A 57671-nucleotide genomic window follows, 5' to 3' on the forward strand; every position below is an offset into this window, starting at 1 on the left:
AGGCAGTAGAATACTCTGAGTCAGCTGTAACAGTATTTAACTTACCCCAAACGGTACCTCCTTCAGCTAAGCTTATATTATTCTCTCCCCAACCTGTACTATTTGTCCCATCTATTTCATTGCCTAATCCCCAAACAGTACCGTTTGAACCCCATGCTTCATTAAATAACCCCCATACTGTTGATAATCCACCATATGCGACATTTTCATAACCCCACACGCTTGATATAGTCCCATATGCAAAATTATTTAATCCCCAGGAGGTTGATTGAGTTCCTATTGCAAAAGTATTTTTTCCAAATGCAGTACTATTACTATCAGATGCTAATGTATTGTCTCCCCATGTCGTCGCATTGATACCGGATGCCTCAGTCTGATACCCCCATGCTGTTCCTCTTTCTCCAGACACTTCATTTACATTGCCCCAAGCAGTACCATATATTCCTTCAATCGTATTATTCTTACCCCAAACAGTTGCATATTCTTCTTCTGCTTTATTTTCTGTTCCCCAAGCAGTAGCATGATTCATTTCTGCAAGATTATTCGTACCCCATGCCGTTGAATAGTCCCCTACAGCAAATGCACCTTCTCCACCCCAGGAGGTAGCATATTCTCCAAAAGCAGATGAGTTTCCCCAGGAAGTAGAAAATAGTCCTGTTGCTGCTGATTCCCCCCAGGCTGTCGAAAAAAGTCCATTTGCTGTAGACTGCCCCCAGGCTGTTGCTCCACCACCATCTACGGAACTACCTAAACCCCAGGCAGTTCCGTGATCGCCAACTACTGAATTATCACTACCCCAGGCAGTTGAATAAATCCCCGTAACAATATTATCTTCACCCCATACTGTACTTGCAAGACCACTATTCAAATTCCCAATACCCCAGCTTGTAGCAAATTCTGCAAATTCATCCGAAACATTATTCTTTCCCCAAACTGTTGAACCTTCTCCTTTTGCTTCATTATTCTGACCCCAACCGGTACTATTCATTCCGTCAATTTCATTGCCTAATCCCCAGGCTGTACTATGTAAACCATATGCCTGATTACCTATACCAAAGACTGTTGAAAGTCCACCAAAGGCTACATTATCATGACCCCATGCCGTTGAAATACCACCAGATGCTATATTCTCCAAACCAAAAGCTGTTGTCATAATATCTGCCGCAATGTTGTCTAACCCCCATGCAAAACTATGATCTCCGATAAAACCGCCATCCCATTGATTACCACTAACTTGACCGACTCTGAAAGCAGCTTTCCCCGGAACCCACATTAACCTTGTTCCGGCTCCATCAACAGGAATATTTCCCATCCCCGTGAAAACCCCCGAAAATAAAACACTACTATCAGCAACATGCAAACGGGCTAATGGAAAGGGAAGCCCAACTCCAAGATTACCTTGTATAATTGCACCATTTACGGGAGATGCATATGTGTCAGCATAGGAGGCTCCTATTGAAAGCCCCCCCTCTACAGATAACTTAGATGCAGGAGTTGAGGTTCCGACACCCACATTTTGAGCCTGTATGCCATCAAAAAAACTGAAAATAAGGAATAAACCAGCTGTTAAAAAAAAGTAGATTTTTTTCATAATTTGATAATTTAGTTTGATCTCAAAAATAAATAATTTTAATCAAATAACTTAAATGTAATATAAACAAACATTAACATCATAATAAATTACTATATCTTATATGCTTTATATCAATTTTTTATATTCTTTTATTACTAACAAAAGATATCTAAATTTACACTTATAGAACATTAATCAATTCATAATTTTAATGATTATAATTCTTTAGCTAACTTTCAATTACAAATTAATAACTATACATGGTTATAATTTATACTTAAAAAATAAAATATGTAGGCAATGTAAGCAAAGTCCTCTAAAAAAGTATTAACTGATGATGTAAAATTTGCTTTGAACCGGAAGTAGTAAAGTGGAATAATAATTAAATGTTAATCATTATTTTCAAATTTTTCAATAAAAAACTAATTGAATTAAATAAACAGAAACTAATTAACCTTGTAATGAATCTCTATAATCAAGAACACTGCTGATAAAAAAAGCATTAATATGACTCTCCCCTTATAGATTTAATGGATTAAAACTATAATCTTGGACTTACTGTTGCAACTGTTTTTTCGGTAATACCGCTTGCAGCATAAAAGAAAAAATCATCACCAATCCACAACCAATCAGGTTGAGCCAGAGATATTCAATATGTAAGATTTCTGCTCTTTGCAGCAGGTAGATGGTTATAACGGCAATTTCAGCAAATATGGCTGCAATAAACACAGCGTGTCCGCGAATTTTTCTCATGAAAAAAGCCACGATAAAAATACCGAGTATTGTTCCATAAAAAAGTGAACCGAGAATATTAACCGCTTGTATCAAGTTTTCAAAAAGGGAGGCCGTCAGGGCAAAACCAATGGCAAGCAAACCAAAAATCAGTGTGAAAATTTTAGAGGCATTCAAAAAATGCTTTTCACTACCTTCCTGTTTGAAATTCCGTTTGTACATATCCACCGTTGTAGTTGATGCCAAAGCATTCAATTCAGCAGATGTCGAGGACATGGCAGCCGAAAAAATTACTGCCAGTAACAAGCCCACAAGACCAATTGGCAAATAATTCATGATGTAAGTGATGAAAATATAATCATGATCTCGTGTTTCCAAACTCGGGTTTGTTTCAGCAATAACTTCCGTTGCACGGTTTTTTAATTCACTTCTTTTTTCAAGACTTTGCAAAAGTAATTCCTGTTGTTGGTTAATTGCTGCTTCATCACCTGAAGAAAGTAATTGTAACATAGTCTGTGATTGGGATTTCTTTTCTTCCCACATCATTTGATATTCACCCTGCAAAGCCTGCCACTCCTCTTTAGAAGCAGATTGCTCCATATAAGTAGATGCGACATTATTGAAATGCAAAGGTTCTTTTTCAAATTGAAACAAAACAAAAACCAACACGCCGGTAATCAATATAAAAAACTGCATGGGAATTTTCATCAATCCGTTAAACATCAAACCCATGCGGCTTTGCTTTACAGAACTTCCCGACAAATACCGTTGCACTTGAGATTGATCTGTTCCAAAGTAAGCAAGCTGTAAAAAAAGGCCTCCAATTAAGCCGGACCAAATGTTGTAACGATTGCTCAAATCAAATTCCAGGTCAATGATGTTCATGCGGCCCATTTTACCGGCAAGTTGCAGAGATTCTCCAAATGAGGCATACTCAGACAAATGCCAGATTAAAACGCCAAAAGCGATAAACATGCCAGTAAAAATCACAGCCATTTGCTGTTTATGGGTTTGAGTAACCGCCTTAGTTCCTCCTGTAACAGTATATAAAATCACTAAAACACCTATAAAAATAACAGTAAAAGAAAGACTCCAGCCTATAATTTGCGAAAGTATAATGGCAGGTGCGTAAATGGTGATCCCTGCTGCCAGTCCGCGTTGCAAAAGAAAAAGCATGGCAGTAAACACCCGTGTTTTCCGGTCAAAACGCCTTTCCAAAAACTCATAAGCCGTATATACTTTGAGGCGGTAATATAGTGGGATAAAAACCACTGCAATAATGATCATCGCTAAAGGCAAGCCAAAATAAAACTGCAAAAAGCGCATTCCGTCTTCATAGCCTTGCCCGGGAGTTGAAAGAAAAGTAATCGCACTCGCCTGTGTAGCCATCACCGAAAGGCCGATTACCCACCATCTGTCCTGATTATCCCCTTTTAAAAAACCACCTATATTTTTTTGACCACGGGTTTTCCAAATGCCGTATCCGACAATGAAAAAGAGCGTCCCCAACATGATGATCCAGTCAACCTGCGTCATGAGAGCATTCTTGTGATGATATAATACAATACAATCTGAAATACCAAAAAGCCAATCAGTACGTAATACCAGCCTTTCCAGCGTCCGAATAGCGGAGCATCATTTTCCGGCGGAGTTTTGTCATCCATGAAATCATCTTCCATAATCTATCATATTACTGAGTAAACGAAAAATTCCCGGCACTCCGGCCGGCATTACCCTGAAAAAAGAAATGCCGGTGTACATAAAATGACCTTCGCCGTAAGGAGCGATAATGAGACTGCCCTGATGCGGTTCTTCACCGGGGTCGTTCATTTCAAAAACAGTGTAGTAACGATCATCCCAGTTTTCAGCAAAATACAAACCCCGCTCCTGCACCCAGCCTTCAAAATCAGCTTCTGTGAGATTGTTAGGTTTAGAAGTAAGGTTTTTCCCGGTTTCCAAAATGTTCATTTTTGCCTGATGGTCTGTCACCCGTCCATGGTCTATTTCAAAAGGATAAGGACCGATTTTATCCGTCAGCAATCCTCTGGTTGTCTGATATTGCACAATCAGGTTGCCTCCTTTTCTGATGTAATCCATCAGTTCCTCATATTTCTGTACAAGCCACTCCTCGGTATTGTAAGCCCGGATACCAACCAAAATAGCAGGAAACTGAGACAAATCAGTAGCATCAAAATTATTTTCATCCAGCATTACAACTTCATATCCGGCCTCTTCCAGATTTCTGTTTACCAAGTCCCCTGCTCCCATGATATAGCCGACTCTTTTTGTCTGATGGGCACTTTCAAGCCGGAGCAATCTGCCCTCCGCTTCAGCAAACATGCTTTGATAAGGAATATGGTCGTAACGGATATCCTCAAAACTCATACTCCATTGAGTTCCTCCGGAAACAAACAAAGGCCTCAATTTTCCGATTTCTCCTTCTGACGGAGGCCTGACATTGAAATTAAAATTTCGCTCTCTGCCGGCTTCTTGTATATCCACTTGAATAGATTCCGGCTCTGAAGTCCAGCCTTGAGGTAAATCTAATTTGAGTGTGCCTTTCAGATTTTCTTTCCAGGTTCTGAGCTGAATATTTACTCTTCTTGCATCTATAGTTGGGAAAATATAAACATCATTAGCCAGATTCATGCTGACATCGGGTGCTATGAAAAACGGACGATACAACTCCCCTTTCACACGATCAGTCCATTTGTATTCCAAAGGAATTGTATAATTAATTAAAGCTCCTTCTATATTTAGCGTAACGGTAGCTGTAACAGCCGGGTCATTTTCTGCTTTAGCTGTGTACTCCATGTCAGGATGTTTAAACATCCCAATATCATCCTGCTGCTCGCGTAACCAATATGCTTGATTCACAAGTGCATCAGATGCTATTTCCAGCTCTGTTTTGACGGTTTCGAGTTGATTATTTTTGAGTAAATCCGGTTTTTCAAACGAACTGTTTTTGGCACTAAATTGAATTTCTGCTACCCGTACATCGGCATCGCTTCGATTCAACAGATGCAGATCAACATTGATTTTTCCTCCGCGAACACTATAGAAATTTTCGGCCACAACTTCCAGATGTAAACCCGCAACTGCATATATGACTTCCTCTAATTCCGTTAATTTAATATCCGCATAAAAATTTCCCTTGTGCTTTTGTAATTCTTTATGAGCGTTAACTAATAATGGTAAAATCGCCTCCGGATTTTGCGGGTCAAAACTGTTACTTGCTTCATGCAAAAGTTCACCAACTCTTTCTGCACCGGGCACTCTTCCCCAGGTCAAATCTATGCCTTCAAACAATTCATTATACGCAGAGTCACCCATGACAAACTCTAAATATTCAGGTTGCATGCCCCTGCTTTGGGCTGTACCAAAACCCTGACTTCTATGCTGACTTCTGCTTACTGCTGCTATTTCCGAACAGGAATACCCCAGTTCCGGCAGGTAAGCCCCAAAATCAACAATCAGCTTTCCGGTAGTGTCGAGCCGCTGTCCTGTCCTGCGATAAAACCAGTGTGATGTGTTCCAGTACAATCTCTTGGGCGACCATAGTTCCAGTGATTCCAGTTGTTCCGGAAAGGCTTCGGAGTCTCCTGCCATTTCAAAAGCTTGTTCGGCAAGAACAGATGAAGCAGTGTGGTGGCCGTGAGTAGGGAATTCATATTTTTTTGGAGGAAAGCGTGTTATCAATACATCCGGTCGAAATTTTCGGATGATATAAACCATGTCTTCCAGCACTTTATCTTCGTCCCAAAATTGCATAGTTTCTTCATGTGTTTTGGAATATCCGAAATCTACAGCACGGGTAAAAAACTGATGTCCACCGTCAATTTCTCTGGCAACAATCAACTCCTGTGTGCGGATAATGCCGAGGTTGGTGCCAATTTCCGTGCCTATCATATTTTGCCCGCCATCACCGCGTGTAATGGAAAGATAGCCGGTGCGGATATTGCGTTTTTTAGATAGCCATGTAATCAGGCGGGTGTTTTCATCATCGGGATGAGCAGCGATATGGAGTGCACTGCCAAGGTTGTTAAGGTTTTTCAACATAAGTTGAATTTCCCCTGCATTTTTGTTTTGAGGCTGTTGAGCAGCCATATTATATCCGTAAACTACCAAAAACAAAACAAAGCAAACAATTCTCAGCATAAATCAGTTATTTAAGTTTGCTAAGATAAAAAAAATCAGACAGTAGAGCGTTTCATGGATATGCAGTAAAGTTGATTCAAAATAACTGCAATTGAACAAGAATGAGGAGGGAAGGTTGGGAGGGATAAGTTTTTTAGCTCTTTGAGATTTTTGATTTGTTTATTCCTAAACCCATCTGATGAAGGTTGAGAACCGTTCCGACGAGAGGTTTACCGGCATAAACCCGAAGGGCTAACATGACTATAGCAATAAATCTAATTTTTAACAAGACCCGGAAAGGGTGAAATTAAATTCCTTTTCCTTAATCTACACTGCGAAATCCTTCATCATCCTCTATCATAAAAAAAGCATCTTCTATATGATAAATTTTTCGTTGGGTATTTGTGATTATTATGGATATTACATCAAAACGCACCTCAACTTCAAATGCATAATCCTCCAAAAAATTATTAGCCCCCCTTTGCAACATCTTCTTTTTTTGCTTTCCAATACTTTCCTCCGGATGTCCAAAATAATCCGTTGACCTTGTTTTTACTTCAGCAAAAACTAATGTATTTTCAATTTTAGCTATAATATCAATTTCCGACCTTCCACTCCGCCAGTTTTCAGCTATAATTGAATAGCCCTTGTTTAAAAGATATTCTTTGGCCAATTTTTCGCCTTTTTTTCCTTTTTCTAAATTCTCCATACTCATTTATTTGCAATGCCGGTTAGCTCCTGAAGTGGCTGCCCAGGAGTAAGGTTTACCGGCAGCTATAAAGCCCAGAGAATTTATCAATCCAATACTGGCATCATACAGCCTGTTTGAATTATATCTCGGGTCTGCATTAATATCTATGTGTACATTTATGGGTTTAATCTCCCTTAGGATTTCAGCTACTTCAATAGCTTTTGAAACTTCTGTCCACAATCGGGTATACAAGTCAGGCGGTCGCTTCATAATTTCTGTTTTGAAAATTTCATGCACTCCCCGTCCAACATCCCATAGACATATTACCGTAGCATACACAACTATGTCACCGCGCACTTTAGAATCAGTACCCACATAAATCTGCCCTTCCGGATGAATAGATATCCAGGAAACTACAAATTCCTGAACATTTATAATTCGTTCTCCGTAGTGATTCTTAAAAAAATGATGCGGCTTATTCATTTCTAACTTTTCATTAATAATTAATGGTTTAATTAAAATTTTGTTTGAAATAACCTTTAAAACTAAAGCTCGTTAAATGTAATTGACATGTGAAGTTAATAAAATTTAAAATCTTAGGCATTTTGCTTAATATTGCATTTGATATAAATACCACAATGAATTTCAATAAGATAATTTAGAAAAGTATAAAAAGGCTTTTATCTGTATAAAAAAATCGATGTTCACACTTATTCGTTAAATGAAAAAAATATTGTAAACTGAGATGTTTAATTTACCGGACATGCTAAAGAAATTTTAGATTTAAAATTCGCAAAAACAAATCAGAAAATAAACCCTTATGGAAAATGCAGGCTTTTGGATAATTGTTTTTGTCGTCAGCTTGGCTGCATTGCTAAAATCCTCAGATTTATTTGTAAAAGCTTCTGAAAAAATAGGCGTATCTTTTGGTCTGTCACCTTTTGTAGTAGGGGCATTGATTTTAGCTTTGGGAACATCCTTGCCGGAATTAGTCAGCGGTGTTATTGCTGTGTTCAATGACGTTCCGGAAGTTTTAATCGGTAATGTTATCGGCTCAAATATCACAAATATTTTTTTCGTCCTGGGCTTTGTAGCGCTGGTTTCTAAAAAAATTCAACTGAATTACGATATCATTAAAATAGATTTACCATTAATGGTTGGGTCTGCTGTTTTATTGGCCTTTGCTTTTCACGATGGAGTTTTTCAATTATATGAGTCTATATTTTTTATCATTGCCTTGGGAGTTTACCTGCATTATGTGATTACGCAAAGAAATGTGGCAGAAGTACTTGAGTTAAGTGCTGAGGAAAGAAAAAAAATTGCCAGCAGAAAATCCTTTTCCAACAACTGGAAACAATATGCACTCCTAATAATAAGCGGAGTTGGTATCTATTTTAGTGCCGATTTCAATATCCAATCAATTATAAAGCTCTCTGAAATTTATAATATTGGTGGTGAGTTTATTGCACTTACTTTTGTAGCTTTAGGAACTTCGCTACCCGAGTTAATCGTATGCATGGTGGCAATTTTTAGAGGAAATCCTGAAATGGCCATTGGGAATATTGTAGGCTCAAACATTTTCAATACCTTCGCTGTAATGGGTATTCCGGGATTGTTTGGAGCCATTATTATCCCTGAGACTATTTTGACTTTCAGTTTACCGCTTATGATAGCGGCAACCCTTCTTTTCTTTTTTATGATACAGGATAAACTGATAAGTCGCTGGGAAGGTGCTCTGCTGTTAATTCTATATATTTTCTATATTGTTCAACTATTTTTAATGTTATAATCTCAGAATTATACTGAAGGGCTTCCGGTTATTTTACTTATCGGGTTTCCTGCATTCAGATAGCTCTGCAAATATTTTGCAAATCCTTCCACCCAAAAATCTTCATCATTTAAACTATGAACCAGTTCAAGTTTTTCACCACCTTTTTCGACAAACTCTTCATTATATTCCTCGCCGATTTCAATAGTTGTTTCTAAGCAATCTGTAACAAATGCCGGACAAAAGACCAAAACTCTTTTCACTCCCTTTTCAGCTAATTCCTCTATCACATCTGAAGTGTAAGGCTGTGTCCAGGGGTCTTTTCCCAATCGAGACTGAAAACAAATAGAATATTTTTCCTTTGGAATGCTCAATTCTTCGGTTAACAATCGGGTCGTTTCATAACATTGTGCACTATAACAAAAGTGATTATCATCACAGATGCTCCCACAGCAGTTTTCCTTTTTCAGGCAATGATTTCCCGGATCGGATTTTACCAAATGCCTTTGAGGCAGACCGTGATAACTAAATAAAATATGTTCGTAATTTTCCGGATTATACTTTCGGCCAATATTCACAAAACTGTTTATAAAAGAAGGCTCACTGTAAAAATTATTTATAAAATTAACTTCCGGAATAGTCTCCCAGGTACTCACTACTTCCATGACTTTATCGTGTATAGATCCGGTTGTTGCGGAGGCATATTGCGGAAACATAGGCACTACAAGTATTCTGTCAGCTTTCATTTCCCTTATTTTCAATAGTTTCTTTGTTAGTGAAGGGTTCTTATAACGCATAGCTAACTCAACATGGATTTCTTCACCTAATTCCTTTTTCAATTTAGATGTAAAGCTTTCACTATACAATAATAAAGGGGAACCCTCATCTGTCCATACCTCCTTATATACTTTGGAAGACTCCTTGGAACGAAAGGGAGCGATAACACCATTTACCAGTAAAAACCTCAATATCGGATTAACATCTATAACCCTGGGGTCAGATAAAAATTCTCTAAGGTAAGTATAAACATCCCAACGAGAAGGGGAATCCGGTGTACCAAGATTTACTATTAAAACGACTGTTTTTTCTTTTCTCATTTTTACTTTTTATGAGGATTTTCAAATTTGTACCCTATTCCTCTTATTGAATGGAAGTAACGTGGATTTTTAGGGTCTTGTTCAAAATATTTTCGAAAAGCCAAGACAAAATTATCTATAGTGCGGGTTGAAGGGTAGATGTCATATCCCCAAACACTTTGCAGAATCTGCTGTCTGGATACCACAGATCCTTCCTTTTCTATTAATAATTTAAGTAGTTTTGCTTCTTTATTTGTCAGTTGTATTTCACCTTGTCTGCTAGTTGCCAAATAGGTTTGAAAATCTATTTTATTAGAACCAAAAGTGTAAACATTAAGCACTTTTTCTTCTTCCGTCCCTTTCAGGCTGTGTTTTACCAATACTTTTACCCGAAGTAAAAACTCTTCTAAATTAAAGGGCTTAGTGAGATAATCATCGGCTCCGGCTTTGAGGCCTTCTATTTTATCCTGCCCGGTATCTTTTGCTGTTAAAAACAAAACCGGTACTTCCGAGCGTTCCAGTCTTATCTGTTCACACAATTGAATACCATCCATATCCGGTAACATTATATCAAGTATTATCAGGTTAAAATGCTGGTTTTTAATTATAGAAAGCCCCTTAGCACCATTAGTTGCCGTAATCACTTCATAACCTTCCATTTCCAGATTTATACGCAGTGCTTCTAAAATACTTTCTTCATCCTCTACTATTAGAATTCTGGGCTTCATAGTCTAACTGTTTATTTTTTAACTCTTCTTTATTAGAATCTGCTATATTAGCAAATTTCCCCGGTATAACCACTTTAAAAGTTGTACCTCCCTCAGAATTATCTTCCACTTTTATTTGTCCGTTTAAAAGTTTCAGCATTTCCTTTACGAGGAATAAGCCTAATCCTGTACCTTTCGCCTTTCGCGTATTTTCATTTCCAACTCTGTAAAACTTTTCGAAAATCTTTTTCTTTTCTACATCAGGAATCCCCTGTCCCCTGTCACTAATTTCAATATGAAGTGCCTCGTTTTTTTGAAAAACTTTTAGCAAAATCTCCGAACCTTTATCTGCATATTTATGGGCATTTTCCAAAATATTCGTTACTACAGATATCAAAATTTGCTTATCTGTATAAAAAACCAAAACGGAATCGGCACTCAGCTCAACATCATGACTGTAACGGTACTGTTCACTTAAATTAGTAACTATCTGCTTAAACAAACTGTTAATTTCCACCTTTTCAATTTCAGGGTTGAAAGCTTTATTATCTAATCTGGCCGTTAATAATATATTGTCTATCAAGGAAGCTAAACGATCCGATTCTTTTAAATTTGATTGGATTAGCTTTTGTTCTTTTTCTTCTCCTTTTATTAGTCTTGAAAGGGTCTCCAAACCTAACTTAATAGAAGCAAGGGGAGACTTTAGCTCATGGGTTACAGACATCAAAAAATTCTTTTGCCTTCGAGCCATCTCTACCTCTCTGAATAAAGTTGTTTTCAATCTCCAAATACCGAGTATAAGTAACACAAACAAAACAATTCCCTCTCCGGCAATCATTAATCGCTGACGTTTATGGCGGGAACTTAACTGACTATATTGCTCACTTTCATAAAAGATGTCTGTATTGGTCTCTCCACTCAATAAATATTCTAATCTCGCATTTTCTACAGCCAGATGGTATGCTTCATCGTTTTTATCCCAGATGAGATATCCCCACCAAACGAATGCAAGTATTGTATATACAACAAGCGTGTAAAACAACCATTTTAAATTCTTTCCCGGCAAAACAAATAGTTTAAATAAAAAATAGGAAACACTCTTTCAACAAAAATACAATCGTAAAGATGACAAAGAGCAATGAAAATAAAAACTTTCTAACAATCAGATTAAAAAGTAAAAATGGGAAATAATAGTTCATTATAATACTTAACTTTGCAATAATTTCAAGAATAAACTTTAATTTTTTTATTTGAAAAGATACTCAAAAAAAAAATGAATTAAGGGAAACTTTTTCTAAAAAATCATGTTTTAAGGTTAACTAATTAGAAACAATCTAAATAAAATTTATGTCAAAAAAAGATCAAGATCAAATAATTGAAGAATTTACGAGTGGTGAATACAAATACGGATTTGTCTCAGATATAGATTCTGACGACGCTCCAATTGGATTAAACGAGGATACTGTTCGTTTAATTTCAATGAAAAAAAACGAACCGGAATGGTTGCTAAACTGGCGTTTGAAAGCCTACAGAAATTGGCAAAAAATGACAGAGCCAAAGTGGCCTAAAGTGAGCTACCCTGACATTGACTTTCAAAATATGATTTATTACTCAGCACCTAAGCCTAAGAAAAAATTGGAAAGCTTAGATGAGGTAGATCCTGAATTACTAAAAACTTTCGAAAAATTAGGGATTAGTCTGCAAGAGCAAAAAAGATTAACAGGTGTAGCTGTTGATGCCGTTGTTGACAGTGTTTCAGTCGCGACTACATTTAAAGATAAATTGGCAGAGCTGGGAATTATCTTCTGTAGCTTCAGCGAAGCTGTTAAAGAGCACCCTGATTTAATTAAAAAATATTTAGGCAGCGTTGTCCCTCCAACAGACAATTTCTATGCAGCTCTAAATTCAGCTGTTTTCAGTGATGGTTCTTTTTGCTATATCCCCAAAGGAGTAAGATGCCCGATGGAACTGTCTACATATTTCAGAATAAACGCCGCTAATACAGGGCAGTTTGAAAGAACGCTGATAGTTGCTGAAGAAGGCAGCTATGTCAGTTATTTGGAAGGTTGTACAGCTCCCATGAGAGATGAAAATCAATTACATGCTGCTGTTGTAGAGATTATTGCTGAAAAAGACGCTGAAGTTAAATATTCAACTGTTCAAAACTGGTATCCCGGTGATAAAAACGGAAAAGGCGGAATTTACAATTTTGTTACTAAAAGAGGTATCTGCAAGGGCGACAATAGTAAAATAAGCTGGACTCAGGTAGAGACCGGGTCTTCCATAACCTGGAAATACCCAAGTGTAATCCTTAAAGGTGATAATTCAATTGGTGAATTTTATTCAGTTGCTGTTACTAATAACTATCAGCAAGCTGATACCGGTACTAAAATGTTACACTTAGGTAAAAACACCAAAAGCCGTATCGTTTCAAAAGGTATATCAGCAGGAAAAAGCAACAATAGTTACAGAGGTTTGGTGCGTTTTTCAAAAAATGCTGCTAAAGCCTATAATTTCTCTCAATGTGATTCACTACTAATAGGTGATAAATGTGGAGCTCATACTTTCCCATACATTGAGTCTTCAAATGCATCTTCATCTGTAGAGCATGAAGCAACTACCTCCAAAATTGGAGAGGACATTCTATTTTATTGCAACCAAAGAGGACTTAGCGAAGAAGATGCTGTGAACTTAATCATAAACGGATACTGTAAGGAAGTATTCAACAAACTACCGATGGAATTTGCCGTTGAGGCACAAAAACTGCTTTCTGTAAGTCTGGAAGGCTCTGTCGGATAATTTTAAACTAAATAAAAACAAATAAAAAATGCTTGAAATAAAAGACCTAAAGGCTTCTATTAATGGAAAAGACATACTAAAAGGCCTTAATTTAAATGTAAAGAAAGGAGAGATTCATGCTATAATGGGTCCTAATGGCTCCGGAAAGAGTACGCTTGCATCTGTATTAGCAGGAAAAGAAGAATTTGAAGTAGAAGGTGGTACCATTCAATTTAATGGTAAAGACTTATTTGAACTGGAACCGGAAGAAAGAGCCAGAGAAGGCGTTTTTCTTGCCTTCCAGTATCCTGTTGAAATACCGGGAGTAAGTATTGCAAACTTTATGAAAGCTTCTGTAAATGAAATAAGAAAGTACAGAGGTCAGGATGAACTGAATGCAATGCAGTTTTTGAAATACATGAAAGAAAAGATGAAGTCTGTTGATTTTGACCAAAAGTTTATGTCAAGGTCATTAAATGAAGGTTTCTCCGGCGGAGAAAAAAAGAAAAATGAAATCTTTCAGATGGCCATGCTTGAACCGACTTTAGCTGTATTAGATGAAACAGACAGCGGTTTAGATATTGATGCTTTAAAAACTGTGGCAAACGGAGTAAATAAACTTCGCACTAAAGACAATGCATTTGTGGTTATTACTCACTACCAAAGACTACTTGACTTTATTGTTCCTGATTTTGTACATGTTCTTTTTGACGGAAGAATTGTTAAAAGTGGAGACAAAAGTCTGGCTTTAGAACTTGAAGAAAAAGGTTATGACTGGATTAAGAAAGAAGTAGTTCCATCTATATAAAAAATAAAATATGAAAAACACAGATAACTTTTTGAAAGAAATAGATTTACATATTTCTCAAACAAAAGATGCGTCTGAAGAAATAGATTCGATTAGAAATAATGGTTTAAATTTATTTAAAGAAAAAGGATTGCCTACTTTAAAAAATGAAGAGTGGAAATATACAGATGTTCGAAAATTTCTGGATCACTCTTTCAAATTTAAAAAAGAAGCTGTCAGTCAGGAGCAATTAAGCGATATAATTCCTGAATACCTAAAGTCTCTTGAGGCTTATTATATCGTACTTGTAAATGGAAAACCTGACTTTGAAATTTCCAATCTTCCGGATGTAAAAGGAATACATATACTTTCATTAAAAAAGGCACTGGCTGATAAAAACCCTGTTTTAAAAGAGAGATTTAATACGCTTAGTGATGAGAAAGAAGAAAGCTTTTCTGCATTAAACAGTGCTTTTCTCGAAGATGGCCTTTTTGTACATATTGAAAAAAATGTAAGACTGGAGAAACCTCTTTTTGTAGTAGAGTACGGAAAAAGCAAAGAATCCAATAGCTTTTTTACTTCCAGAAACTTTATCTATGCCGAGGAAAGCGCAGAAGCATCTCTTATTTGGCTGTATAAAGCTTCTGAGGAAGGTAAAGAAATCTTTTGCAATGAGTTGAATGAAGTCTTTATATCTGATAATGCGGACATAAAAATTGACCGTTTACAAGTGAATCAGGATAAGTTTCGACTGGTAAGTTCCAACTTTTTTGCTTTGGGACGCGACAGCCGTATGCATACTTTCAGTTATAACCTTGGGGGTACATTCAGCAGAAACAACTTTGATGTAAAGCTAAATGGCGAAAACGGATATGCTGCATTGAGTGGTGTTTTTCTAAGTGATAATAACGCTCTGATCGATAATCATATCCTCATTTCACATATGGTTCCAAATTGTATTAGTGACCAATTGTTTAAAGGTATTTTGAAAGATAAAGCGCAGGGTGTTTTCAATGGAAAAATCTATGTTGAAAGAGATGCTCAGAAAACTGCAGCTTATCAAAATAATAAAAATTTACTTTTATCTGAAGGTGCCGGAATTTACACGAAACCTCAGTTAGAAATTTATGCTGATGATGTGAAGTGCAGCCATGGTGCCACAACCGGTCAAATAGATGAAAATGCTTTATTTTACTTGCGTACAAGGGGTATGAATAAAAATGAAGCTCGTACGATACTAACTTTAGCCTTTGCAAAAGAAGCTATTGAAAAGGTAAATAACCAGGCTTTAGTAGAAGTTCTCGGAGAATTAGCAGAGAAAAAACTCAACAATTAAATTTGAGCTTCTCAGCCAATCTAAATGAACCAAAATGAGTAAAATAGAACAAATGACTTCCTTAAATCGCTTGAGTGAAATACGTAAGGACTTTCCTATTTTATCCAGGTTAGTTAACGGATTACCCTTAGTATATCTTGATAATGCTGCGACTTCTCAGAAGCCGATAAAAGTTATAAATGCTTTAAAAACGTATTACTCAGAAACAAATAGTAATATTCACCGGGGAGTACATCATTTAAGTCAGGTTGCTACAAATCAGTATGAAGCGAGCAGGTTAAGTATTCAAAAATTTATCAATGCTGCTGAAAGTGAAGAGATTAATTTCACTAAAGGAACAACTGAAGCTATAAACCTGGTTGCATATTCTTACGGCAGAAAATTTGTAAAGCAAGGTGATGAAATAGTAATAAGTGCTCTTGAGCACCACTCAAATATTGTTCCCTGGCAAATTTTGTGTGAAGAGAAAGGTGCCGTACTCAAAATAATACCGATAGATGATGAAGGGGTTTTAGATTTAAAGGCTGCGGAGTCAATAATCACAGATAAGACGAAAATCATTTCTTTAGTTTATGTTTCCAATGCTTTAGGCTTAAAAAACCCGGTAGAAGAAATTATTTCTTTAGCCAGAAAACAAAAAAATGCAGTTGTATTTTTAGATGCTGCTCAGGCAGTAACTCACTTTCCCGTTGATGTTCAAAAACTGGATTGTGACTTTTTAGCTTTTTCAGGACATAAATTACTGGGACCAACCGGCATAGGTGTGCTATACGGTAAAAGGAAGCATTTAGAAGCCATGTTGCCTTATCAATCCGGTGGAGAAATGATAAAAACCGTAAGTTTTGAAAAAACTACTTATAATGAACTTCCCTTTAAGTTTGAAGCAGGAACCCCAAATATAGCAGGTGGAATTGCCTTTAAAAGTGCCCTGGAGTATATAGAACAGATTGGTTGGGATTTTATCTCTGAGCAGGAGACGAACTTAGTAGAATATGCTGATAATGGGTTAAAGAAAATTGATGGTTTGCATATCTACGGAGGTACCCAAAAAAGATACGGAGTCATAGCCTTTAATGTAAGCGGAATACATCATTATGATATTGGGGTATTGCTCGATAATCTGGGCATTGCTATTCGTACCGGACATCATTGTTGCCAACCATTAATGCAAAGATTTGAAATTGAGGGAACTTGCAGGGCTTCTTTTTCTTTTTATAATTCAGAAGAAGATGCAGATCGTTTTGTAAAAGGTGTTGAAAAAGCCGTTAAAATGTTACGATAATGGAGCAAGAAACTATAGATATAGAAAAAGTACAGGATGAAATCATTGAAGAGTTCTCGATGTTTGATAACCCAATGGACAAATATGAGTATATCATTGATTTAGGTAAAGCCTTACCCCCATTAGATGAACATCTGAAAACGGAAGAAAACATTGTTAAGGGTTGTCAGTCAAAAGTTTGGCTGTGGGCCGGCACTGAAAATAGCACCATACATTATAAAGCTGATAGCGACACGGTTATAACAAAAGGAATAATTGCATTACTAATAAGAGTTCTATCCGGAAGAAAAGCCGATGAAATTCTGAATACCGATTTGCGTTTTATTGATGAAATAGATTTAAGAGCTCACTTGAGTTCTCAGCGCTCAAATGGATTAAATGCAATGATTAAGCAAATAAAATTTTATGCAATAGCACTAAATAACAAAAAATAAAGATCATGGAAAAAGAAAATATGCCCGACAGATCATTTGCAGAAATTAAAAATGATATAATTGAAATTATCAAAACCATCTACGACCCTGAAATACCGGTAAATATATACGACCTGGGTTTGATTTATGAAGTAAATGTAGATCCGGCGAATAATGTTCACCTTGTGATGACATTAACGTCACCTAACTGCCCGGTAGCAGAATCACTGCCACAGGAAGTTAAAGATAAAATTAAAACTGTTCCCGGTGTTAACTCTGTTGATCTTGAATTAACATTTGACCCAACCTGGGATCAGGATATGATGACTGAAGCAGCCAAATTAGAACTTGGCTTTTTATAAATTACACTTTCACAATTTTTAACTTTAAAATAAAATAATATGTACCCGGATTACTTAGTTGCCCCAATGAAAGAAGACCTCACCATAGCAGGTTTTCAAGAGCTCACCAATGCTGAAGAAGTAGAAGCTCTTTTAAATAAAAAAGAAGGAACCGTTTTTGTCGTAGTAAATTCTGTATGTGGTTGCGCTGCAGCTAATGCAAGACCTGCAGCAAAGATTGCTGTAAACAACTCTAAAAAACCTGATAATACAGTCACTGTTTTTGCAGGAGTTGATAAGGAAGCAGTTGCTAAAGTAAGAGAATTTACCGCCCCTTATCCACCTTCTTCGCCTTCTATGGCATTGTTCAAGGACGGAAAACTCGTGCATTTCATTGAAAGATTGCAAATTGAGGGAAAACCGGCTGAAATGATTGCCGAAAATTTAAAAGCAGCTTTCGATACGTATTGCTAAGCTGTAAAGTTTAATTCCCGTTTTAAAAAACAAAAAAAGGCTGTGCTCATTATTGAGTACAGCCTTTTTTTGTAGTAAAAATCAAACCTAATAGCATTCATGTTAAGAATGCCGGCTTCATATTTCCAAAATTTAATCTTTACAGATTTGCTACACTCATCACTAAACAGAAAGAAAGCATACTTTGATTGGCATTTTCGAAGATTTTAGTATATTTACTTTAATCAAAAACACTTAGTTAGCATTATCAATGAGAAAATTCATTCTTTACTGTCTCTTTTTTATGCTTTCCGCTTCTCTGTTTTTACCTGCTAAAGCATGTGAAAGCTATCGCTATATTGAAGAGACTTTTGATAATGTCACAGTTCAGCAAAATGTTGTATACGGACAAGCGGTAAATTACCTTGGAATTAACCAGAACTTAAGAATGGACATTTTTTCTCCGGCAGGAGATACCCTTGCATACAGGCCATTGGTGTTATTCTTCTTTGGAGGAGCATTTGTGATTGGAGATAAAAGCCATGCTGATATGCAAACCTGGTGTGATAGCTTATCACGTCTGGGTTATGTATGCGCTGCTGTAAACTACAGAATAGGTTTAAATGTAAGTAGTGCTACAAGTGCAGAAAGAGCTGTTTACAGAGCAGTACAAGATGCAAGAGCTGCTGTGCGATATTTTAAGGAATACGCTGATATATACAATATCGATACTACACGTATATTTTTAGGCGGTAACTCTGCCGGAGCAATCACATCTTTGCATACTGCTTTTTTAGATAAAGAGTGGAAAAGGCCGCCATCCACTTACGCTAATACATTATTACTGAGGCCTGACCTGGGTTGTCTAGACTGTTCCGGTAATTCCTATCAGCATGATGTCTTTATAAAAGGTGTTATAAATCTTTGGGGGGCCATTGGTGACACCAGCTGGATGGAGTATGGGCAACAAACTGCTTTACTTACAATTCATGGCACTGATGACCCGATTGTGCCTTTTGATCAGGGAGTCCCATTTACCGTTGGGTATAATTTCCCCTATTTATACGGAGCCTTGCCGATAAATGATCGTGCCGATAAAATCAATATTTACCATGAGTTCTATCCTTATGTTGGGGCTGACCATACTTTTTACGGTTTACCGGATGGGATTGTAACATTTCCTAATCAATATTGGGAGCCGGTGTTTAATCAGGGTAAAAACTTTCTATATCAATTACTGAAATTTGAAAGCGGACATATTATCGGAGATACTTTAGTTTGTGAAAGCGATACCGTTACATATATTGTCGCTCAGGGAAATCCTGACTGGAAATATTGCTGGGATATTCAGGGTGGAATCATAACATCAAACCCCGATAGTAATATAGTTAAAGTTTTGTGGACACAGCCAGGAAACGGCTCCTTAAAAGTAAAAGCAAAAAATGAAATAGATGTTACCGGCAATCCTTCACCTGCTTTTGATGTACAAATAAATCCGCTTCCTGTTTCAGGTATTGAAATTATTGAGGAATACGAGATAGTATATGTAATATCACAATCAAACTATACTATACATGAGTATCTGTATTTTGAACATTTAGATACTTTTCTGTACTTTATTAATGACACTGCCAAATTTATACTCAATGAATCCGGACTTTTTTCGATTAAACATTTTACTGAAAATGCTTGCGGCTACGATACCTTAGAAAAGTATTGGGTGAATTTTAATCATCAAATACCGGAAGATACAACAACCGTATCCACCGGTACAGAGTTGCAAACTCTAATATTTCAGGTATATCCAAACCCTTTAAGTCAAAACACTTTTTACTTAGTAAAACCGCAGAAGTTTAAAAATCAAAATCTAATTTTCCGGCTATATTCCACCCGCGGGAGTTTGATTTTTGAAAAATATACCTATCAGCATCAATCAAAGATTGTTTTAGAAAAAATTCCACCTACGGGGATATATGTTTGGGTGATTACATCTACCGAGAATAAGCAAAAAGCTTATGGAAAGTTAAATATAGCTAACTAGAGCTAAGGTTTCATGAGTAACTAAGGCCTGCCAAATATTGAAAAGCGAACATATCGCTGTGGATTATCTTTCAAATCTTTAATCAATAAATCCAGATTTTCGGAAGCGTTATTTAAGTTTTCATAAAGTTCCGGATCATTCAATAACATGGCAATTGAACCATCTCCTTCGTTCATCTTAACAAGTGTTCTGTTTATTTCTTCAAAGGTAGCTTCTGCATTAGCTATCAACTGTTTAAGATTTGAAGTTGAAAGACTGTCACTTATATCAGCCATATTTTGAATGAATCTCGCTAATTCGTGATTTTGCTGCTCAAGGTTTGTACTTATACTTTTGATATTATCTAAGATTATAGCTATATTATTACTTTCATCTTCAACCAAAGTATCAATTCTGCCGGCAGTTTTTGCCAAATTGCCGATAGCATTTTCAAACTGCTGCAAAGCTCCCACTATCTGACCATCGTCTAAGATAGATTTTGCAGTAATAAATAAAGAATCTATAGAACCTAATAATTCCTCAGCCCTGTTTTTTACCGGTAATATTTCTCTTCTAACTTCATCTGCTAAATCACCTTGAATATCAGCAATTAAAGTATCTCCGGGAGTATAGAAATTGGGAGAATCAGAAAATTCAAGTGTAATAGATTTGGTACCCAATAAGTCAGTACTGGTAATTTTTGCAACAGTTCTTCTGGGGATCTGAAGATTTGGTCTGACTAAAAATGAAACTAAAATTCTGGATGATCCGTCACCCATTAAATCAATATTTTCAACACGACCAATTCGGAATCCGTTTAAAACAATAATGTCCGATGTTTTTAAACCATCAATTTTTTCATAAACGGCGAAATATCTATCTTCTTTTACAAACAGATTTTTACCTTTTAAGAAATTGAATCCAATTATTAGGACTACTAAGCTGAATATGAGTAAAAGACCGACTTTTATTTCTTTAGAAAACTTCAATGTTATATTTTTTTACAAAGATAAAAAATAATGGTGTTATGATTCTAAAACTTTTTTAAAATGCTTAACTTGCTTATTCGTATTTTGCTGCTTCCTGCCAGCTAATACGTTCTCCATTATAATACGGGACTAGAAAGGCGTCTCCGAACCCATTATTTATCAGCTCCTTATGATGAGTAGAAGCCTCTTCTCTCTGATTAAAAGGGCCTACGACAAAGCGGTAAAAATCACCGGCTCTTTCAACATGAAATTTTTGAAGATTCTGAAATTTAGCATTATCCTTGTCTGACATGTTTTGAGTAGCATAAATTTGAACCTTAAAAGCTAATGCTGAACTTGGATTATCTTCCTGAGTAACTTCATTTTGAATAATATCTTCCGGAATCGGTACAGAACGATCTGCCAAATAACGATGACTTCCTCTGGCTTCAATTTCCTCCTTATATTCCCGAAAAGCTCTGAAAAGAGCAGAGGCTAAAAAACTTTGGCCTTCTTCGGAACCTAAATATCTGGCTTCAGCAGGATTTGTTAAAAAACCTAACTCCACCAACACACTAGGCATAGTTGTCTGATAAAGTACTAAAAATCCGGCTTGTTTAACGCCTCTCGACCTTCTGAGTGCTCTGTTTTCAAACTGATCCTCAACTTTGGAAGCAAAATGAATACTTTGCTCTAAATAGGCATCCTGAAATAATGAAAAAATAATATGGCCCTCCGGAGAAGTGGGGTCAAATCCATCGTAACGCTCCACATAATTATCTTCCAATAAAATTACACTGTTCTCTCTTTTGGCAACTTCTAAGTTCTGTGCTGACCTGTGTAAACCCAAAACAAAAGTTTCAGTTCCATTGGCTGACCTGCTGTTCGTAGCATTTGCATGAATGGAAATAAATAAATCAGCATTTGCTTTGTTTGCTATATTCGCCCTTTCGTGTAAAGCAACAAATTTATCAGTTTCCCTGGTATATAAAACTTTTACATCCGGTAAATATTGGTTTATATAACTGCCTAATTTCAAAGCTACAGCCAATGCTACGTCTTTTTCTTTTATGCCGCCAACACCGATTGCACCCGGATCACGACCACCATGACCGGGATCTATCACAACAGTTCTCAGTTTATAGCCGTTTTGATGTTCTGCTTTTGTACTTTTGCTGGGAAAAGACAATAAAATAGCAGAAATAACTATTAAAAAAAATAGCTTTTTCACAATTTTGAGCTTGATAATAAAGTATTTTGAGTCAAAAAAATTACCCATTTTTACATTTCAAAGTTAAAGATTTTATTTCATTTAAATATAGTCTTACCCTTTGCGTGCTACTAATATCATGCCTAAATACTGCTTTTGCACTCGGCAGTGTACAAGATGATATACAGTTTGCTATGCAAACAGGTATTGATACTGTTGATAACCCTAACAACTTAAGGCCGGGAGCTTCTGAAGGATTTATACCGGTTGAAATAATTACAGATAGAAACGATACAATTCCTGAAAATGATACTACAGCTGTAGTTGAGGAACAATCATTTTTACCTCTTTCGCCCGATGCACCTGAGGCTCCCATTATATACTCTGCTGAAGATTCCATCATTTATGATATTCTAAATAATAAAATATACTTATTTGGTAACGCTAAAATGGAGCATAAGAATATAAGTTTGGAAGCTGATTTTATAATTTATGATTGGTCAATCAATGAATTAACAGCAGAAGCTAAAAAAGATAGTCTCGATAACTACATTGATTTTGCTAAATTTTCAGAAGCCGGAAACGAATACCAGGCTCGCAAAATCAGATATAATTTCACTTCTACAAGAGGCAAAGTATACGAAGCCAGAACACAGGAAGGAGAAGGATTTATACATGGCAGAGAGGTTAAAAAAACGACTGAAGATGTATGGTATGGAGCAGATGCCAAATATACGACCTGTAATTTGGATGAACCGCATTTTCACATAGCTGTTAACCGCTACAAACTAATTCCTGAAAAAGTGATGGTTTCCGGGCCGGCAAATCTTGTGATAGCAGATATTCCCACTCCACTTTACATTCCCTTTGGAATTTTTCCGGTGCAGGATGGCAGAACATCGGGAATTATCTTGCCTGAATATGGTGAAACGGCCAGTCAGGGTTTTTTCCTGAGAAACGGAGGCTATTATTTTGCCTTAAGTGATTATTTCGATTTAGCTTTGCGGGGAGATATTTACAGCCGGGGAAGCTGGGGACTGAGAGCCACCAGCAATTATCGTTTACGTTATAAATTCTCGGGTACTTTTAATACTCAGTTTGCACGTACCAGACTTGGAGACCCAATTTTACCGGAATCTCAGGTATTAAATGATTTCAAAGTAAACTGGACACATCAACAAGATCAAAAAGCAAGACCAAACAGCAACTTTTCAGCAAATGTAAATTTTGGTACAGCTACTTATGATCAGAATTATTCTGTGGCTCCGCAACAAGTACTAAACAATTCATTTCAGTCAAATATATCCTTCCGTCAAAGCTTTCCCGGAAGGCCTTTTTCTTTTAATGCAAATATCAGACATGATCAGTCTTTAACGACAAATCGGGTAAACCTTGAGTTGCCTACATTATCTTTTAATGTAAACAGAATAAATCCCTTCCAGCGTGAAGGATCGGGTGCAGACAGAAGCTGGTACGAAAATATTGGATTTAGCGTAAACTCTGATTTTAAAAATGTGATTTCCGGTATTGATTCTACTTTTTTTACCCAGGAAACTTTTGATAATGCTCAGTTTGGAGCTAGATTTGGTGTGCCGATTTCTACTTCTTTTAATCTTTTTAACTATCTGAATATTGAGCCCTCCATTCAATACAATCAAAGAATGTATTTTGAAACAATTGAAAAAACCTGGGATCCTACAATGGTGATTATAGGTGAGGAAGCACCCTTAGACACATTAGACGGACGTGTAATTACAGATACTATTCCGGGTATCAGGGCTCCGGCAGATTTTTCATTCTCCCTCTCTGCAAATACCCGACTTTACGGTATGTTTAATTTTGGAGATGGAAATATCAAAGCTATAAGACATATTTTTAGCCCTACTTTATCATTTGAATACCGGCCGGATTTTGCAGATCCTTTTTGGGGCTATTACAGGGAAGTCCAAAAAAATCAGGAAGGCGATACAGAGCTTTATTCTGTTTTTCAAAGTTCATCCAACCTCTATGGACTACCACAACAAGGTGAAGTAGCCGGACTGAGACTAAATTTGAATAATAATATCGAAATGAAAGTGGCTGCTCCAAGAGATACCACCAGGTCTGACAGAAACATAAAAATTTTAGAACGATTTAATATTTCTACTTTTTACAATTTTGCCCGCGATTCCGTTCACCTCTCCCCCATCAATATGTCTGCTTACACCACCTTATTTGAAAGAATAAACTTAAATGCCTCAGCAAATTTTGACCCCTATATTGCTGATCCTGAAAACATTAATAACCGCTTAGACCGTTTTGAATGGGAAGAAAATAAAAGACTTGCCCGCTTAACCAATGCCAATATTGGTATCAGTTCCAATTTTTCAGCGGATCGTATGGGCTCCCGGCAAACCGATGCCGGTACTGAAGAAGAGCGACAAATGGTTTACCGAAACCCGGAGCTATATGCCGATTATAACATTCCCTGGAGTTTTGGATTTGGCTATAACCTGAATTTGACAAAAGGTACGACTGCCAATCCGGACAGCTTACTGCTTACTCAATCACTTACATTTAATATGGATATTAACGTTACCCCAAACTGGAAACTTATGGTTAATTCCGGTTATGATTTCGTAAACAATGAACTAACTTATACAACGATTAATATTACAAGAGATTTACATTGCTGGGAAATGCGTATTACCTGGGTCCCTTACCCGGCTGAAAGACAACTTTACAGTATTGACATAAATGTAAAATCTGCCGTGTTACAGGATTTGAAATTATCCCGAAGAAGAGATCGTTTTGATGCTGTATTTTAATCTCTAATTCTATAAACTCTAATCCCATGAAGCTCTTTTTATTTCCTTTTTTCTTACTCACGGTTTGCATTTTTACAGACAAATCTTTTGCTGAAAACACTACAAATGCTGTAGCAGATTCAACTGAAGTAAGTGAACCCTACAGGATTTTATCCTGGAATATATACATGCTTCCCAGAGTTTTATTACCGGTAAGAGTTGGCCCCATTCGTAGAGCAAGAGTTATGGCTCAAATTTTAAAAGAAGAAGCCTATGACGTTTTAGTGTTGCAGGAAGCCTTTGACAGAAGAACCCGAAGGATTTTAAGGCGACAACTCAAAGAAATATATCCCTATGAATACGGACCGGCCAATGAACGCAAAATTTCATTCAAAACCAATAGCGGTATTTGGATTTTAAGCCGTTATCCAATGAAACACATTGCTGAAATACAATACGATGAAGCAGTAGGACCGGATGCCTGGGCCAGAAAAGGAGCCCTGATGGTAGAAGTTGATTTTGACGGACAGCCGGTGCATATAATCGGAACCCATTTGCAGGCAGGAGCCGGCAGAAGCGGGGATACTATACGCTTTAACCAAAACAAACAAATCAGAGAAGAACTTTTAGACAAATACAGCAAAGAAAATATTCCCGTATTGCTCTGCGGAGATTTTAATGTCCGTCATAATAATGAAATCTGGTATAACAAAATGCTGGAAGTTTTAGGTGCAGAGGATGGTTCTTTTCTGAGTGACTTTCAATATACCGTTCATGGAGAAAAAAATGACCTCACCGGTGGAGGAGCAAATAATGTAAAAGTTCTCGACTATATTTTTACCATTGACAAAAAAGATAAATTGAAGCGAATTGAACGCTATGTAAAAATTTATCAAAAAAGATGGAGCAAAGATCATAAAGACATATCCGACCATTTTGCAGTAAAAGCCCTGATTTGGTTAAGCAAAAACTGATGAAATAAAAAAAGCTTTTGTATAATAAAAACCAATTATACTTAAACTAAATATATGCATTTTGTTTGGGAAATTGTTACATAAGTTATTATATTTGAGAGAGAAACACAAATATTTATATTTATGCAAAAGCTCGTCTGTTCTCTTTCTGTTTTCTTTCTGTTTTTTCTCAGCTCTTTTTTTAATCCACTCAAAGCAGATAAAATCTATTTTGAAGACCAATTGATTATTCAGTTATATCACAACGAAGACGCTGAACAGTTTGTGGAAATGTTGAATAACAGTCAAAATCCGGCTGAATGGTATTTAAAAAGAAACTTAGTCCCTTCTTCAAATATTTGGCTTTTAGCTTTTAATCCAAACTTGAAAAGTGTTGAAAATGCACTTGATTTCATCTCCCGCCAACAAGAAATACAAATAGCCCAATTTAATCATACAAATTTAGTACAAAGAGCCATCCCAAATGATGCCAGTTATGGAAACCAGTGGAGCATGCCCATGATTTCCGCACCTGATGCATGGGATATAACCACCGGAGGAACTACTTCTACAGGTGACAGAATTGTAGTAGCTGTAATAGATGACGGCTTTCGCTTATCGCATAATGATTTAAACTTTTTTGAAAACATACACGAAACTAATAACGGGCAAGATACTGACGGAAACGGCTATGTAGATGATGTGAACGGCTGGAATGCCTATCAAAATTCCGGTAATGTAACTTCCTCTTTTCACGGAACGCATGTATCCGGTATAGTAGGAGCCATTGGGGATAATAACATAGGCGTTGCCGGTGTTAACTGGGATGTAGATGTAATGGCTATACAGGGTTCTTCCGGCAATGAAGCTACTGTGGTCGCAGCTTATGGCTATGCATTAACCATGCGCCAGGTTTATGACCAGACAAATGGCCAGCAGGGAGCCTTTGTGGTTTCTACCAATGCCTCTTTCGGAGTAGATTACGGGAACCCGTCCAATTATCCCATTTGGTGTTCGTTTTATGACACTTTAGGACGATACGGAATACTTTCAGCCGGAGCAACAGCAAACATCAATCTGAATGTGGATGTGCAGGGAGATGTCCCCACCGCTTGTCCCAGCCCGTATATGATAGCTGTCACAAACACCAACTCAAGTGATAATAAAAATAACTCGGCAGCTTACGGAGCCAATACTATTCATTTAGGTGCTCCCGGAACCAATATCTACAGCACAGGCTCAAGCAATGATAATGATTACCGAAATGCCACCGGAACTTCAATGGCAACTCCCCACGTTGCCGGAGCTATTGCACTTATGTATGCCGCTGCCTGCCCCGGATTAATTGAAGATTACAAAATGTATCCGGATAGTTTTGCGCTGATTTTTAAAAATCTTCTTTTAGATAATGTAGACCCAAACAGCTCCCTAAGCGGAATAACCATTACCGGCGGGAGACTCAACCTCCATCAGGCGGTACAGGCTGTCGTTGATTACTATTCCGCACAGGAATGTTCGCTTGACAGGCCTCCTTCCAGTGATTTTTCGGCTGTGCCGCTTACGATTTGCAATCCGCAGGAAATAGAATTTACCGATAAATCAAACTTTGACCCTCAAAGCTGGTTCTGGGATTTTGGAGACGGAAATACCTCTACTGACCAAAACCCTACGCACACTTATATGCAAAACGGAGTGTATAATATTACCCTGATTACAACAAATACTTTCGGGAGTGATACCACTATCAAACAAGCTTATTTAGAAATTAATACACTTTCAGTTCCTGATTTTGTAAGCAGCAACAATATATGCTCAAATACAGATGAAGACCTGCAGGCTTCTCCGGTTTCCGGTGGAAATATCTTTTGGTTTGATGACCCCGAAACGCCTAATTCATTACACAAAGGAAACACTTTTACGGTTAATGTATCAAACGGACAGCACGAATATTACATACAGGAAATTGAAGATACCGTCATACAAAATGTAGGTGAAACAGACAACAATCATAACGGAAACTTTTTCACTTCAAACACCGACAGATTTATGTATTTTGACGCATTTGAAGATTTAGTGATAGAAAGTGTTAAAGTTTATGCCAACAATGCGGGAAACCGAACGATTGAGCTAAGGGGCAGTAATGGCAATGTAATAGAATCCTTAACTGTAAATATTCCCGGTGGTGAAAGCCGGGTCACTTTAGACTTTATGGTTCCTCAGGGGAATAACTATCAATTAGGCTTGGGGGGTAATAACAACGGGCTTTTCAGAAGTGACGATCAGTCCGCTATAAACTATCCTTACACAGTTTCCGGATTGATTTCAATTACCGAATCAGATGCAGGCGCTGACCTTGGATTTCCTAACAGATATTATTACTACTTTTTTGATTGGGAAGTGTATAAAACTACATGTTCCAGTCCCCGAAAGCTGATTACGGTAAATGCCGGTCCGTGCTCTTCAGCGCCGGTACCCAATTTTTCTGCTTCAACCACACAAATCTGTGAAGGCGAAACCATTAACTTTACGGATCAGTCATTGGGAAATACCACTGCCTGGAACTGGCAATTTACAGGAGGCAGTCCTTCTGTTTCAACCGACCAAAACCCTTCCATCACCTATAATACGCCCGGCGACTATGCAGTAAGCTTACAAGTTACAGGACCGGATGGTGACAGCAGTGTGACTTTCACGGGTTATATCAATGTATTACCGGAACCGGATTTACAATTTGATGCAACCAACTACCATATTTGTGAAGGAGAAAGCATAGAAATAAATGTTAGTGGTGCAGCATTCTTTAACTGGAACCCATCAAGTGGTTTAAATCAATCTTCGGGCAGCAGCGTAATAGCTTCTCCACAGCAAACCACCACATATACTGTTGAGGGCCAAAGCGGGAGTTGCAGCACTACCGAAACAATCACGGTAGAAGTCAGTCCGCAGCTATCTGTTCCCCCGCTCATTGTCTCCAATAATCAACTATCGGTAACCGTTCCCGGGCCGGGCTATCAGGTACAGTGGTTTAAAAACAACCAGGAAATCAATGATGCCAACAATTTAGTATTTAAAGCTCAAAAAAGCGGCGAATACTTTGCGGTAATTACACCTCCCGGTGGCTGTCCTGTGCAGACCGAATCTGTAGAGATTACTGTTGTCGGCTTTGACAATCTTGATTTACAAGAAATGCAATTTACGGTTTACCCAAATCCGGGCAATGGCTTATTTAATGTGCATTTTGAAAATTTACCTTCAGAAACATTGCACGTAATAGTTTACAACAACATAGGTGCAGAAGTACTGTTAAAAGAAATTCGTCATGAACATATTTACCGGGAATTTCATTTTGAGATAGACCTGCGTGACAAATCCAGTGGTATCTATTTCTTAGAAGTACAAAGCAGTGAATACATCTATCCGTTACAAAAGCTGATTATCTACTAATAGACAAAAGGCATTTCATAAAAAATTAAAAGTGAGAAGCATATTTTGGGCGTGCCCCCTCGAGTCGGACTATTCGCTCCAGAAGCACTTGCTGCATAGATTTTTAAAAGAAAAAACAGATGCATCCAGATTTTTCATTTGTATGATTTTTAACCACAATAGCTTTGTGAACAACACAAAATTCTGTAGTTCATAAAATTAGAAAAATCTTTAAAAATGTATATAAAAATCCTGAAAAGTATATTAACTTCAGAGTTCGTATCATTACTTGATTAACAATTTATATATGATTAAGTTTTCTCCATCTAACAAGTTTTAATAGGAAAAGACTATTCACGCAACACCACTTTCTCTGTAAATCGCTTACTTTCACTTTCTATAACTATCATATAAATCCCTGATGCAGCAGTTTGCATATTAATTCTTGTTTGGTATGGCAGATTTCCAATTTGCTCGATGCGCTTAAATTCCCTGCCTGTAGCATCATAGATAGTTATACTTTTTGGTAAATCAGTCATTTCAGTTATGTTTAGCTCTATCTGTTTACCAATAGTATAAATTTTAATCTGCTCTTTGTTTTCCAAGGTCTCTGTGGAAGAAATTACTTCACTGACTTTTAACTGCTGATAGCTTTCTGATACACAATCTGCATTCTTTGCAATTAAGCTGATTTCATAATAGCCGGGTGCGGCATACCCATAAGTGAAATCATTTTCCTCAAACAACTGATTACCGTCTCCCATATCCCAGATATATTGATTAGCTCCCGTACTTGCATTATTAAAGTAAACCTCCTCTCCGGTATATATTTCATCGCTACTAAGTGTAAATACTGAATGGACTTGAGCTTTTTCGCCTATTACAATAGTTTCTGATGTCGTATAACCACTTTCATGGATAAATTCTATGACATAATTACCCGAAGCTATAGCCTTTGAAACCAAACCATCTATATCTCCTGAAGCTATTGGATTGGCGTCTTCATCTTTTAGGCTAAACTCCCAATTTCCGCTAAGATCTGTCAGTATTATTCGTCCATTTTCTCCTGCACAGCCTGCTTTTTCTGTTTCTAATGAAATAGGTTTGCTAATGTGCAAAAAGAATCTATGATCGTATTTGCCTTCTGAAAGATTTACCTCATATATATCTGTCTGACGTAAATCAGTAATTATGTTTGTTTCAGTATCTTCCAGATAAATCATGGCTGTTGACGGAAAGTCCTCTAAATCTGACAAACCAAGAGTATAGTCTCCGCTTTCTCTAATAAAAACACCTAGTGGAATCGTGTATGCTTCTTCAAAGGCCGGCATAGACTTAATGCTGTAAGTATGTTCATCATCAATTGTATAAATACTTGGAACCCCAGTGCCGTTCAGCATTTTAACAGCATCATAACGTTCATCAAATTCAACTGTCTTTCCGGCTTCAAAATACAATACCATATCATCTCTGAAATTCACATTTTCAGCATACAGCCTGATTAGAGAGCGTTCCGGTTTTGTTACTTTGTAAAAGCTGGTATTTGTTGCTACTCTGTGTGCATTGTTAAATTCTAATTGTGCACCCGGAGCTAATGATGAAGTTGTTTTTACTACAAAGCCCTGACCGGGAGCTATGACACCATTAAATCCATTAGGAGTGGATGCAACACCATTGATATAACTACGGTAAATTCCTCTGTAGGTATTTGTGGATAATGAATTGTCAAAAACATAGGCTGCATTGACCATACCCGAAGGCAAATCAATTGCTACGGTATCCCACTCAATAGAAGAAGGGTAAGGATTACCCACATAATTCCAACCGTCGTGAGCGGCATCATTTACAATATTTGAATATGATAAATCTACGTTTACTTCCCCATTATGTACTGAAGAGCCGCTGAAAGTAAGTGTTTTATCACCCGAAGTATACACAAAATAACTACTTCCGGCATTCATAGTTCCATTTATATAAGCCTGCCAATAGCGGTAGTCTGTGCCTCCGATATTCTCCGAAGCAGATTCATCCCATATAAAAGCATTGGCTAATAGTGAATTCCAATTGTTAAAGCTTACATTCACATCAGCATCTATATAATCAGCAATGTAAAATTGGACTGTTGGATCTCCACTTGCTGAGAAGTTGTTAATATCTGAAATATCTAAGTTTAGAATCGGTGAGGCTATCAACCTGTAACCACTCAAATTACCCGGCAGAAAACGTTCTACATGAAATGTACCTGTTCCGTAAAGGGCACTGCCCGGAGTTTGAACTAAATTCCCACCACTTTCAATTGTAATACTTCCGTTATTTTGCAATTCTCCGTTAATAGTAATAGACTGATTGTTTGATATGGTTATAGTAACTCCGTTTTCTATTGTTAAGCCACCTATTTCGGGTACTCCATCAAAGACGGGATAATTACTGAGCCCAGAGGGAATAACTATATCACTTCCGGCTTCCGGCACTATTCCATTATCCCAATTATCAGGATTATTCCAATCTGTATCAGCTGCACCGGTCCAAACAAATTCTTGTATATCATACATAACAGCAAAACCACTTCGAGTCATTCCGGCAATGGAGTTAAAACTCCCACCTATATAGACAGTATTGCCTTCTACAGCTAAAGCATTTATAAAATTGTTTGCATTAGGGTTCCAGGCAGTAGCATTAGCAGTAATAGCATCCAATGCAGCTATGTTATTTCGCGCCTCACCACCTATAAAGCTAAATTCTCCACCCACATATACCGTATTCCCCTCTACGGCCAAAGCGAAAACCTGATCATTAGCGTCTGGATCCCATAATGTAGCCTCTCCAAAAAATGACTCATCAAGTTCGAGTGCTGCAATATTGCTCCTCATTGTTGCACCAATGAAAGAAAAACTACCTCCGGCATAGACTGTAGTGTCTTCTATGGCTAATACACGGACAGAACTAACACCAACACCTCCGGCATTAGGATTCCAAAAAGTAGGAGTACCGGTAGTTGCGTCCAAAGCGGCTATATAAGTTCGTGCATCCCCTCCAATCGAAGTGAACAGCCCTCCTGCATAAATAATGTTATCATCTATAGCCAGGGCACGCACGGTATTATTGGCTCCGGGATTCCAGGCAGTAGCATTGCCTGTATTTATATCAAGTGCTGCTATATTGCTTCGCGCTGCTCCACCAATGTTACCAAATGAACCACCTGCATAAACTGTACTACCGTCTGTAGCTAAGGCATAAATTAAACCGGTAACATTTGGATCCCAAGCGGTAGCTAAGCCGGTATTTACATCCAGAGCAGCTATTCGATTTCTTGATTCTCCACCAATAGATGCGAAAGCACCTCCTGCATAAACAGTGCTACCGCTTACTGCAATTGTCCAGACAGTACTGCCGGCATTTGGATTCCAGTTGGTGGGGGCGCCGGTGGTCGCATCTAAGGCTGCTATATTATTGCGAGTCTGCTCGCCTATATTTGTGAATTCACCACCTGCATAGACCATGCTACCCGTTACTGTAAGTGTCCAGACATTATCATTAGCATTTGGATTCCAGGCGGTGGCATTGCCGGTGATCGCATCTAAGGCTGCTATACGATTTCTTGATTCTCCACCAATACTTGTGAACTGTCCTCCTACATAGACTATATTGCCACTAACTGCAATGTCTCTGACAATATTATTAGCATTCGGGTTCCAGATAGTTGCATTGCCGGTAGTGGTATCCAGTGCGGCTATGCGATTGCGTGACTCTCCACCTATACCTGTAAAATCACCACCCGCATAGACCGTACTTCCACTCACCGCTAAAGCACGAACAGGTTGACTGGCATCCGGATCCCAAGCGGTGGCATTGCCAGCGGCAACATCTATGGCTGCTATACGATTGCGTGACGCACCACCTATGTTCGTAAAATCACCCCCTACATAGATGATGCTACCGTTCAACGCTAAAGCGCGTACAGTGTTATTGGCATTGGGGTTCCAAGGATGCAAACTGCCATCAGCATTGATTCGTGCTATTCTGTTACGAGGCTGATCCCCAACTTCGGTAAACTCGCCCCCAATATACCACCCCCACTGCCATCAGGTATAGATGTATGCACCTCAGCGTTTGGGTTTAAGAAAGTGATGTCAGGAATGCCGGAAGATGCGCTGATACTAGCACCATATGGCTCAGAAGATGGGGCTATCGAACTAAAAATTCCGCCTAAGTACACCGTATTACCATCCCTTACCACTGCGTTTACAGTGCCGTCTGGCTGCCACCAATGCTCCTGAAGATAAGCCGTATTTTGAGCAACAATATCAACTGTTATTGTTAACATAATAAAGTAAAAAATAAAAAATACTTTAAGTGAAAGTTTGAAAAAATAAGTTTTCATAATCAAGAGGTTTAATTAATGAAAAATCACATCATTTATATGGAGTATTAAATATCTTCTTGCTAATAGCTTTTATATAAATTCGGACATAAGATGAGCTAATCATAACTGTAAATAACTCTTCAGTAACACACTACATAATAATACAATTATAAATAAAAAATACTGTTTATCCAATATCTAATTCAAATTTTCATACCACACTTATACAATTTGTCAATGTTTAAAATATTTTCAAGAGATAAAAAATTCAGGAAAATTTTAGTAGATACGGATTTAGATCGCAATCAAAAAGTTTTTTTTACTGGTCGTTTTAGATATTTTTAATTTTTTAGACACTATCCCTAAATGTGCATTACATTCTAAGCAAAAAATTCTCATTAATTTTAAGTTAGATTGATAAGGAGCAATTTCTTTAAGTCAACAATAATTACCTTTCATGATTTGCATATTTTCTCACATAAAAAAGCGGAACATCCAATAAAGGACATCCCGCTTTTTATTTTTATTTTTTAACTTAATACAAGTAGAAAAGAATCAATTTGATTAAAATTTAACCCTAACCGGTAATTTTTTTCTTAAACTCATCGATTAAATATGTCAACTGAACAGAAACCTCATCTACTCTTTTCTCAGCGTTTTCTAAATTTTGCTCATTCTTAAAATCAATCTCCATGTTTAAGATTAAATCGGTTGTTGGTTCAGCACCAATGGTAACTATAGAACCTTTGAGCTTGTGTGCCCTTGCACCGGCAGTTGACCATTCTTTTTTAGTTACAGCCTCTTTTAACTCTTTAAAGGTCTGTGGCACAGTCTCTATAAAAAGCCCCAGAATCTGATTCATCATTTCCGAATCACCACCGGTAATTTCGCTTATATTTTCTAAATTGTAGTTTACCATACTTTTTTGATTAAGAGACTTATCATCTTTAACTTTTCTTTTCGTTTGATAGTCTTTCATAAGACTTTCTTCTTTAGATACTTTCTTTGATTTTTTACGAGATGCCGGTGTCAAAGTTTCAGAAATTAATTTAATGAGATCCTTTTCTTTGAAGGGTTTAGACAAATAATTATTCATGCCTGCACTTAGACAACTGTATTTCTGACCTTCAAAAGCATTAGCAGTAAGAGCAATAGCCGGCACTAACGCTTTCTTTTTATCAGACATCTTTCGTATTTTTTTAATGAGCTGCAAACCTGTCAATCCCGGCATTTCAATATCTAAAAGTAACAAATCAAACTTTTTCTCATTATACATTTCCCATGCCATGAGACCATTATCTGCCAATTCATAATCTATATTCCAACTTTCTAAAATAGAGCGAATTAAATACTGATTTACAGTATTGTCTTCAGCTACCAAAACTTTTGCATTTTTAATTATATGAGAATAATCTATTTCCTCAATTTTAATGGCATTACTTTTTACTAAATTATCTTTTACCAAAGAAAATGGTATTTGAAAAGTAAATGTACTTCCTTCATTTAGTTTACTTTCAGCCTTTATACTTCCATTTTGCAATTCCAAAAGCTTTTTACATATCGACAGACCTAAGCCCGTTCCTGTAAATCCGTGATTTTTCACCTGATTGAAGCTTTCAAAAATTGATTTCAATTTCGTTTTTGGTATTCCAATTCCGGTATCTTTTACAGTAAATTCCAAATTTATTTTCCCTGCACTTGTTTTTAATGGTTTACAGACTAATTCAATTGAACCTTTGTTAGTAAACTTAATAGCATTATTAATCAAGTTTATAATTACCTGCCCTAACCTATGCGGATCTCCTTTCAAACATAATGCCTCATCACAAAAATTCGTAAGTTTTAATTCAATTCCTTTAGCTGATGCTTTGTAATAAAAAGGCTTTAAATTTTTCTGAATAGTTTGAGCTAAATTAAAAGGAATCTCTTCCAAATTAAATTTACCGGATTCAATTTTTGCCAAATCCAGAATGTCATTGATGATTACCAAAAGGTTATCTCCTGAGTTTTGGATTACTTCCAGATATTCTCTTTGCTGCTTATCAAGATTTGTTTTTTCTAAAAGTGAGGATAAACCTAATATCCCATTTAATGGTGTTCTGATTTCATGGCTCATATTAGCCAAAAACAACTCTTTGGCTTTAGCCGTATCCTCAGCCTTTTGCTTTGCTGTTTTAAGATGTTTTTCTATTAAAATTTGCTCTGTAAAATCAATAGCAACGGTATTATATACCGGATTTTCATCACTACCCCTTACTTTAAAAACATGATATCTCAAATAAATTGGGGTACCATTTCTATGTAAAACTTTAAAGATACCTATAAGGCTTTTTTTCTTTTTTAAATTCTTTAAATAATTTTTAAAATCGCTTTTATGATAGTCAGGCAAGAAATATGAAATTTTCTTACCAATAACTTCTTCCTGATTATAACCGATTTTTTTCTCAAAATAAGGATTCACACTTATGAAACGTCCTTCTGAATCATGAGTAGCTATTATAGCCTGGCTGTAATTAATGAGATCTTTATATTGCTGGTCAGATTTTAATAAAGCAATTTCTGATAGTTTTTGCTGAGTGATATCCCTTGTGGAGCTTTGTAATTTCAATATCCTTCCGAAATTATCTTTTATAGCTTTTGTATAAGTTTCTACCCAAATATATGCCCCGTCTTTTTTTCTTAGCCTGTATTGAAATGTATTTTCAAAAATACCCTTTCTTTTATTTTTTCTGGCCTCGTTTTTTACCTTTTCAACGTCCTCGGGATGAACCATCTCATAAGGTGATGTATTTTCTAATTCACTGGATTTAAACCCCAGCATATCTTCACATGCCTTGGATAAATAAATATAATCTCCATTGGACTCATGTAAACAAATTAAATCACGACTGTATTGAGATAGCAATTTATACAGCTCTTTTTGTTTATTTAACTCATTTAAATTGTTTTTAATCTCTGTTACTTCCCGACAACTAATAACAATTCCGTTTATCAAAGGGTCTGCAGTTCTATCTTCAATTTTTAACTCTACATAAAAGTTTTTTTCGGAGGTGTCCGGACATATCCTAAACAAGTTACATTCTGGTTGAACATCCGGATTTGCAAATATTTGAAGAAATCGAACCTTATCATTTTCGTGTATTATGTCAACAAAAGGTTTCGCAATCAGTTCCTCTTCATTCAATCTCATTAATTCATTAACTCCGGAGCTTAGAAATAAAATCTTCCCTTCTTTATCAACTATAGTAAGAAAATCTTTAAAATTTGAAAGTAAGTACTTTAGTTTAGCGTCTTGCTCTTTGACTATATAACTTTTTGTAACTTTTTTAGTCAGATTATTGATGTTAGTAATGATGAAATTAGTGTTCTGTATTGAAACAGATTTATAGTTCAATTCAAAATTGACTTTACCTCCTTCAAATTCAAGCTCATGAATAACTTTAACTGCTTCGCCTTGCTTAATATTTTCAACTATTTTATCCCAATCAGCTCGTTTATACAGATTATTCGTCATCTGCGTTTCATCTACTTGCGGAAAAACTTCTGAAACTATGTTAAAAGCAGCCGGATTAAAATATAATACTTCATTTTTAGAATTAACTACCTGTATACCTTCTCCCAGGAAACCATATATTTCATTAAAATATTCCTCAAGCTTAGGTGCCAATACATTATCTAAATATTGATTACATGATATAACTATATAATCGTCTCCGGTATGTAACTTTTTTACATTTACTTTATGAAAGTATCCGTCAAATGAATTTAAAAGATAAGTCTCCCCATCTTTCCATTCAAAAGCTGAGGACTCGCTTTCAGATATTTTCGGGAATACATCCGATAAATAAATTTCATGTTGTGAATGTGCTAGTGCTCCCCATTTTTCTTCGGCTTTTTCATTACAATAAAGCAGTAAACGACTTTTTTTATCAAAAATTAATATTGGATTTTCAAAAGGCTGATATTGCTTCAGCAGCTCATCAAATACTTTATCGGCATTAGCTTGTACTGTGATATCTATAGATATAAAAACATTCCTTTTAAAATCCATGTCATCTTCTACAAAAAAGCAGTATGTTTTAATTATTCTTTCCTGTGCATTTAAATTTTCAACTGATGACTCCTGTATTGCAACCTGAAAAGGGGTTTTATGTAATTTATTAAATACTTTTTCATCAATTTTAAAAATTTCTTTAAAAGAGAATGGGGTCGCATTAGCAAATATATCATTTTCATCCAGCCCTAAAAAGTCTGTTAATTTTTTATTTGAGTATTTGCAAACTCCATTTTCATCGGTAATACAAATCATCAAATTGTCTTCCACTAACCATTTGAAATCAACCTCATTTTTGATTAAGCATTCAATCACACGGCGTAATTCTTCATTTGGAACGACTTTCCACATATCTCTTTTACGCAGTTTTCGTTTGAGAGCTTTACTCTTCATTTGCTTTGATTTAGCATCATGGTTAATTAATTTATCAGTTAAATGTCTTTCATGTACATTACACTGATTCAATAAATTCGGATTTTGATTTTTTTCAGATAAAAAAATGTCCCAAAAATTCTTAAAAACAAGTGATAATAACATTGTAGTTTTGTTGATAGCGTTTTATACGTGAAATAGACTGAGTAGTTAGAGAAATCTCGTCTTTTTATTAATTTTTTTTTATCTTAACAGACAAATTCAAGCATGAAAAGCAATATTAAAAAAAATTATGTTTTAGGAAGGGTTGATAAAATTGACTTACCGGATTTAGAACTTTTTGATTTAGATGCAAAAATTGATACCGGAGCTTACAGTTCTTCCATTCATTGTCATAATATTGAAATTGAAAAAGTTAATGGAAAAGAAATCTTAAAATGTAACTTATTGGATCCCAAACATCCTGTTTATAATGAAAAAGTTTTTCGTTTTGATGATTTTACCAGAACCAGGGTTAAAAGTTCAAATGGTCAGGTTCAAAAAAGGTTTTTAATCAGAACAGACATTTTACTGTTTGGCAACCGATTTTCCACCGATTTTACATTAAATGATCGTCAGGAAATGAAATACCCTATTTTACTTGGCAGAAAATTACTTAGACAAGGGTTTGTTGTTGACGTTAAACAATTCAACCGAAGTTTCAGAAGGAAAAGTAAATTAGAGGCTGACAATAAATAGTTTTCTACCCGAGATATTGCCTCAAGGCTTTACTCTTTGTAGCCTTTTTAAGTCTTCTGATAGCTTTTTCTTTAATTTGCCGAACTCTTTCTCTAGTGAGGCCATATATTTTACCAATTTCCTCAAGTGTATGTCCGGGTCCTCCATCTAATCCATAATAGATACAAACTATCTGAGCGTCACGCTCAGACAAGATACTCATGGCTGATTTTATTTCATTTTTTAATGAATCGCGAGACATATTCTGTTCAGTTTCTGAAATGTCATTGCAGGGAACTCTGTCTTTCAAACTGCCTGAATCTTCATCATTTTCAAAAGCAGGCGCATCAAAAGATACATGTTTTCCTACTGAAGCCATTAAATCATGGATTTCAGATTTAGTAATTTGCAGTATTTCCTCTAATTCTTCATCGGTGGGTTCTCTTTGAAATTCCTGCTCAAAATCATTCATAACATTTTTGATTTTGTTAACAGACACCATTTTATTTACCGGCAACCGAATGATTCTGGCCTGCTCTACCAATGATTGCAAAATAGATTGACGAATCCACCAAACAGCATAAGAAATAAATTTAAAGCCTTTACTTTCATCAAACTTTTGCGCAGCTTTAATTAATCCCAGGTTGCCCTCATTAATCAAATCACTTAGGGGAAGTCCCTGATTTTGATATTGTTTTGCAACAGATACGACAAAACGCAAGTTTGCCTTCGTTAGCATTTCAAGTGCTGCAGCATCACCCTTCTTTATTCGTTTTGCTAAAGCAACCTCTTCTTCTGATGTTAAAAGTTCTGTTTTGGCTATTTCCTGAAAATATTTCTCTAATAAAGGGCTATCCCTGTTAGTTATCTGTGTTGTAAGTCTTAATTGTTTCATCCTTCGTTGTTAATGGATTTTTCATTACTAAATCAAGCATTTTTAAAGTGCCTGATTTTACGAAGGATTCAGTCAAAAGTTACATTTTGTAATTAGTTCAGATTTTTTATAATGGTGGCGTAGAGAGATATAGAGATTACATTTGATTCTTTTCCCACTCGTTTGTTTTTTGTGCCAGCTTTTCACAAAATTCTTTCATATCTGCCATTACATAAGGATTTCCGGTGGCTTTATGAAAACTTTCAGCTGATGTGACTAAAGTCTGCAAAAAATGGGTCCGCATCTCGTCAACACGCATTTCTTTTGTCCATAAGTCTAAACGCAGGGTGTTATTTTCTTTTGCGTCCCAAATAGAAAGCATAACCGATTTGGTGTCTTTAAATTCGTTTTGTTCATCAGGAAAAGTATTCCAACTTATTTTTTCCGGTATATTTTTATCATCTAATTCAACTTTAAAGATGATTTCAGATTTTTTGTCTTTTTGCATAAGAGGTTTTTGTTTTTATGAGCGCTTCCACCAAATTTTTGCGTTTTGAATTAATTCTTGTTGAGTTGTTTCTCCTTTATCTTGTTTGTAGGCTGCTTCCATTTCTTCAATAAATTCATCTAATTCCTTATCAGGATTTGCCTTATATTCCAAAGCACGCTCTTGAATATGAGCCGGTCGCGGCCCCCAGGTTCCCAGAACCTTAAAGTCAGATTTACGAAGGCATACAAGTTTAGGAATTGATCTGGATTTATCCGTCAGAAAATTATCAAACAAAACCGGATATTCTTCCCTGAATAAAATTTTCAGGTCAATTTTATCAGAATAATCAGCTACTTTCTTTATAGCCGGCAAAATGTGTGATGAATCGTCAGACCATGCCTCAGAAAAAACTATCCAAATCCACTCAACATTTAAATCATCTAAAAACTCTTCAGCGGAAGAAATTAATTCTATATTTTCTTCTCCCCATTTCATACGGTCTATATTCTTTAGTGTGTTCTTTACTAAAGCTCCCGACTGATTGGGGCCTGAAGTCCTGTTTTTACTGACTAATTCTATAACTCTGTTTTTATAATCAGCATAAGTCAATCCCTGATCTATATGTCTTTGCTTAAATACACTCATTATTCAATGTTTTTTTGCAAAGTTAATGACTTATGACAAATTTTTTGAGGCAGAGGCTATAAATAGTTTCACTTTATAAAAATCGAGCTGAATTGTAAAAAGCTTTGGAAAAAGTAAAGAAATTAATCTGTTAAATCATCCCACACAAAGCCCGGATCCTGAAAGGGGTTTTTAAAGTCCGGATTGTTCAAAAATTCATGATCGGTTAATGTGAGCAAAAAGGCATGTAAATCATTTTTTTCATTCTGTGTAAGCTGAACGCCTCCCTGAAAGAAAAACTCCATTAAGGGATCTACATTAGGCGAGTTTTTTAATCCACTACTGTAAAATTCTATAACTTCCATTAATGTGGCAAATTCACCATTATGCATAAAAGGTCCGCTGACTTCTGTATTTCTCAATGTAGGTGTTTTAAACTTTCCGTTATCCAGCGGATTTCCTGTTACAGCTCCCCTGCCTAAATCATTAAAGTCATTTAAAGAAGAAGCTTCCTGCAAAGCATTATTATGAAATAAGTTATCTGTGAATAAAATATTCCCATGACAATGAAAACAATCCGCATCTTCACTGAAAAACATGTCGAAACCGTTCAACTCTGCATTTGTAAAAAAGGCTTCATTACGCTGAACTTTATCAAATTTGGAATTGCCTGAAATAAACGTTCTCAAAAACTGTGCGATTGCTTTGGCTGTAAGTTCCGGAGTTATTTCAGTTTCATCAAAGGCTTCCCTGAAAAGCTGAGGGTAATAATTATGATTCATCAGGCGGTCAACTGCATCAGTCCAGGATAAATTCATTTCAATCGGATCGGGAACAGGTTTTAAAATCTGATCTTCCAGTGTTGGTGACCGGCCATCCCAGAAAAAGTGCGTGTTAAAACCGATATTAGCTAAAGACATAGATGTGCGTGTACCTTCTATTCCCTGCACACCTGTACTGAATTTATTTCCGCTGTCTGTAAAATTAAAACTTTGATTGTGACAACCGGCACAGGAAAGAGTAGAATCTAAAGAAAGTATCGGATCATAAAAAAGCAATCTCCCTAATAAAATTCCTTCTTCAGTAAGTTGGTTATCCTGAGGTATCACCATTTCCGGGAAATTAGACGGCATATCAAGTGTAACCGGGGTGGGGTTATATACAAATGAATCCTTGGGGTCATCTTTAGGCGGTTCCGGCGGATCTTTTTTACACGCTTTAAAAGCAAAAATTAATGCGAAAAAAAAAGTAATAACAGCGAGCTTTTTCATAATCTATCAAACATTTTGTTAATGAAAAAAGTTTCTTTCAATTAGACCCCGTCATCTAAAACTAATAAAAATTTTACCAAAGCACTTTTATCTTCCTCAGATAAATTCAAAGGTCTGATTCGGCTATCCTGATTCACATGTCCGGAACCTCCTGAGTTATAATGATTAACAACCTCTTCAAGCGTAGCTAAACTACCATCATGCATATATGGGGCTGTTAGGGATACATTTCTTAAAGATGGGGTTACAAATCGCCCCTCATCATCCGGATTTAATGTAATGCGCATTCTGCCATTATCTGCATATACATCATATAAGCCATTATTATGAAACTTTTGATCGGTAAGCAAAAAACCTGTATGGCAGGACCCACAATTTGCTTCTCCGAAAAAAATTAGCATTCCCTTCTTTTCCATTTTACTTAAAATCTGTTCATCACCGCTTTGCAGGTATTGATCATAACGACTGTTTCCCCCTATTAAAGTTCTCTGAAAAGCAGCTAATGAACGGGTTAGAACGAAAGGGTCCGGTTCACGACCAAAAGCTTTTTTACTGAGCGTTACATATTTTTCAATTTTTTTTAGTCTTTCAATAACTTCCGGAACACTAAAATCCATTTCAGCTGAGTCGCTAATTGGTGCTAAAGCCTGAAGTTCTAATGTCGGAACTCCTCCATCTTTAAAAAAAGACGTTCTGTATGCTGTATTTATCAAAGTTGGCGAATTACGCATGGAAAGTCTGCCATGAATCCCTATACTTTTTGGCAAGGCGTCTGTAAATTTTTTTTCCGGCAAGTGACAAGATGCACACGAAACAGTTGAATCTCTTGACAAAATAGGATCAAAAAAAAGCATCTCCCCCAGTTTTACACGGTCTTTTGTAAGGGGGTTATCTTCCGGAATTATAGGTTGCGGAAAACCCCAGGGCAAATCAAGCTTATACATTTCCGGAAATTCTTTTATTTCTTCCTTTCCGCAAGAAACCAAAAGCAACAGAACTGATAAAAAAAAGTAAACTACATTGCGATACATACTTATATGATGACTATTCCACAGAGATAGAAGAAACCAAATTATTAACAACTCTCTCCGCTAACTCAAAGTTATTTAACGTATGTGTTGAGTTTTCTGTTGCAAAATCTAACATATCATCAGGGTTTTCAAGTATTTTGTCCATGTCAAACTCTAAACGAATTTTATTATCTGCATCAGCTGTGAAATCTTTTAACACTGGAAAAGTTAATACCACTTCCCTGTATAAATCCTCCAGACCTGTATGATATAATAAAGCCCGGTTATAACTAGAACTTTGCCCGGGGTCAGTATTTACTCTACCCTCTATTTTGGTAAAAATATAACCGGTATTCCAGTCCCAATGTGTGCCATGATAAATGCTTAACGGATGTTCCTGCGGATATTGAGCCGGATCGGAGAAATTTTTATCCTCACCTACTCCTATTCCAAACGATATGCTGTTGTATGCTCCTTTGGGAACCTCAAAGTTAAATTTTACACCGGAATTATCATCTGACATATGTGCATCATTGAACTTAACGAGCATAACATCACTTAAAAGAACCTTATTTTCATCTATATCTATCAAATAAATATCGTGAAAATAACTCATAAACATCTCTAACTGATAGGGATATCCGAGTGGGTGCATATATTGATTAAAAAGGATTAAGTTTTCTTCTCCCTTTACAGCTTTAAATTCAATAGTTATATTTGCTTTTAGCTCTTTATAGGGGTCTTCCGACTTGTCTTTTTTACATGAGTTAAAAGATATAACGAAAAAGGATCCGAAAAATAATAAGGTTATAAATTGTTTAAATAAATTTTTCATTCGATTATTTTATGTTTAAAAAGAAGATGCTAAATTATCTGTAAAGAGATAATGCATACTAACCTTTAAACATATTCTGTGCATATAAAATTCAAAATGAGTTACTTTTTTGCTTTTAAATAAAAAGCTTTATTGAAGTTATCACTAAAAAGAATAGCATTTTGAATAGCAATTTCTCCTGAAATAGCCATTACTATTGGGTTATTTGCAACCTGAATGCCATCGAAAAGTTTATTAATATCTAATTTAATATTTATATTAGCATTCTGTTCGGCATAAAGATTTGAATTCAGCAAAACAGATACTTGCTCATACAGCATATCGGTTCCAATATGATATGCTAAATCCTGATTAAGTTCAGCATTCGGGGGAATAGTATTATCAATCCTCCCTTCCAGTTTAAAAAATATATATCCCGGATTAATCTCCCAGTGCATACTTGGAGACTGATATCCTAAAGGATGTCCATGTGAGTATTCAGCCGGATTTATATGATTTAAGTGCTCCGGAACTCCCACATTAAATAGAATCTCATTATATGAAGCTATCGGCAATTCAAATGAGCCGGCAATATTGTCATTAGGGTCAATTAAAAATACCTTATCTGAAAAATGAATGGTATCATTATTAGAAGACACAAACTTAAAATCAGATAAATAATACCGAAGAAAGGTAAACTTTACAAAACGTGCATCGAGCATATAATATTCACGACCGTACTCAAATTTGTCATTATTAACAAAGTGGTGGAATTTAAGCTGTAGATTTATTAGGTTTTTATTCTCATCGTATATACAACAATCATCACAGGCACTACCTCCGGCAGGGTGAAAATTTTCAGCATCCGGGTCGTGGCAACTTTCTTTATTGCAAGCAGAAAGCAATACGAGTAAGATTAAAAAAAGGAATGGACACTTATGCATAATAGCTTTATAAACTTTTGTAAAGTTAAGCATTATTCGTTTTCTGTAACATAAAGTTACAACATCATTTGCTTTTTACTTATTTGTAGCGCTGAGAGTTTCGCAAGACGCAAGAAAGAAAAATGGAAAAATTATGATGGAAAATATGCTTCGCAAGACCCAAGAGCCCAAATTCCAAGAATACCAAGACCCAAGGGAGAAAGTAGGCAGCGGTAGTAGGCACTATGAAAGACCCAAGCCCAAAGTAGACCAAGACCCAAATTCCAAGAACTCAAAAATTTAAGGAGGGTAATTTTTTTGCGCACTCATAAAAGGGAAAACCTAAAAAATCCGTCATTATGAAATAATCCTTGAATAACCCGCAAGGTTTTTGTTTTTTCAATTGCATCTGAATTCACTAACAATAAAATTCATTATGAAAGTAAACCTTGCGGGTTTATCCCGGAACCAAGACCCAAGAGAGAGAAATGGAAAAATTATGATGGAAAATGCGCTTCGCAAGTCCCAAGAACCGAAATTCCAAGAAGACCAAGACCCAAATTACAAATTTCTAGAAAATCCAGTTTTATAGGGTGAAAATGGAAAATTGATGATGGAAAATGGAAAATGTGGGGGGAGCTCCCTGAAATCAGTTGTCACTCTTAGTGGCAGCGAAGAGTCTCTGTATTAATCTGGAGACCGCATTCGCTCCGCGTCTCGCGAGCGTAAGTATTGAACAGCCTCCGGCTGGCATTCATTGTTCCATGGCTATTTCTTAAGTTAGATTTTTCATAATTTCAAGTCCGCTGACTTCGGCTCCGCTCAGCCACCTGTCTACCCATTAATTAACAGGTTCAATGGAAATACGGAAATGCTCCCTAACGTCAGCATGACAGAAAGAAGAATGGCTTTTCTTTTTTATTAAAAACCTTAAACTAAAAGTTTTTCCCCAATCAATAGACAAAGGATTCTCAAGGAAGTTAGTTGATTCATGTATATTGTCTAACTTTGGCTTTCAAAAAAGAGATTTCCGGACTCAGATATACTACAACCAAATCTAAAAATGAAAAACAAAAAAATACTTGAGAATTTTAAAAAGACCATTTTAACCTATGAACAAAAGTTAAACAGTCTTTCTGAGGAAGAGCTCCGCATTAAACCAAATGAAAATGAGTGGTCGGCAGGACAGGTATATTCACACGTGATTATGGCTCATAATTTTTTGTTTATTAACAGCTTAAAAAAATGCCTGAGCGAAAAAGCAGAGGCTACTAAATTAGGGAAAAATACAAGCGGTAAACTTGTTTACTTTTTAGGCGGATTACCTCCGGGCAAATATAAAATGCCTAAATCAGTAGGGATGGAACCCCCTCAGCCCGAAAGTAAAGAACATATTTTCATGATGCTGAAAAAAATGCAAGAATCCATGGAAGAACTGCTCCCGGATGTAGACACATCTGAAAAAGATAAGAAAGCAAAACACCCTGCCTTTGGAATGTTAAATGCAAAAGAATGGTATCACGCAGCAGAAATGCATGCAAAACACCACCTTAAGCAAATTAAACGTATAGAAAAAGCAATTTCAAAAAAAGTTTAGCTAATCCCTATTCTATCTACTAAGGAATCCATTTAATATTTGAAAAGTCCGGTTTACGCTTTTCTAAAAATGCATTTCTGCCTTCTTTAGCTTCATCCGTCATATAAGCAAGTCGGGTAGCTTCTCCGGCAAAAACCTGCTGACCGACCATGCCGTCATCCGTTGCATTAAAAGCAAATTTTAACATCTTAATTGATGTAGGCGATTTTTGAAGAATCTCTCTGCCCCACTGATAAGCAGTGTCTTCTAATTCACTGTGAGGAATCACTGCATTCACCATGCCCATTTCAAAAGCTTCACGGGCAGAATAATTTCTACCTAAAAAGAAAATCTCCCGGGCTCTTTTCTGGCCAACCATTTTTGCTAAATAAGCAGAACCATAACCCCCGTCAAAGCTGGTAACATCCGCATCTGTCTGCTTAAAAATAGCATGCTCTTCACTGGCCAGAGTAAGGTCACAAACCACATGAAGACTATGTCCTCCACCTACTGCCCAGCCGGGCACTACAGCTATTACAACTTTTGGCATAAACCGAATCAATCGCTGAACTTCTAAAATATTTAAGCGAGGCATGCCATCTTCACCTACATATCCCTGATGACCTCTTACACTTTGATCCCCTCCACTGCAAAATGCATATTTTCCGTCTTTTTTTGAAGGTCCTTCTCCGCTAAATAACACCACCCCAATAGAAGTATCTTCCCTTGCATCTAAAAAAGCCTCAAACAATTCAGATACTGTCTTTGGCCTGAATGCATTTCTCAAATCCGGCCGGTTAAAGGCTATGCGGGCTACTCCATTACACTTTTTATAGGTAATGTCTTCGTAGTCTTTTACTTTTATCCAATCTGGTTTTTCCATTTTTTTTGCCGTGAAATTACAACTTTCAATGCATGCTTACCAAAAATTATTATAAAAATCAGACTTTAACAAGACTTCCAAATTCGAATTTTTAAATAGAAGTGATTTAAAAGATTGCAAAAAACTGTCTGCATTTATCTCAAAGCTTACTTAATTTGCATTTATTAATTGGTTTTAATTCAAATGATTGATAATTTAGAGCTTGTTTATTCATACTTAAATACATTTTATATGTTTTTGACACTACTATCTAATTTAATCTTAACTATTGATATACTTTTTGCTCAAAGACCGGAAGGGATTCCTTATGATACCGGTCCCGTTGAGTTTTTAAGCTCTCCTTTTAATATAATTGTGTTTATTGTACTGCCCATTTTGCTAATCCTCTTTTATATATGGTGGATAAGAAAGAAAAAACAAGAGGCAAAAGAAGAGGAAGAAGAAAGAAAGAAAAATGAATAATTTTTAACTAAAAAAAGATTTAAAACTCCCCGCTGAAATCAAATGCTTATGAAGCAAATACTGACTTTTCTTTTCCTGACAAATGCATTTTTTGTACTTTCAAATAATCCCGTTAACCTTTATGAACATGAGCCTTCAGAGTCATTTGACAACATTTACTCAAAAATGTTGTTTGGAGACAATGAATTGGTTAATAGTTTTATAATTTACATAAATGAAAGCGTTCCGGAACATTTTCATCAATTTCACAGCGAACATGTGTTAATTATAGAAGGGAGTGGTATTTTTAAGATTGATAATGAATTATTCCATGCAAAAGCAGGAGATTTGTTTTTTTTACCTAAAAAAGTATCGCACGGATTTACGGTAACAGAAGGACCAGTGAAAGCACTTTCAATACAAGCGCCTTATTTTGACGGGACTGACAGAATTTTAACAGAATAAAAAATATTTTAACTATGAATTACAATAGATTAGGCAATAGCGGATTATTAGTCAGTGAGTTATCCCTGGGTTCCTGGGTAACTTTTGGAAGTCAGGTCGATGATAAATTGGCCGATGAAATGATGTCATATGCCTACGATAATGGGATTAACTTTTTTGATAATGCGGAAGTATATGCTCAGGGACAGTCAGAAATAGTGATGGGCAAAGTCTTAAAGAAAAAAAAGTGGGACAGAAGTACTTATCTTGTTTCTAGTAAAGTTTTTTGGGGAGGTGACAAACCCAATCAAAAAGGTTTGAGCAGAAAGCACGTTACCGAAGGCTGTAATGCAGCTTTAAAAAGACTACAGGTCGATTATTTGGATTTATTTTATTGCCATCGTCCGGACAGGAATACTCCCATAGAAGAAACTGTATGGACCATGCATAATCTAATTTGCAGCGGTAAAATTCTTTACTGGGGCACCTCAGAGTGGTCTGCTCAGGAAATTACGGCTGCCCATGCTTTTGCCATGCGTAATAATTTGATTGGTCCTGTTATGGAGCAACCTCAGTACAATATGTTTCACCGCGATAGAGTAGAGCTGGAATATAAAAGAGTTTATAAGGATTTTGGTTTGGGAACAACTATCTGGAGTCCTTTAGCCTCAGGACTTTTAACCGGAAAATACAATAAAAAAAGCGATGCAAAAAGTGGACGTTTAAATATGAAAGGTTACGAGTGGTTAAAAGAAAAAACACTAAATGAAGAAAAGCTTCAAAAAGTTGAAAAACTTCAAAAGTTGGCCAAAAAGCTAAATATCAGCCTTACACATCTGGCGCTTATCTGGTGTTTAAAAAATGAAAATGTAAGTACGGTAATTTTGGGGGCTTCAAAAATTGAACAACTCAAAGAAAATATGAATTGTCTGCAACATAAAGAAAAACTTACCGACAAAGTATTATTTTCAATAGAGGAAATACTGCAAAACAAACCTGAACAAGATTGGTTTTAATGCCTTTTAATCTAAGTCTGTGTGAATGTATTTGCTCAAAAGTTTAAGCCATGAATGTCGAAACGTGGTTTAAATCAAAGAGGTGGACTCCCCTGCCCTTTCAAGAAAATTGCTGGGACTCCTATGATAAATTTGATAATTGCTTACTAAACGCACCTACCGGCAGCGGAAAAACATATGCTGTATTTTGGGCGTGGTTAAGCAGCCATTTATCTAATCAAAATAAAATCAGTAATGATAAGGGATTCAGGTTAATTTGGATAAGTCCTTTAAGAGCTCTATCACATGAAATAGAATTATCAATTCAGCAAGTGTTAACGGATTTGGAATTGCCCTATAAGGTAATGTGCAGAACCGGTGACAGTAGTTCTGCCGAAAGACGTAAAATTCTAACTGACAGCCCTCAAATTTTAGTTACTACTCCTGAAAGCCTGCATTTAATGCTTTCTAACAAAAACAGCCGTAGCTTATTCAACAAGCTGGAATGTATAGTTGCAGATGAGTGGCACGAACTTATGGGGAGCAAAAGAGGCACTATGACAGAGCTTGCTTTTGCAAAATTAAAGGACATTCGTCCGAATATTAAGTGTTGGGGAATTTCTGCTACCATCGGCAATTTAGGAGAAGCTTTAGAAGTCTTAGCAGGAAACAATAAAGCAAAGAAAAATATAATCATACAGTCGGATATTAAGCGGGAAACGGAAATTATCTCTGTCTATCCTGACGAAGCGGAAGCATATCCATCAGCCGGGCATTCAGGAATTAAACTGAGTCAAAAAGTCATTGATCTAATCCATCAGCATAAAACAACTCTTATCTTCACAAATACCCGTGCTCAGGCTGAAATTTGGTATCAGGAGCTTTTAAACAGGGATAAAAAGTTGATTGGCTTGATTGCTCTTCATCATGGAAGTTTGAGCCGCGAAGAAAGAAACTGGGTTGAAGAAGCTCTTCATAATGAGAAACTAAAAGCAGTAGTATGTACATCCAGTCTGGACTTGGGAGTAGATTTCAGACCGGTAGATAATGTGATTCAAACCGGCGGGCCTAAAGGGATTGCGCGTTTTCTTCAGCGGGCAGGCAGGAGTCGCCATCAACCATACCAAAAAGGAAAAATCTATTTTGTGCCTTCCAATAGTCTTGAGCTGATAGAAGCAGCAGCTCTCAGGTCTGCAATTAGTGAAATGAAAATAGAAAATAGAAATGTAGTTATTGAGCCCTATGATGTGTTGATGCAATTTTTAGTTACTCTCGGACTCAGCGAAGCTTTCAAAGCTGAAGAAGTTTATAAAATTGTTACCTCTGCTTATGCCTTTAAAAATCTTGATTTTGAAACGTTTAGGGAGATTATCTTTTATCTTGAAAAAGGCGGTAAAGTTTTAAATGAATATGATGAATACAAAAAACTGGAAAGAACTGCTGAAAATACTTATGCTATAAAAGACAAAAGAGTAGCTATGAGACATCGCATGCAAATAGGTGTCATTACCGAAAACTCACATATAAAGATACGATTTTTAAAAGGCGGATATCTCGGAAGTGTAGAAGAAAACTTTATCAGCCAGCTGAAAGCGGGAGATATTTTCAGGTTTTCCGGCAGAAGCCTTGAATTTGTAAAAATCAAAAACATGGAAGCCTTTGTAAGAAATGCCGGAAATAAAAAAGGAGTAGTTCCCAGATGGGCCGGAGGCAGGATGCCTTTAAGCTCTCAATTAGCAGATTTTATCAGTTTTAAACTTGAAAATTATAATAAGGGTGAAATAACAGACCCCGAAATAACCTTTTTAAAGCCTATATTGGAAAGACAAAAAAAGATTTCAGCCATTCCGTGCAAAAGTAGCTTTCTTATGGAATACTGCAAAACCAGAGAAGGTTTTCACCTTTTTGCCTATCCTTTTGAAGGTCGGATGGTACATGAGTCCATAGCTTTGTTGTTAGCCTGGAGAATCAGTCTGAAAAAAGCTATCAGCTTTTCGGTAGCCGTTAACGATTACGGATTGGAAATTTTATCTGATTTAGATTTTTATGAAATATTAGAAAGCAGTACCGATTTATTTTCAAGCTCTGACCTGACAGAAAACATGCAAAAAAGCATCAATGCTGCTGAAATTGCAAGAAGAAAATTTCGGTCTGTAGCTACTATTTGCGGCTGGCTTTTTAAAGGATACCCCGGAAAATCTAAAGCTACGAAACACCTTCAATCTTCCGCCTCTTTACTTTTTAATGTGTTTCATGATTATGACCCGGAAAATTTGATGCTAAAACAGGCTTATCGGGAAGCTTTTGATATACAAATTGAAGAAGATAGATTAAGGCAGGCTTTATTTCGAATTGAAAATATTCCTAATAAAATTGTGAAAATTAAAAAACCGGGTCCCTTTGCTTTTCCAATAATGGTTGACAGACTTAGAGAAAGTCTGAGCTCTGAAAAGCTGGAAGACCGTATAGAAAAAATGAGAGTTAGTTTTGAAAAAAATTAGCTGTTAAGTTGAGATATAACTGTTTTTTCAAATCAACTTATGGAGCATCCCGGCAAAAGTCAGTATATCCGGCATAGTAAAAATCAACGGACTCTTTCTGTTTTCCAGGTTGAGTTGTATTGTATTATCTTCCAGGGAAATAGTAATGTCTAAAAGTCTGTTCAAAGAATAACTGCGACTGCCGTCTGATAAAATAAATATTCTCTGATTGGTCAAAAAGATTTTTCCTTCCATATCAATGTCATACCCGATTTCTCTATAAATCACTCTGTCTTTTTGGTACTGCCTCAGTCTTTTTTCCTTGAGTAAACGCCCCTCTGATTCGTAATAGCATTCCTCCCCTTTTTTCAATTTCAATTCAGTTTGAATGACTTGCAGTTCGGAGTCAATAGTATCCCGTAATTTTATCATTGCCCGTATCATTTTCTTTTCTACAGCAATATCCTCATCCTTTAGATTCAGCGATTGCTGTAGTTTAACAAGATGTTGCTCCTCTTCTTCAGATATCATGTGGTCTTGTATCACTTCATTCAGAAAAATTGAAAAAACAAATACTTTTATATCTTTTTTATCCTTTGATGGCAAAGAAAGTTTCTTTTCTGTTAGTTGTAAATCTTCAGCAGAAATAAAATCCGGATCTTCATAGTATATCAGATTAATTGTCTTGTAAACATTGAAATGCAGCCAGTACTTTGCATGAAAATAAATCTTTTTAGCACTTACTTCATCCAATACTTTTGAAATATCATCTCTGTTTTCAAGTTTTTCAACTATTGCTTTAAATGTTTTATTTGCATTCTCGGCATTTACATATAAAAAAATATATGCTCCCATGAAACCAATGGAAAGAAATAAAGTCACAATTCCAAAGCCGGTTAAAAAAATCAACAAAAAAACAAGTGATAAGGCTAAAAGTGAAAATGATGCTCTTGGGATGGATGGTTCGGTCAGGACTTTCTGCTTTGATAAATCTAAAGAGACGTCATAAGTCAATCCGGTATCCACAAAAGTATTTACCTCTTGCCTTCCGTTTACTGTGCCCTCCTTACCGGACAAAAACTTTCCGCCTTTCACATATTCCCGATAGTACATCCCATGTCTTCCGCCGGCTACATAGGCTCCTTTAGGTCCAAGTCCAACCCTTGCTCCGGTAACCCCTGCCGAAACACCTAATCCCCCTTTGGACAGATTTAACCGGATGGGGCCAAATGAAAATGCTTTTCTTAAAAAAAATGACATAGAATCTAAATTTGTTTGAAATGCTTACAAAACTAATTAATTTGATTTCAGAACTAAATATTTAATATTTTTATACCAACTCAACTAAAATAACGGGCTGTTGTTTACATGCATATTTTACATAAAATAAATACTTTCGTACATGAAAAAGATAAAAACCCTGATTTTTACTTTCGTTTTAATACTGAATATTTCTATACATTCACCTTTAATTGGTAATAACATGAATTCTGAACTAAATGAAACCTATTCCTTAAAAAGTTATTCTTCCTATAATCTTTGGGCAAATGAAGAAGTTGTTAAATGGATGAAAACAGCGACTGAAGAACAGTTGCACAAGGAAATTGAGTCCAGTTTTAATTCCCTGATAAAAACAACTTTGCACATGTGGTTTGCTGAACACGGTTGGTTATCGACTTTAAACAACGAAAATTGGGGCCAACCGGAAAATCACAGTCCGGAAAGCTCATCAGCTGAGATTCTCAGAGGATTTATTGAAACCTCAAAGGCTTTTAAGACTTTTGTTCATGAATTAAATGAAGAGAATATGAATAAAACCTTAACAATCGGGCAAAATAAGAATACAGTGCATGTTCGAGATATAGTATTGCATGTATTTAATCATGCTACTTATCACCGGGGACAAATTATTACTTTGGGAAGACAGGCAGGGCTTGAAAACCCACCAAGAACGGATTATATTTACTTTATCAATTTACGTTAAACTCATCAGAACATAACTTCGATAAAAATTTCTCTGGGGTTTAGCAGCCATATATTCTGATATCCTTCAAGTGAGTATCCCTTCCCCGGAATAAACTTCATTTTCTGAGTTGTTTGATTTAGAAAATTTTCAGAAGCCGTCCGAATCATTAAAGAATCCGGTTTTGAATGAAAATCAGATAAGTAAACTTTCATTTCTTTTGTAGTAAGGTTTTCCTCTTTTGCCACATAATGTAAAAGTATATTTCCACCGGCAATATTAATTGTATCTATGCTGTATTTTCCAACGTAAGATGGTCTGTTGATGTCTGCTTCCGTGAAAATAAATAGTTCATTTTCCCAATTATCAATTTGTAAACGTTTAACTTCAACCGATCCGTTTAAACGAATTTCCTTTTCCACTTCCGGATTTCTTGTTATTAAGTCTTCAGTTACTTCTTTCATCAAACTTCTTATATCATAATGAGGTAGAGTCGCGTCTTCATCAAAATCACCCTCAGTGCAACCCGTAAACAGGGTTAAAAGCATTACACTTAAAAGCGAATATTTTAAAAAACTTTTTTTGGTAAGCATCATGAGGTTGTATTAAATTATTTTGCGGAAGTCAGTAATACATCTCCCGTCATTTCTTCAGGCGGTTCAATACCCATACAATACAAAATTGTAGGTGCTATATCACCTAATTTACCGGATTTTAATTTGTAATTACTGTTATCACTGATAAAAAATATCGGTACCGGGTTCATAGTATGAGCTGTATTCGGGCTTCCGTCTTCATTTTTCATCATATCCGCATTACCATGATCAGAAGTTAAAATAACAGCATATTTTTGTTTTAGGGCTTCATGAATTACTTGCTGAACACAATCATCAACTGTTTCAACAGCAGAAACTGCCGCCTCAAAAACACCTGTATGAGCAACCATATCCGGGTTTGCATAATTCAGGCAGATGAAATCGGGGGTTTTATAGCGCATGAGTTTTATTACATCAACTGTCAATGGTTTTGCACTCATTTCAGGCTGTAAGTCATAAGTAGCCACTTTAGGAGAAGGTATGAACAGGCGTTCTTCACCTTTAAAAACTTTCTCTTTACCTCCGGAAAAAAAGAATGTTACATGAGGATATTTTTCTGTTTCAGCAGCCCGCAATTGAGTCTTATGACTTTTCTCTAAAACTTCTCCCAGAGTATTTTTTAAGGAAGTGTTATCAAAAAATACTTTTACGTTTGTGAAAGTTTTGTCATAGGGAGTCATGGTAACAAAATTCAAATCTAACTTTTTCATACCCTGCTCTTCAAAATCCTCTAAAAATAACGCTCGGCTGATTTGTCTGCAACGATCCGTTCTAAAATTAAAGAAAACTACAGAATCTCCGGAGTTGATTTTTGCTACTTCCTTATTATTTTCGGTAATGATAATCGGCTTTAGAAATTCATCGGTTTCATCTTTCTGATAAGCTTCCTGAATAGCAGCTTCTGCATCATTTGCTTGTATACCTTTTCCATGAACCAGAGCATCATAAGCAATTTTGACTCTTTCCCAGCGATTATCCCTGTCCATGGCATAATATCTGCCGCAGAGTGTTGCCAGTTTTGTTTTTTTACCTTTCAGAAAAGTCTGCAACTGTCTTAAATATGAAAGTCCGCTTTTAGGATCTGTATCTCTGCCATCAGTAAATGCATGAATGTATATATTCTCAATTCCTGATTCTTCAGCAAGCTTAATTAACTCAAACAAATGATTGATGTGTGAGTGCACTCCTCCATCTGATAAAAGACCGGCTAAATGTAAAGAAGTCCCCTCTCTAAGCGTATCATTTATTAAGTCTTGCCAAACTGCATTTTCCGAAAAAGAGTTATCTATAAAAGCATTTGTGATACGCATTAATTCCTGCGGAACAACACGACCGGCGCCAATATTCAAGTGACCAACTTCAGAGTTCCCCATCTGTCCATCAGGTAAACCGACTGATTCACCATGAGTTATCAATTCGGCATTCGTATAATTTTTATATAAACTATCTACAAAAGGTGTTTTTGCGGCAAACACAGCATTTTCATTCTTATTTTCATTACCTTTTGCCCATCCATCCATGATAATCAGGCAGACTTTCTTTTGCATTCATTTTCTTTTAGTTTCACAAAATTACCAAACCTTTTTTAATTGCTGCTACTTTCGGAGTAATAAAGCATTCTTGAGCCCGGTTCAGTGAAAAAGGAAGTTTTTACAACTAAAGTTAGTTGCGTTTTAATAGATTTAACTTAAATCAAAGGCTTAATGTACTATAATTTCTTATAAATCGCAATAAAAATTGTTGAAATAATATAATATTTAGTTACTTTTTGAAAAACATTCACAGACAATTGATAAATAATCACTTTTTTCTTTCCAAAACTAAAAAATGATTTAAAAATTTCTAAAACGTTAAAGAGAAAAACTCCTAATCTTTAGTCCTTGATACAACGTACAGTTGATCCGTTTGCGCGTTGGCTTGAAAGTATAATACCACTGCCACTATTAAATAGTAGAAAACGTGCACTGGTATTGCTAACTGTACTAGTCCAATAGTATCCGTTACTACCTTCACCTCCGAGCAATCCGGTATTTGGATCACGGTATCCTGCCATAGGCAACTTAAGGGGAGAGTTTATTGCCCCTACAGCGTTTAGACTCACCCAACTATTGCGTTCGGCATTGTATTCTGCTTCTGTTGGAACTCTCCAACCTACCGGGCAAGGATTGTTTACCATAGGATTAACATTCCATCGGTTATTGTTATTATCACTGCGCCAATCATTGGGAGCCGTTGAGGTTAATATAAAATCTGAATGAGGGGGTTGGTCTGTGGTGCTTAAGTTAGTCTGTGTTGAAGAAGTTCTCAACTGATGACCATCATCAGCCCTTCCCCATTGAAACAAGTCCCCATAGCTATTGGTATCTGTACCGGATGCAGCAACTTGAGAAGCGCCGAGGTTACGATCTAACCAGCAAGTACCATTTTGTCCTACAACAGTTCCGTAAATCACTGAATTTCCATTATAGATAAATTCAACAGTGGATGTGCCGCATATAAACGTTGTGGCTGTATCACAAGGGTCATACCATACAGTACCAATATACCATTGTAAACACTTATCATCAGAATTATAAATCATTAAGCCTTCCGCCGGGTTCGATATAGCATCTCGTTGAATAGTGGTCATTCTGGGAGGTAAAAAACCTTTGTTTGTGCTTTCTAAATCTAATATTGAAGATGCATGGGGATTGGTTCCTGTTTCATTGATGCCAACACTTGGTGACTGCGCGCTGACAACCAAAAATTCACATGTAAGTAATAAAAAAACACTTACAACTGCTAATAGTATTTTTTTCATTTTCTGATTCGTCTAAATTTTATAAAATCACCTCTTTATTTAAGGCATAGCAAGTTAAGGAAATATAATTGCTATATAGCTTACAAGTACAAATTTTAAAGCTAAAAGATTAAACAGATAGTTCTATAAAGTCAAAACAAACAATAGCTACAATTAAACTTTAATGGCTAATTGGGGGATTATAAAAAACGACAAAATTTAAAAAACACTAATAATCATCGGATAATAAAAAGGCCTCAAAGATTATTACTCAGAAAAAACATTATTGAATGACAATTTTATTATTATATACGCCCTTGTCATTAGTAATTGTGAGCAGATAAACCCCTTTAGAAAAGTCACTTAATTGAATGCTTTTTTCAGCACCGTTTAATTTCATGCTTTTTAACTCTTTTCCATTTATGTCATAAATATTCAAAAAAGAATTGACAAAATTTTCTGCACTTTTTATTATCAAATACTCAGTTGCAGGATTAGGATACACATCAATTAAGTTACCTAAAACATTAGTTATAGAGTTAATAGGGTCTTCTCCTTCTTGAATCTT

General features: G+C 36.2%; 45 protein-coding genes (1 of these 45 running past the window's edge). 19 read left to right on the forward strand and 26 right to left on the reverse strand.

Annotation, left to right across the window (positions count from 1 at the left end):
- From EA412_04745 to EA412_04765, 5 genes are all read right to left on the reverse strand, one after another.
- Positions 1 to 1591 (reverse strand): hypothetical protein (locus tag EA412_04745; GenBank protein ID TVR80224.1); only part of this gene is annotated, 1591 nt, incomplete at its 3' end.
- A gap of 537 nt (positions 1592 to 2128) precedes the next feature.
- Complete coding sequence (locus EA412_04750) at positions 2129 to 3841, reverse strand: sodium:solute symporter (protein TVR80225.1); 1713 nt, start codon at positions 3839 to 3841, stop codon at positions 2129 to 2131.
- A 132-nt stretch (positions 3842 to 3973) separates the two neighbouring features.
- Positions 3974 to 6463 carry a PIG-L family deacetylase gene (locus EA412_04755; GenBank protein TVR80226.1) on the reverse strand — a complete coding sequence of 830 codons (2490 nt, stop codon included), beginning with the start codon at positions 6461 to 6463 and terminating at the stop codon, positions 3974 to 3976.
- Between the two features lie 301 nt (positions 6464 to 6764).
- A complete protein-coding gene (locus EA412_04760; GenBank protein ID TVR80227.1) occupies positions 6765 to 7157 on the reverse strand; it encodes a YraN family protein in 393 nt (130 codons plus the stop codon).
- Positions 7158 to 7616 carry a hypothetical protein gene (locus tag EA412_04765; GenBank protein ID TVR80228.1) on the reverse strand — a complete coding sequence of 153 codons (459 nt, stop codon included), beginning with the start codon at positions 7614 to 7616 and terminating at the stop codon, positions 7158 to 7160.
- Positions 7617 to 7953: 337 nt separating this feature from the next.
- On the opposite strand from EA412_04765, the gene EA412_04770 reads away from it, so the two are divergent.
- Positions 7954 to 8922: a sodium:calcium antiporter gene (locus EA412_04770; protein ID TVR80229.1), complete on the forward strand. Its 969-nt coding sequence runs from the start codon at positions 7954 to 7956 to the stop codon at positions 8920 to 8922.
- Positions 8923 to 8930: 8 nt separating this feature from the next.
- On the opposite strand, the gene EA412_04775 is transcribed toward EA412_04770, so the two are convergent.
- The 3 genes from EA412_04775 to EA412_04785 are packed head-to-tail and all read right to left on the reverse strand — an operon-like array spanning position 8931 to position 11750.
- Positions 8931 to 9998: a ferrochelatase gene (locus EA412_04775; GenBank protein TVR80230.1), complete on the reverse strand. Its 1068-nt coding sequence runs from the start codon at positions 9996 to 9998 to the stop codon at positions 8931 to 8933.
- Positions 9999 to 10000: 2 nt separating this feature from the next.
- On the reverse strand, positions 10001 to 10705 hold the full coding sequence (locus EA412_04780; protein ID TVR80231.1) for a DNA-binding response regulator: 705 nt from the start codon (positions 10703 to 10705) through the stop codon (positions 10001 to 10003).
- Positions 10674 to 11750 carry a GHKL domain-containing protein gene (locus EA412_04785; protein ID TVR80232.1) on the reverse strand — a complete coding sequence of 359 codons (1077 nt, stop codon included), beginning with the start codon at positions 11748 to 11750 and terminating at the stop codon, positions 10674 to 10676. The genes EA412_04780 and EA412_04785 overlap by 32 nt, the downstream gene beginning before the upstream one ends.
- A 281-nt stretch (positions 11751 to 12031) precedes the next feature.
- Here EA412_04785 and sufB point away from each other — a divergent pair, with 281 nt between their 5' ends.
- From sufB to EA412_04825, 8 genes are all read left to right on the forward strand, one after another.
- Positions 12032 to 13483, forward strand: a complete 1452-nt coding sequence (gene sufB, locus EA412_04790; GenBank protein ID TVR80233.1) for a Fe-S cluster assembly protein SufB — start codon at positions 12032 to 12034, stop codon at positions 13481 to 13483.
- A 28-nt stretch (positions 13484 to 13511) separates the two neighbouring features.
- Positions 13512 to 14270 (forward strand): Fe-S cluster assembly ATPase SufC, encoded by a 759-nt coding sequence (gene sufC, locus EA412_04795; GenBank protein ID TVR80234.1) that lies wholly within the window; start codon positions 13512 to 13514, stop codon positions 14268 to 14270.
- A 10-nt stretch (positions 14271 to 14280) separates the two neighbouring features.
- Positions 14281 to 15585, forward strand: coding sequence for a Fe-S cluster assembly protein SufD (gene sufD / locus EA412_04800; protein TVR80235.1), 1305 nt, complete (start codon positions 14281 to 14283; stop codon positions 15583 to 15585).
- Positions 15586 to 15637: 52 nt separating this feature from the next.
- Complete coding sequence (locus EA412_04805; protein TVR80315.1) at positions 15638 to 16867, forward strand: cysteine desulfurase; 1230 nt, start codon at positions 15638 to 15640, stop codon at positions 16865 to 16867.
- Positions 16868 to 16881: 14 nt separating this feature from the next.
- The gene (locus EA412_04810) at positions 16882 to 17301 is read left to right on the forward strand and encodes a SufE family protein (GenBank protein ID TVR80316.1); all 420 of its coding nucleotides are present in this window, start codon (positions 16882 to 16884) and stop codon (positions 17299 to 17301) included.
- A gap of 20 nt (positions 17302 to 17321) precedes the next feature.
- The gene (locus tag EA412_04815) at positions 17322 to 17642 is read left to right on the forward strand and encodes an SUF system Fe-S cluster assembly protein (GenBank protein ID TVR80317.1); all 321 of its coding nucleotides are present in this window, start codon (positions 17322 to 17324) and stop codon (positions 17640 to 17642) included.
- Positions 17643 to 17681: 39 nt separating this feature from the next.
- Positions 17682 to 18095, forward strand: a complete 414-nt coding sequence (locus EA412_04820) for a BrxA/BrxB family bacilliredoxin (protein TVR80236.1) — start codon at positions 17682 to 17684, stop codon at positions 18093 to 18095.
- Positions 18096 to 18345: 250 nt separating this feature from the next.
- The gene (locus EA412_04825) at positions 18346 to 20115 is read left to right on the forward strand and encodes a T9SS C-terminal target domain-containing protein (protein ID TVR80237.1); all 1770 of its coding nucleotides are present in this window, start codon (positions 18346 to 18348) and stop codon (positions 20113 to 20115) included.
- A gap of 20 nt (positions 20116 to 20135) precedes the next feature.
- Here EA412_04825 and EA412_04830 read toward each other — a convergent pair whose 3' ends face one another.
- Both EA412_04830 and EA412_04835 read right to left on the reverse strand, forming a co-directional pair.
- The gene (locus tag EA412_04830) at positions 20136 to 21089 is read right to left on the reverse strand and encodes an MCE family protein (protein TVR80238.1); all 954 of its coding nucleotides are present in this window, start codon (positions 21087 to 21089) and stop codon (positions 20136 to 20138) included.
- Positions 21090 to 21156: 67 nt separating this feature from the next.
- Positions 21157 to 22341: an N-acetylmuramoyl-L-alanine amidase gene (locus tag EA412_04835; GenBank protein TVR80239.1), complete on the reverse strand. Its 1185-nt coding sequence runs from the start codon at positions 22339 to 22341 to the stop codon at positions 21157 to 21159.
- Between the two features lie 125 nt (positions 22342 to 22466).
- On the opposite strand from EA412_04835, the gene EA412_04840 reads away from it, so the two are divergent.
- The 3 genes from EA412_04840 to EA412_04850 all read left to right on the forward strand — a co-directional run bounded on the left by EA412_04840 (position 22467) and on the right by EA412_04850 (position 29455).
- A complete protein-coding gene (locus EA412_04840) occupies positions 22467 to 25079 on the forward strand; it encodes an LPS-assembly protein LptD (GenBank protein ID TVR80240.1) in 2613 nt (870 codons plus the stop codon).
- Positions 25080 to 25105: 26 nt separating this feature from the next.
- Positions 25106 to 26032, forward strand: a complete 927-nt coding sequence (locus EA412_04845; GenBank protein TVR80241.1) for a hypothetical protein — start codon at positions 25106 to 25108, stop codon at positions 26030 to 26032.
- Between the two features lie 123 nt (positions 26033 to 26155).
- A complete protein-coding gene (locus tag EA412_04850; GenBank protein ID TVR80242.1) occupies positions 26156 to 29455 on the forward strand; it encodes a PKD domain-containing protein in 3300 nt (1099 codons plus the stop codon).
- 329 nt (positions 29456 to 29784) lie between these two features.
- Here EA412_04850 and EA412_04855 read toward each other — a convergent pair whose 3' ends face one another.
- The 3 genes from EA412_04855 to EA412_04865 all read right to left on the reverse strand — a co-directional run bounded on the left by EA412_04855 (position 29785) and on the right by EA412_04865 (position 38388).
- The gene (locus tag EA412_04855; GenBank protein ID TVR80243.1) at positions 29785 to 33426 is read right to left on the reverse strand and encodes a T9SS C-terminal target domain-containing protein; all 3642 of its coding nucleotides are present in this window, start codon (positions 33424 to 33426) and stop codon (positions 29785 to 29787) included.
- Between the two features lie 23 nt (positions 33427 to 33449).
- A complete protein-coding gene (locus EA412_04860; protein ID TVR80244.1) occupies positions 33450 to 33815 on the reverse strand; it encodes a hypothetical protein in 366 nt (121 codons plus the stop codon).
- 559 nt (positions 33816 to 34374) lie between these two features.
- Entirely contained in the window at positions 34375 to 38388 is a 4014-nt protein-coding gene (locus tag EA412_04865; GenBank protein TVR80245.1) for a PAS domain-containing sensor histidine kinase, read from the reverse strand.
- A 102-nt stretch (positions 38389 to 38490) separates the two neighbouring features.
- Between EA412_04865 and EA412_04870 the strand changes: the two genes are divergently transcribed.
- Positions 38491 to 38961 (forward strand): peptidase, encoded by a 471-nt coding sequence (locus EA412_04870; GenBank protein ID TVR80246.1) that lies wholly within the window; start codon positions 38491 to 38493, stop codon positions 38959 to 38961.
- Positions 38962 to 38965: 4 nt separating this feature from the next.
- Here the strand turns inward: EA412_04870 and EA412_04875 are convergent, their stop codons facing one another.
- The 7 genes from EA412_04875 to EA412_04905 form a co-directional block, all read right to left on the reverse strand.
- Positions 38966 to 39835 carry an RNA polymerase sigma factor RpoD/SigA gene (locus tag EA412_04875; protein ID TVR80247.1) on the reverse strand — a complete coding sequence of 290 codons (870 nt, stop codon included), beginning with the start codon at positions 39833 to 39835 and terminating at the stop codon, positions 38966 to 38968.
- Between the two features lie 136 nt (positions 39836 to 39971).
- The gene (gldC, locus tag EA412_04880) at positions 39972 to 40322 is read right to left on the reverse strand and encodes a gliding motility protein GldC (protein ID TVR80248.1); all 351 of its coding nucleotides are present in this window, start codon (positions 40320 to 40322) and stop codon (positions 39972 to 39974) included.
- Positions 40323 to 40337: 15 nt separating this feature from the next.
- On the reverse strand, positions 40338 to 40949 hold the full coding sequence (locus EA412_04885; GenBank protein TVR80249.1) for a thioredoxin family protein: 612 nt from the start codon (positions 40947 to 40949) through the stop codon (positions 40338 to 40340).
- A gap of 122 nt (positions 40950 to 41071) precedes the next feature.
- Positions 41072 to 42199, reverse strand: coding sequence for a cytochrome-c peroxidase (locus EA412_04890; GenBank protein TVR80250.1), 1128 nt, complete (start codon positions 42197 to 42199; stop codon positions 41072 to 41074).
- 41 nt (positions 42200 to 42240) lie between these two features.
- Positions 42241 to 43230, reverse strand: a complete 990-nt coding sequence (locus EA412_04895; protein TVR80251.1) for a cytochrome-c peroxidase — start codon at positions 43228 to 43230, stop codon at positions 42241 to 42243.
- Positions 43231 to 43243: 13 nt separating this feature from the next.
- A complete protein-coding gene (locus tag EA412_04900; protein TVR80252.1) occupies positions 43244 to 44044 on the reverse strand; it encodes a hypothetical protein in 801 nt (266 codons plus the stop codon).
- Positions 44045 to 44145: 101 nt separating this feature from the next.
- Positions 44146 to 44928 carry a hypothetical protein gene (locus EA412_04905; protein ID TVR80253.1) on the reverse strand — a complete coding sequence of 261 codons (783 nt, stop codon included), beginning with the start codon at positions 44926 to 44928 and terminating at the stop codon, positions 44146 to 44148.
- Positions 44929 to 46009: 1081 nt separating this feature from the next.
- Here EA412_04905 and EA412_04910 point away from each other — a divergent pair.
- Positions 46010 to 46543: a DinB family protein gene (locus EA412_04910; protein ID TVR80254.1), complete on the forward strand. Its 534-nt coding sequence runs from the start codon at positions 46010 to 46012 to the stop codon at positions 46541 to 46543.
- A 19-nt stretch (positions 46544 to 46562) separates the two neighbouring features.
- Here the strand turns inward: EA412_04910 and EA412_04915 are convergent, their stop codons facing one another.
- Positions 46563 to 47405 (reverse strand): 1,4-dihydroxy-2-naphthoyl-CoA synthase, encoded by an 843-nt coding sequence (locus EA412_04915; GenBank protein ID TVR80255.1) that lies wholly within the window; start codon positions 47403 to 47405, stop codon positions 46563 to 46565.
- Between the two features lie 258 nt (positions 47406 to 47663).
- Here EA412_04915 and EA412_04920 point away from each other — a divergent pair, with 258 nt between their 5' ends.
- The 4 genes from EA412_04920 to EA412_04935 are packed head-to-tail and all read left to right on the forward strand — an operon-like array spanning position 47664 to position 51786.
- Positions 47664 to 47867 (forward strand): adenylosuccinate synthetase, encoded by a 204-nt coding sequence (locus tag EA412_04920; GenBank protein ID TVR80318.1) that lies wholly within the window; start codon positions 47664 to 47666, stop codon positions 47865 to 47867.
- Between the two features lie 42 nt (positions 47868 to 47909).
- A complete protein-coding gene (locus tag EA412_04925) occupies positions 47910 to 48311 on the forward strand; it encodes a cupin domain-containing protein (GenBank protein ID TVR80256.1) in 402 nt (133 codons plus the stop codon).
- A gap of 14 nt (positions 48312 to 48325) precedes the next feature.
- Entirely contained in the window at positions 48326 to 49306 is a 981-nt protein-coding gene (locus EA412_04930) for an aldo/keto reductase (GenBank protein TVR80257.1), read from the forward strand.
- A gap of 50 nt (positions 49307 to 49356) precedes the next feature.
- Positions 49357 to 51786, forward strand: a complete 2430-nt coding sequence (locus EA412_04935; protein TVR80258.1) for a ligase-associated DNA damage response DEXH box helicase — start codon at positions 49357 to 49359, stop codon at positions 51784 to 51786.
- 27 nt (positions 51787 to 51813) lie between these two features.
- On the opposite strand, the gene EA412_04940 is transcribed toward EA412_04935, so the two are convergent.
- Positions 51814 to 53025, reverse strand: coding sequence for a DUF4236 domain-containing protein (locus EA412_04940; protein TVR80259.1), 1212 nt, complete (start codon positions 53023 to 53025; stop codon positions 51814 to 51816).
- 142 nt (positions 53026 to 53167) lie between these two features.
- Between EA412_04940 and EA412_04945 the strand changes: the two genes are divergently transcribed.
- A complete protein-coding gene (locus EA412_04945) occupies positions 53168 to 53749 on the forward strand; it encodes a DUF1572 domain-containing protein (GenBank protein TVR80260.1) in 582 nt (193 codons plus the stop codon).
- A 5-nt stretch (positions 53750 to 53754) separates the two neighbouring features.
- Here EA412_04945 and EA412_04950 read toward each other — a convergent pair whose 3' ends face one another.
- The 4 genes from EA412_04950 to EA412_04965 form a co-directional block, all read right to left on the reverse strand.
- Positions 53755 to 54324 carry a hypothetical protein gene (locus EA412_04950; GenBank protein ID TVR80261.1) on the reverse strand — a complete coding sequence of 190 codons (570 nt, stop codon included), beginning with the start codon at positions 54322 to 54324 and terminating at the stop codon, positions 53755 to 53757.
- 14 nt (positions 54325 to 54338) lie between these two features.
- Positions 54339 to 55871, reverse strand: a complete 1533-nt coding sequence (locus EA412_04955) for a 2,3-bisphosphoglycerate-independent phosphoglycerate mutase (GenBank protein ID TVR80262.1) — start codon at positions 55869 to 55871, stop codon at positions 54339 to 54341.
- Between the two features lie 326 nt (positions 55872 to 56197).
- Positions 56198 to 57124, reverse strand: coding sequence for a hypothetical protein (locus tag EA412_04960; protein ID TVR80263.1), 927 nt, complete (start codon positions 57122 to 57124; stop codon positions 56198 to 56200).
- Positions 57125 to 57386: 262 nt separating this feature from the next.
- Positions 57387 to 57671, reverse strand: the 3' end of a protein-coding gene (locus EA412_04965; GenBank protein ID TVR80264.1) for a T9SS C-terminal target domain-containing protein. It continues 918 nt past the right edge of the window; 285 of the gene's 1203 nt are visible here — the last part of the coding sequence; its start codon lies beyond the right edge, outside the window; it ends in the stop codon at positions 57387 to 57389.

Source organism: Chitinophagaceae bacterium (genome assembly GCA_007695095.1).
Taxonomy (GTDB): Bacteria; Bacteroidota; Bacteroidia; order Chitinophagales; family REEL01; genus REEL01.

Coding starts and splice junctions, on each gene's coding strand:
- EA412_04890 (TVR80250.1), bottom strand. CDS start 42,199: ATGAAAAAGCTCGCTGTTATTACTTTTTTTTTCGCATTAATTTTTGCT.
- EA412_04960 (TVR80263.1), bottom strand. CDS start 57,124: ATGAAAAAAATACTATTAGCAGTTGTAAGTGTTTTTTTATTACTTACA.
- EA412_04865 (TVR80245.1), bottom strand. CDS start 38,388: ATGTTATTATCACTTGTTTTTAAGAATTTTTGGGACATTTTTTTATCT.
- EA412_04850 (TVR80242.1), top strand. CDS start 26,156: ATGCAAAAGCTCGTCTGTTCTCTTTCTGTTTTCTTTCTGTTTTTTCTC.
- EA412_04815 (TVR80317.1), top strand. CDS start 17,322: ATGCCCGACAGATCATTTGCAGAAATTAAAAATGATATAATTGAAATT.
- EA412_04900 (TVR80252.1), bottom strand. CDS start 44,044: ATGAAAAATTTATTTAAACAATTTATAACCTTATTATTTTTCGGATCC.
- EA412_04885 (TVR80249.1), bottom strand. CDS start 40,949: ATGAGTGTATTTAAGCAAAGACATATAGATCAGGGATTGACTTATGCT.
- EA412_04925 (TVR80256.1), top strand. CDS start 47,910: ATGCTTATGAAGCAAATACTGACTTTTCTTTTCCTGACAAATGCATTT.
- EA412_04950 (TVR80261.1), bottom strand. CDS start 54,324: ATGATGCTTACCAAAAAAAGTTTTTTAAAATATTCGCTTTTAAGTGTA.
- EA412_04760 (TVR80227.1), bottom strand. CDS start 7,157: ATGAGTATGGAGAATTTAGAAAAAGGAAAAAAAGGCGAAAAATTGGCC.
- EA412_04755 (TVR80226.1), bottom strand. CDS start 6,463: ATGCTGAGAATTGTTTGCTTTGTTTTGTTTTTGGTAGTTTACGGATAT.
- sufC (TVR80234.1), top strand. CDS start 13,512: ATGCTTGAAATAAAAGACCTAAAGGCTTCTATTAATGGAAAAGACATA.
- gldC (TVR80248.1), bottom strand. CDS start 40,322: ATGCAAAAAGACAAAAAATCTGAAATCATCTTTAAAGTTGAATTAGAT.
- EA412_04955 (TVR80262.1), bottom strand. CDS start 55,871: ATGCAAAAGAAAGTCTGCCTGATTATCATGGATGGATGGGCAAAAGGT.
- EA412_04945 (TVR80260.1), top strand. CDS start 53,168: ATGAAAAAGATAAAAACCCTGATTTTTACTTTCGTTTTAATACTGAAT.
- EA412_04770 (TVR80229.1), top strand. CDS start 7,954: ATGGAAAATGCAGGCTTTTGGATAATTGTTTTTGTCGTCAGCTTGGCT.
- EA412_04780 (TVR80231.1), bottom strand. CDS start 10,705: ATGAAGCCCAGAATTCTAATAGTAGAGGATGAAGAAAGTATTTTAGAA.
- EA412_04750 (TVR80225.1), bottom strand. CDS start 3,841: ATGACGCAGGTTGACTGGATCATCATGTTGGGGACGCTCTTTTTCATT.
- EA412_04935 (TVR80258.1), top strand. CDS start 49,357: ATGAATGTCGAAACGTGGTTTAAATCAAAGAGGTGGACTCCCCTGCCC.
- EA412_04940 (TVR80259.1), bottom strand. CDS start 53,025: ATGTCATTTTTTTTAAGAAAAGCATTTTCATTTGGCCCCATCCGGTTA.
- sufD (TVR80235.1), top strand. CDS start 14,281: ATGAAAAACACAGATAACTTTTTGAAAGAAATAGATTTACATATTTCT.
- EA412_04840 (TVR80240.1), top strand. CDS start 22,467: ATGCAAACAGGTATTGATACTGTTGATAACCCTAACAACTTAAGGCCG.
- EA412_04910 (TVR80254.1), top strand. CDS start 46,010: ATGAAAAACAAAAAAATACTTGAGAATTTTAAAAAGACCATTTTAACC.
- EA412_04860 (TVR80244.1), bottom strand. CDS start 33,815: ATGAAAACTTATTTTTTCAAACTTTCACTTAAAGTATTTTTTATTTTT.
- EA412_04765 (TVR80228.1), bottom strand. CDS start 7,616: ATGAATAAGCCGCATCATTTTTTTAAGAATCACTACGGAGAACGAATT.
- EA412_04775 (TVR80230.1), bottom strand. CDS start 9,998: ATGAGAAAAGAAAAAACAGTCGTTTTAATAGTAAATCTTGGTACACCG.
- EA412_04870 (TVR80246.1), top strand. CDS start 38,491: ATGAAAAGCAATATTAAAAAAAATTATGTTTTAGGAAGGGTTGATAAA.
- EA412_04845 (TVR80241.1), top strand. CDS start 25,106: ATGAAGCTCTTTTTATTTCCTTTTTTCTTACTCACGGTTTGCATTTTT.
- sufB (TVR80233.1), top strand. CDS start 12,032: ATGTCAAAAAAAGATCAAGATCAAATAATTGAAGAATTTACGAGTGGT.
- EA412_04835 (TVR80239.1), bottom strand. CDS start 22,341: ATGGGTAATTTTTTTGACTCAAAATACTTTATTATCAAGCTCAAAATT.
- EA412_04895 (TVR80251.1), bottom strand. CDS start 43,230: ATGTATCGCAATGTAGTTTACTTTTTTTTATCAGTTCTGTTGCTTTTG.
- EA412_04875 (TVR80247.1), bottom strand. CDS start 39,835: ATGAAACAATTAAGACTTACAACACAGATAACTAACAGGGATAGCCCT.
- EA412_04915 (TVR80255.1), bottom strand. CDS start 47,405: ATGGAAAAACCAGATTGGATAAAAGTAAAAGACTACGAAGACATTACC.
- EA412_04825 (TVR80237.1), top strand. CDS start 18,346: ATGAGAAAATTCATTCTTTACTGTCTCTTTTTTATGCTTTCCGCTTCT.
- EA412_04805 (TVR80315.1), top strand. CDS start 15,638: ATGACTTCCTTAAATCGCTTGAGTGAAATACGTAAGGACTTTCCTATT.
- EA412_04820 (TVR80236.1), top strand. CDS start 17,682: ATGTACCCGGATTACTTAGTTGCCCCAATGAAAGAAGACCTCACCATA.
- EA412_04930 (TVR80257.1), top strand. CDS start 48,326: ATGAATTACAATAGATTAGGCAATAGCGGATTATTAGTCAGTGAGTTA.